Annotated in this window: 42 protein-coding genes and 1 pseudogene; 29 read left to right on the top strand and 14 right to left on the bottom strand. The window is 74.0% G+C overall.

What is annotated here, in order from left to right; all coding sequences use genetic code 11:
* Both HLB15_RS07060 and leuA read left to right on the top strand, forming a co-directional pair.
* The coding region (locus HLB15_RS07060) for a variant leucine-rich repeat-containing protein (RefSeq protein WP_311979563.1) at positions 1-405 on the top strand (405 nt) is incomplete at its 5' end.
* Between the two features lie 201 nt (positions 406-606).
* Positions 607-2,442: a 2-isopropylmalate synthase gene (gene leuA, locus HLB15_RS07055; RefSeq protein WP_212759587.1), complete on the top strand. Its 1,836-nt coding sequence runs from the start codon at positions 607-609 to the stop codon at positions 2,440-2,442.
* A gap of 44 nt (positions 2,443-2,486) precedes the next feature.
* On the opposite strand, the gene HLB15_RS07050 is transcribed toward leuA, so the two are convergent.
* Positions 2,487-4,151, bottom strand: coding sequence for a serine/threonine-protein kinase (locus HLB15_RS07050; RefSeq protein WP_171104595.1), 1,665 nt, complete (start codon positions 4,149-4,151; stop codon positions 2,487-2,489).
* Between the two features lie 107 nt (positions 4,152-4,258).
* Here HLB15_RS07050 and HLB15_RS07045 point away from each other — a divergent pair, with 107 nt between their 5' ends.
* Together HLB15_RS07045 and HLB15_RS24065 are read left to right on the top strand one after the other, a co-directional pair.
* Positions 4,259-5,191, top strand: coding sequence for a hypothetical protein (locus tag HLB15_RS07045; protein WP_171104594.1), 933 nt, complete (start codon positions 4,259-4,261; stop codon positions 5,189-5,191).
* Positions 5,192-5,275: 84 nt separating this feature from the next.
* Entirely contained in the window at positions 5,276-6,079 is an 804-nt protein-coding gene (locus HLB15_RS24065) for a DUF3626 domain-containing protein (RefSeq protein WP_171104593.1), read from the top strand.
* Positions 6,080-6,116: 37 nt separating this feature from the next.
* Here HLB15_RS24065 and HLB15_RS07035 read toward each other — a convergent pair.
* Positions 6,117-6,890, bottom strand: a pseudogene (locus HLB15_RS07035) (EamA family transporter); the annotation flags it as partial.
* 120 nt (positions 6,891-7,010) lie between these two features.
* On the opposite strand from HLB15_RS07035, the gene HLB15_RS24060 reads away from it, so the two are divergent.
* The 5 genes from HLB15_RS24060 (at position 7,011) to HLB15_RS07010 (ending at position 10,616) form a co-directional block, all read left to right on the top strand.
* The gene (locus HLB15_RS24060; protein WP_171104592.1) at positions 7,011-7,607 is read left to right on the top strand and encodes a TetR/AcrR family transcriptional regulator; all 597 of its coding nucleotides are present in this window, start codon (positions 7,011-7,013) and stop codon (positions 7,605-7,607) included.
* 86 nt (positions 7,608-7,693) lie between these two features.
* The gene (locus HLB15_RS07025; RefSeq protein ID WP_171104591.1) at positions 7,694-8,326 is read left to right on the top strand and encodes a cytochrome d ubiquinol oxidase subunit II; all 633 of its coding nucleotides are present in this window, start codon (positions 7,694-7,696) and stop codon (positions 8,324-8,326) included.
* A gap of 76 nt (positions 8,327-8,402) precedes the next feature.
* Positions 8,403-9,032, top strand: a complete 630-nt coding sequence (locus tag HLB15_RS07020) for a hypothetical protein (RefSeq protein WP_171104590.1) — start codon at positions 8,403-8,405, stop codon at positions 9,030-9,032.
* Positions 9,033-9,066: 34 nt separating this feature from the next.
* Entirely contained in the window at positions 9,067-9,813 is a 747-nt protein-coding gene (gene recO / locus HLB15_RS07015) for a DNA repair protein RecO (protein WP_171104589.1), read from the top strand.
* Positions 9,813-10,616 (top strand): isoprenyl transferase, encoded by an 804-nt coding sequence (locus HLB15_RS07010; protein ID WP_171104588.1) that lies wholly within the window; start codon positions 9,813-9,815, stop codon positions 10,614-10,616. The genes recO and HLB15_RS07010 overlap by 1 nt, the downstream gene beginning before the upstream one ends.
* Before the next feature lie 49 nt (positions 10,617-10,665).
* Here the strand turns inward: HLB15_RS07010 and HLB15_RS07005 are convergent, their stop codons facing one another.
* The 5 genes from HLB15_RS07005 to HLB15_RS06985 form a co-directional block, all read right to left on the bottom strand.
* Positions 10,666-11,718, bottom strand: coding sequence for an iron-siderophore ABC transporter substrate-binding protein (locus HLB15_RS07005; protein WP_171104587.1), 1,053 nt, complete (start codon positions 11,716-11,718; stop codon positions 10,666-10,668).
* Between the two features lie 132 nt (positions 11,719-11,850).
* Positions 11,851-12,645, bottom strand: coding sequence for an ABC transporter ATP-binding protein (locus HLB15_RS07000; RefSeq protein ID WP_171104586.1), 795 nt, complete (start codon positions 12,643-12,645; stop codon positions 11,851-11,853).
* Positions 12,642-13,667 (bottom strand): FecCD family ABC transporter permease, encoded by a 1,026-nt coding sequence (locus tag HLB15_RS06995; RefSeq protein ID WP_171104585.1) that lies wholly within the window; start codon positions 13,665-13,667, stop codon positions 12,642-12,644. The genes HLB15_RS07000 and HLB15_RS06995 overlap by 4 nt, the downstream gene beginning before the upstream one ends.
* Positions 13,667-14,713, bottom strand: coding sequence for a FecCD family ABC transporter permease (locus HLB15_RS06990; protein WP_171104584.1), 1,047 nt, complete (start codon positions 14,711-14,713; stop codon positions 13,667-13,669). Before HLB15_RS06990 ends, HLB15_RS06995 begins: the two co-directional genes overlap by 1 nt.
* Positions 14,714-14,811: 98 nt before the next feature.
* Positions 14,812-15,375, bottom strand: a complete 564-nt coding sequence (locus tag HLB15_RS06985) for an excalibur calcium-binding domain-containing protein (RefSeq protein WP_171104583.1) — start codon at positions 15,373-15,375, stop codon at positions 14,812-14,814.
* A gap of 549 nt (positions 15,376-15,924) precedes the next feature.
* Between HLB15_RS06985 and relB the strand changes: the two genes are divergently transcribed.
* On the top strand, positions 15,925-16,683 hold the full coding sequence (gene relB / locus HLB15_RS06980) for a type II toxin-antitoxin system RelB family anti-toxin (RefSeq protein ID WP_171104582.1): 759 nt from the start codon (positions 15,925-15,927) through the stop codon (positions 16,681-16,683).
* Positions 16,684-16,693: 10 nt separating this feature from the next.
* Here relB and HLB15_RS06975 read toward each other — a convergent pair whose 3' ends face one another.
* The gene (locus HLB15_RS06975; RefSeq protein WP_171104581.1) at positions 16,694-18,100 is read right to left on the bottom strand and encodes a glycine--tRNA ligase; all 1,407 of its coding nucleotides are present in this window, start codon (positions 18,098-18,100) and stop codon (positions 16,694-16,696) included.
* 145 nt (positions 18,101-18,245) lie between these two features.
* On the opposite strand from HLB15_RS06975, the gene HLB15_RS06970 reads away from it, so the two are divergent.
* From HLB15_RS06970 to amaB, 7 genes are read left to right on the top strand one after another with little or no spacing between them, the layout of a single operon-like run.
* Positions 18,246-19,169, top strand: coding sequence for a metal ABC transporter substrate-binding protein (locus HLB15_RS06970; protein WP_171104580.1), 924 nt, complete (start codon positions 18,246-18,248; stop codon positions 19,167-19,169).
* Positions 19,166-19,960, top strand: a complete 795-nt coding sequence (locus HLB15_RS06965; RefSeq protein ID WP_171104579.1) for a metal ABC transporter ATP-binding protein — start codon at positions 19,166-19,168, stop codon at positions 19,958-19,960. Before HLB15_RS06970 ends, HLB15_RS06965 begins: the two co-directional genes overlap by 4 nt.
* Before the next feature lie 8 nt (positions 19,961-19,968).
* Positions 19,969-20,892: a metal ABC transporter permease gene (locus HLB15_RS06960; protein WP_171104596.1), complete on the top strand. Its 924-nt coding sequence runs from the start codon at positions 19,969-19,971 to the stop codon at positions 20,890-20,892.
* Complete coding sequence (locus HLB15_RS06955; RefSeq protein ID WP_171104578.1) at positions 20,892-21,290, top strand: Fur family transcriptional regulator; 399 nt, start codon at positions 20,892-20,894, stop codon at positions 21,288-21,290. Before HLB15_RS06960 ends, HLB15_RS06955 begins: the two co-directional genes overlap by 1 nt.
* A 60-nt stretch (positions 21,291-21,350) precedes the next feature.
* Complete coding sequence (locus HLB15_RS06950) at positions 21,351-22,565, top strand: NAD(P)/FAD-dependent oxidoreductase (protein WP_171104577.1); 1,215 nt, start codon at positions 21,351-21,353, stop codon at positions 22,563-22,565.
* A 17-nt stretch (positions 22,566-22,582) separates the two neighbouring features.
* Complete coding sequence (hglS, locus tag HLB15_RS06945) at positions 22,583-24,004, top strand: 2-oxoadipate dioxygenase/decarboxylase (RefSeq protein WP_171104576.1); 1,422 nt, start codon at positions 22,583-22,585, stop codon at positions 24,002-24,004.
* On the top strand, positions 24,001-25,536 hold the full coding sequence (gene amaB, locus HLB15_RS06940) for an L-piperidine-6-carboxylate dehydrogenase (RefSeq protein ID WP_171104575.1): 1,536 nt from the start codon (positions 24,001-24,003) through the stop codon (positions 25,534-25,536). The genes hglS and amaB overlap by 4 nt, the downstream gene beginning before the upstream one ends.
* A gap of 67 nt (positions 25,537-25,603) precedes the next feature.
* Here the strand turns inward: amaB and HLB15_RS06935 are convergent, their stop codons facing one another.
* The 3 genes from HLB15_RS06935 to dusB form a co-directional block, all read right to left on the bottom strand.
* Positions 25,604-26,776, bottom strand: a complete 1,173-nt coding sequence (locus HLB15_RS06935) for a hypothetical protein (RefSeq protein WP_171104574.1) — start codon at positions 26,774-26,776, stop codon at positions 25,604-25,606.
* Between the two features lie 126 nt (positions 26,777-26,902).
* Positions 26,903-28,693 carry a serine/threonine-protein kinase gene (locus tag HLB15_RS06930; protein ID WP_171104573.1) on the bottom strand — a complete coding sequence of 597 codons (1,791 nt, stop codon included), beginning with the start codon at positions 28,691-28,693 and terminating at the stop codon, positions 26,903-26,905.
* A gap of 70 nt (positions 28,694-28,763) precedes the next feature.
* Complete coding sequence (gene dusB, locus HLB15_RS06925; RefSeq protein ID WP_171104572.1) at positions 28,764-29,954, bottom strand: tRNA dihydrouridine synthase DusB; 1,191 nt, start codon at positions 29,952-29,954, stop codon at positions 28,764-28,766.
* Between the two features lie 143 nt (positions 29,955-30,097).
* Here dusB and HLB15_RS06920 point away from each other — a divergent pair, with 143 nt between their 5' ends.
* The gene (locus tag HLB15_RS06920) at positions 30,098-31,555 is read left to right on the top strand and encodes a basic amino acid/polyamine antiporter (protein WP_171104571.1); all 1,458 of its coding nucleotides are present in this window, start codon (positions 30,098-30,100) and stop codon (positions 31,553-31,555) included.
* Between the two features lie 42 nt (positions 31,556-31,597).
* Positions 31,598-32,857 (top strand): arginine deiminase, encoded by a 1,260-nt coding sequence (locus tag HLB15_RS06915; protein ID WP_171104570.1) that lies wholly within the window; start codon positions 31,598-31,600, stop codon positions 32,855-32,857.
* Position 32,858: 1 nt separating this feature from the next.
* Here the strand turns inward: HLB15_RS06915 and HLB15_RS06910 are convergent, their stop codons facing one another.
* Together HLB15_RS06910 and HLB15_RS06905 are read right to left on the bottom strand one after the other, a co-directional pair.
* The gene (locus tag HLB15_RS06910) at positions 32,859-34,595 is read right to left on the bottom strand and encodes a glycoside hydrolase family 13 protein (RefSeq protein ID WP_171104569.1); all 1,737 of its coding nucleotides are present in this window, start codon (positions 34,593-34,595) and stop codon (positions 32,859-32,861) included.
* Between the two features lie 222 nt (positions 34,596-34,817).
* Positions 34,818-35,861 carry a LacI family DNA-binding transcriptional regulator gene (locus tag HLB15_RS06905; protein WP_171104568.1) on the bottom strand — a complete coding sequence of 348 codons (1,044 nt, stop codon included), beginning with the start codon at positions 35,859-35,861 and terminating at the stop codon, positions 34,818-34,820.
* A 141-nt stretch (positions 35,862-36,002) separates the two neighbouring features.
* On the opposite strand from HLB15_RS06905, the gene HLB15_RS06900 reads away from it, so the two are divergent.
* The 9 genes from HLB15_RS06900 to HLB15_RS06860 all read left to right on the top strand — a co-directional run bounded on the left by HLB15_RS06900 (position 36,003) and on the right by HLB15_RS06860 (position 44,572).
* Positions 36,003-37,223, top strand: coding sequence for a sugar ABC transporter substrate-binding protein (locus HLB15_RS06900; RefSeq protein WP_171104567.1), 1,221 nt, complete (start codon positions 36,003-36,005; stop codon positions 37,221-37,223).
* Positions 37,223-38,791: an ABC transporter permease subunit gene (locus HLB15_RS06895; RefSeq protein ID WP_171104566.1), complete on the top strand. Its 1,569-nt coding sequence runs from the start codon at positions 37,223-37,225 to the stop codon at positions 38,789-38,791. Before HLB15_RS06900 ends, HLB15_RS06895 begins: the two co-directional genes overlap by 1 nt.
* A complete protein-coding gene (locus HLB15_RS06890) occupies positions 38,791-39,639 on the top strand; it encodes a sugar ABC transporter permease (RefSeq protein WP_171104565.1) in 849 nt (282 codons plus the stop codon). Before HLB15_RS06895 ends, HLB15_RS06890 begins: the two co-directional genes overlap by 1 nt.
* Before the next feature lie 113 nt (positions 39,640-39,752).
* Positions 39,753-40,514 carry an ABC transporter ATP-binding protein gene (locus HLB15_RS06885; RefSeq protein ID WP_171104564.1) on the top strand — a complete coding sequence of 254 codons (762 nt, stop codon included), beginning with the start codon at positions 39,753-39,755 and terminating at the stop codon, positions 40,512-40,514.
* A complete protein-coding gene (locus HLB15_RS06880; RefSeq protein ID WP_171104563.1) occupies positions 40,511-41,194 on the top strand; it encodes an ABC transporter permease in 684 nt (227 codons plus the stop codon). The genes HLB15_RS06885 and HLB15_RS06880 overlap by 4 nt, the downstream gene beginning before the upstream one ends.
* A 13-nt stretch (positions 41,195-41,207) precedes the next feature.
* Positions 41,208-42,416: a histidine kinase gene (locus HLB15_RS24740; protein WP_171104562.1), complete on the top strand. Its 1,209-nt coding sequence runs from the start codon at positions 41,208-41,210 to the stop codon at positions 42,414-42,416.
* Positions 42,413-43,018: a response regulator transcription factor gene (locus HLB15_RS06870; protein ID WP_171104561.1), complete on the top strand. Its 606-nt coding sequence runs from the start codon at positions 42,413-42,415 to the stop codon at positions 43,016-43,018. The genes HLB15_RS24740 and HLB15_RS06870 overlap by 4 nt, the downstream gene beginning before the upstream one ends.
* Positions 43,019-43,093: 75 nt before the next feature.
* A complete protein-coding gene (locus HLB15_RS06865; protein ID WP_171104560.1) occupies positions 43,094-43,267 on the top strand; it encodes a DUF4236 domain-containing protein in 174 nt (57 codons plus the stop codon).
* Between the two features lie 18 nt (positions 43,268-43,285).
* The gene (locus HLB15_RS06860) at positions 43,286-44,572 is read left to right on the top strand and encodes a deoxyguanosinetriphosphate triphosphohydrolase (protein ID WP_171104559.1); all 1,287 of its coding nucleotides are present in this window, start codon (positions 43,286-43,288) and stop codon (positions 44,570-44,572) included.
* Between the two features lie 10 nt (positions 44,573-44,582).
* Here the strand turns inward: HLB15_RS06860 and HLB15_RS06855 are convergent, their stop codons facing one another.
* Positions 44,583-45,035, bottom strand: coding sequence for a VOC family protein (locus HLB15_RS06855; RefSeq protein ID WP_171104558.1), 453 nt, complete (start codon positions 45,033-45,035; stop codon positions 44,583-44,585).
* Between the two features lie 51 nt (positions 45,036-45,086).
* Here HLB15_RS06855 and HLB15_RS06850 point away from each other — a divergent pair.
* The coding region (locus HLB15_RS06850; protein WP_376699400.1) for a DUF6597 domain-containing transcriptional factor at positions 45,087-45,509 on the top strand (423 nt) is incomplete at its 3' end.

The raw sequence follows: 45,509 nt of genomic DNA, 5'->3' as shown, positions 1-45,509 counted from the left end.
GTCCAGCCCGCGGCCGCGCACCCCGGCGCGCACGTGCAGCGGGTGGCCTCCGGCCGGCAGACGGCGCGGCTGCGCCCGACCACGGGTCAGCAGGCGGCCCAGCCCGCCGCGCAGCAGGAGCAGGTCACGCGCCCCGTCGTCGTCGGGCAGGTGCAGCAGCCCGCCGCCGAGGCCGCACAGGCGGGGAACACCGCCGTGCTGCCGCCCGTCGGGGGCAGCCGGTGGACGGCGGCGGTCGCGCTCGACCCCGCCACGCCGCTCGCGGACCTGGCCCGGATCGTGCAGGAGGCACCGCACCTGCGCCCGCAGGTCGCCGCCAACCCCTCGACGTACCCGGCGCTGCTGGACTGGCTCGGCGCCCTGGGCGACCCCCAGGTCGACGCGGCCCTCCGCAGCCGCCGCTGAACGCCGCCCACCCCGCTCACGCCGGTCCGGCCACCGGTCCGGATCCTGGGCGGGGTGGGCGTCCCGGCCCCGGGCGGGGGTACAGTGGCGGCGTGCTTCACACGGTGAACCTCCTCCTTCGCTGCCGCGACGAGGCCTAGACAGGCCGGTCCTCGTCGCGGAGGCTTGGTGTGCCGGCCAACCTCACCGAGCGAAGGACAGATGATGGAGAACAGCGTCACCGCCACCACCCCCGGCGGAGTTCACGACACCGCAGGTCCCGTCCCCGGCGCCGCCGGCGGGATCATCGAGGACAACCCGCAGCAGACGTCGGGCATGCCGACCCAGAAGTACCGCCCGTTCCACGAGCAGATCCGCGTCGAGCTGCCCGACCGCACGTGGCCCACCAAGCGCATCGAGAAGGCGCCGCGCTGGTGCGCGGTCGACCTGCGGGACGGCAACCAGGCGCTCATCGAGCCGATGGACGCCGAGCGCAAGATGCGCATGTTCGAGCTCCTCGTGAAGATGGGCTACAAGGAGATCGAGGTCGGCTTCCCGTCCGCGAGCCAGACGGACTACGACTTCGTCCGCAAGCTCATCGAGGAGAACCGGATCCCCGACGACGTCGTGATCCAGGTCCTGACGCAGTCCCGCGCCCACCTCATCGAGCGCACCTACGAGGCGATCGCCGGCGCCAAGCAGGCGATCGTGCACCTGTACAACTCGACGTCGGTGCTGCAGCGCGAGGTCGTGTTCCGCGCCGACCAGGACGGCATCGTCGACATCGCGCTGGACGGCGCGAAGCTGTGCCGCAAGCTCGAGGAGACCGTGCCGGACACGCGGATCTACTACGAGTACTCCCCGGAGTCGTACACCGGCACCGAGCTGGAGTTCGCCGCGCGCATCTGCAACGAGGTCATCGAGGTCTTCGAGCCGACGCCGGAGCGCAAGGTCATCATCAACCTGCCGGCGACGGTGGAGATGGCGACGCCCAACGTCTACGCCGACTCGATCGAGTGGATGAGCAGGCACCTGAACCACCGCGAGAACGTCATCCTGTCCCTCCACCCGCACAACGACCGCGGCACCGCCGTCGCGGCGGCGGAGCTCGGGTACCTGGCCGGTGCCGACCGCATCGAGGGCTGCCTGTTCGGCAACGGCGAGCGCACGGGCAACGTCGACCTGGTGACCCTGGGCATGAACCTGTTCTCGCAGGGCATCGACCCGCAGATCGACTTCCACGACATCGACGGCATCCGCCGCACGGTCGAGCACTGCAACCAGCTCCCCGTGCACGAGCGGCACCCCTACGTGGGCGACCTCGTCTTCACGGCCTTCTCGGGCTCCCACCAGGACGCCATCAAGAAGGGCTTCGAGCACATGGCGGGGCGGGCCGAGGCCGCGGGCGTCGGCGTCGACGACCTGGACTGGGGCGTGCCGTACCTGCCGATCGACCCGCGCGACGTGGGCCGCTCGTACGAGGCCGTCATCCGCGTGAACTCGCAGTCCGGCAAGGGCGGAGTGTCCTACCTGCTCAAGACCGAGCACAGCCTCGACCTGCCGCGCCGCCTGCAGATCGAGTTCTCGCGCATCGTCCAGGAGGTCACCGACGCCGAGGGCACCGAGGTGACCGGCGGCGACATCTGGCGCATCTTCACCGACGAGTACCTGCCCGTCGAGGAGAACGCGACCGCCGGCCTGGAGCACTGGGGCCGCCTGACGCTGCGCGGCACGCGGGCCGTGTCGGCCGAGGGCGAGCAGGACACGCTCGAGGTCGACGTGACCGACCGCGGGCAGGAGCTGACCCTGACCGGTACGGGCAACGGGCCGATCGACGCGTTCGTCGACGCGATCGCGAAGGTGGGCGTCGACGTCCGCGTGCTGGACTACACCGAGCACGCGCTGTCCGAGGGCGGCGACGCCAGCGCGGCCGCGTACGTCGAGTGCGCCGTGGGTGACGACGTCCTGTGGGGCGTCGGCATCGACCCGTCCATCACGCTGTCGTCGCTGAAGGCGATCGTCTCGGCGGTCAACCGCGCGGAGCGCACCCGCTCCTGACCCGGCCCCACCCGCTCCTGACCCCGCAGCCGGCGTCTGCGGGGTCAGGGGAGGCGGGTGTAGGTGGCCTCGTAGCCCTCCGTGGTCTCGGTGTACGTCGTCTCGTCGCACGTGTAGCGGACGCGGGGGGTGCCGCTCGAGGGCTGGTACTCCTGCGTCCGGTCCCCGAGGGCCTTGACCACGCGGATGTCGCTGTGGTCGACGCCGGTCGTGGTGAGCACGCCGTCCTCGGTCCGCACCGGGTAGACGGCGGTGCCGGTCCACGTCTCGGTGTACTCGCCCGCGGAGGTGGGGGCGCGCAGCGGCTCGGCGTCGTCGTAGTGCACGAGCTGGGTGCCGTCCGGCCGGAACTCGGTGACCCGACCCTCGAAGCCGGTCGCGTCGAGCGTGAGCTCGGCGTTGACCTCGACCTGGGCGCTCAGCTCGTCGAGCTGCCAGCGGCCCACCAGGCACTCGTCGATCGCGGCGGACGGCGAGGGCGACGCGGACGGCGACACCGGCCCGCCCTCCGGCACGCCCGTCGGCAGACCCAGGCTGATCGCGGTCGCCCCGGCCCCGACCACGAGCACGAGCGCCGCCGCGGCGACCCAGGTGATCGGCCGCCGCCACAGACCGCGGCGGGCGGCGCCGGTAGCGGCCCCGGACGCGGCGGCGGGCTCCGGCGTCGTCGGCTCGGCGGCGGCCCGTGCGGCGGGGACCTTGACCACGGTCGGGGCGTCGTCGTCGCTGCCGCCCGTGCTGTCGCTGCCGCCCGTCGGGTCCGCGCGGAGCGCCGTCGCGTCGTCGTCGCGCAGGGCGGTCGCGTCGTCGTCCGGACCGGGGGCGGCGACGTCCGGACCCGGGACGATCTTCGTCGTCGCGGTGCGCAGGTCCGCCGGCACCTCGTTGACGAAGTCCAGCACCTCCTGCAGGCTCGGCCGGTCGTCCGGGTCCTTGGCGAGGCACGCGCGCACCAGGGGGAGCAGCCACGCGGGGCACGCGCCGAGGTCCGGCTCCTCGTGCACCACGCGGTAGTAGACGACGGTGGTGTCGCCCTCGCCGAACGCGCGCTGCCCGGTCGCGGCGTAGAGCGCGACGGCGCCGAGCGCCCAGACGTCGGCCGCGGGCGTGGACAGGCTGCCGCGCACCTGCTCGGGGGCCATGAACGACGGCGTGCCGACCTTGAGCCCGGTGCGGGTCAGCGCCGTCGAGTCCGACGCCTGCGCGATGCCGAAATCGATGACGAACGGCCCCTCCTGGCCGAGCAGGATGTTGGAGGGCTTGAGGTCGCGGTGCACGATGCCCGCCTGGTGCACCGCGCGCAGCGCCTCGGCGACGCCCGCGAGCACGCGCCGCACGTCCTGCTCGGGCAGCGGGCCGCCGGCCTGCACGACGGCGGTCAGCGACGGTCCCTCGACGTACTCGACGGCCATCCAGGGCTGGTCGCCGTCCGGGTCGGCGTCGATCAGCGTGGCGAGGAAGCGGCCCCGCACCTTCATGGCGGCGGCGGCCTCGCGGCGGAAGCGCGTGCGGAACTCGGGGTCCTGCACGTACTCCTTGAGGATGGCCTTCATCGCGAGCTTGCGTCCGGTACGGGTCTCGGCGAGGTAGACCACTCCCATGCCGCCGGCGCCGATGCGCCCGAGAAGCTGGTAACCGCCCAGCTCCCGCGGGTCGTTCGAGTCGAGCGGATGGATCTGCGGGGCTTCCCCTGAGCCTGGCGCGATCATGGTGGAAACATACCGGATTTCCTTGAATTCACCCGACAAGTCCGCCAGTGTGGAGCGCGATCTTCTCCGGAGATCAGTACCCAGACATCTCAGACACAGGGGGACGCATGAAGAGGAAGCTCGTGAGCCGCGCGCTCCCGTCCGCGCTCGTCGCGGGCGGGCTGCTCGTCGCGGGCACGATGTCCGCGACGGCGGCCGACGAGGCCGGTCGGGCGGCCGAGCAGACGCAGAGCGGGCTGGGCGGGCTGCTGACCGGCACCGTGGACGCGGTCGTCGGCGAGCACGGCGTCGTGGACACCACGCTCACCCAGGTCGGTGAGACCGTCGGCCAGGTCACGACGAAGGACGGCGCCGTCGACGACACCGTCAAGGGCGTCACCGGCGTGGTCGACTCCGTGGCGGGCCAGGACGGCGCGGTCGAGGACGTGGTCACCGGCGTGACCGGCGGTGCCACGGCGTCGACGCCGGCCCTGAAGAGCGACTCCCGCAACGCGGGCGGCCCGGTGGAGGACGTCGTGGGCGGCGTGACCGGCGCCGTCGACGCGGTGGCCGGCGAGAACGGCGCCGTGGACGACGTGCTGGGCGCGGACGCCCCCGAGCAGGGCGTGCTCGACAACGTGGCCGACGAGATCCTCGACGACGTCGGCTCGATCGGGGAGAACCTCGGCAGCGGCAACCTGCCCGGCGTCGTCGACGGCGTGGGCGGCGACGGCGGTGCCGTGGACGACCTGCTCGAGAGCCCGTCGTTCGCCGACAACCCCGGTGGCGGCGACCCGGGCCCCGGCGGCCCGGGCGGCCCCGGCGGCGGTGACGGCGGCGACGGTTCCGACGGCGGCATCGTGCCGATCGGCAACGGCCCCGGCACGGGCGGCCCCGACCCGCTGGCGCCGATCGGTGCCGACGGCGAGGCCACGGCCCCCGGCGCGCTCGCGGAGACCGGCGGTCAGGCCGCCGGTGCGGCCGCCCTGGCGCTCGGCCTCACCGCGGCCGGCGCCGCGATGGTGCGCGCACGGCGCCGCCTGCTGGAGGTCCAGGACTGACGTCCTGACCTGGGTCGCGGACGAGGTCCGCCTCCGCTGCCCCCGCGGGCGGGCGGGGGCGGACCTCGCGCCTATGCTCACCTCGTGCACCGACCCGTCACCATCAATTTCCACCCCGACCGCCTCGTCGCCGACGGCAGCGAGATGCTCCTGGAGCGCCTCGCCCGGGACGGCGTGTGGCGCTCGCAGTTCGAGACCGGCACGAGCAACGGCGGGCTCACCGCGCACGAGGGCGGCGACCGTTGGCGCTGGGAGCAGCGGATGTTCGGCGGCCGGTACGACGCGGCGCCCGCGCACGAGCGCCCGCGGTACGGCGCCCTGAACCACCGGGACCGGCCCGCCGGCGGCGCCGTCCGGTTCGGCTCCGCCCACCTGCGGCTCCGCCCGCACGTGCTGGAGCGCACCACGTTCTCCTACCCGGACTCGGTGTTCGAGCCCGAGCACGTCGCGGCGACCGACCCCACCCCGCTCGTCGCGCTCGCCGAGGCGGACGCGGTGAGCGGCGTGCACGACCTGCTGGACGACTACGTGGAGGCCCAGGTGCACGGCCCGGTCCGCCTGGCGGACGACGTCGCCGCGCTCGTGCTGGACCCCTGCTACCGCGACACCCCGGTGGCCGACGCGGCGGGCGCGCTGGGCGTCCCGGTGGAGTGGCACCACGGGTTCCGGCTGCACGTCGACGAGCTCGCCACGCGCCCCGCGTACCGCGGCCCGCGGATCGTCGACGTGGCCCGCGCCCTCACGGCCCGGCGTGCGCCGGGCGGGTGGCTGGACGCGCGCGTGGTGGGCGACGCCGTGCGGGCGGCCGAGCACGATCCGCAGGACCTGAAGAAGGTGTGGCACCACGTGGCCCGCTGGGGCGCGCCAGCAGCACACCGGCCAGGCTGACGGCGAAGCCGGCCACGGCGAGCGGGGACAGGGTCTCCCCGAACATCGCCCACGCCCACACGGCCGACACCGCGGGCGTCAGGTACAGCCACGTGCTCACCACCACCGGTCCGCGTGTGCGCCCGACGTAGAGGTACAGGCCGTAGCCGCCGACGAAGGCGAGGACGACGAGCCAGACCACGGCGACCCAGAACGTCGGGTCGGGGACGGGGGCCGCCTGCCCGACGGCGGACGCCACGGCGGCGAAGACGGCCAGCGTGACGACGCTCTGCACCGCGAGGGAGTCGAGCACGTCGTACGTGCGCCCGCCGGGCGCCGCGGGAGCGGACCACAGGGTGCCGAGCAGCGTGGCGGCGGACAGGGACAGCATGGCGCCGAGCGCCCACAGCGCACCGGCGATCCCCGTCCCGGCCACGGCGCCGGGCCCGACGGCGAGCGCGACGCCGACGAAGCCGATCGCGAGGCCGACCGCCTGGCGGGTGCCGCGGCGCCGCGACCCGTCCCTCTCCCCGCGCCGCACGAGCGCGAGGACGACGGCGACCACGGCGGGCTGCAGCGAGGCGAGCAGGGCGGCGGTCCCGGCGGGCAGGCCCTCCTGGACGGCGAGGAAGACCCCGTACAGGTAGCCGACCTGGCCGAGCAGCCCGAGCACGGCCTCGCGCCGCAGGTAGCGCAGCGTGTACCGGCGCCGGAGCGCCAGGACCACCACGACCAGGACGGGTGCCGCCGCGACGTACCGCCACAGGAGCGTGGTCGTCGCGGGGGCGACGGGCGCGGCGAGCGTCGCCCCGACGAAGCCCGAGCTCCACATCACGACGAGCAGCCCGGGGGCGATCCGGTAGAGGAGGCTGTGTCTCATCCTGCTACGTAACCACACAGGTCGGTATACTCGCAGTGAATCGCAGGAAGTCCACCGACGGAGGAGGCCACCGTGCCGCGACGCACCCCCAACCCGCACACGGCGGCGGGCGAGCGCATCCTCGCCACCGCGAGCGAGCTGTTCTACGAGCGCGGGATCCGCGGCGTCGGCGTCGACCTCATCGCCGACGAGGCGGGCGTGACCAAGAAGACGCTCTACGACCGGTTCGGCTCCAAGGACGACCTCGTCGCCGCCTACCTGCGGCGCCGTCGCGAGCGGTGGGTCGACTGGTTCTCCGCACGCCTCGCCGCCCGGGTCGCCGCGGGCGCGCGCCCGGGCGCCGAGCGGGTGCTCGCCGCGCTCGAGATCGCCGAGGAGTGGGCGCAGGACAACCGGCGCGGCTGCGCGTTCGTCAACGCGCACGCCGAGATCGGCGGCCTGGACCACCCGGGCAACGCGGTGGTGCTCGAGGACAAGCGGTACATGCTCGCCGCGTTCACCGACCTGCTGCGCGAGGCCGGGTACCCCGACGCCGAGGCCCGCGGCGCGCAGGTGCACCTCCTCTACGAGGGCGCGATCATCGCCCACACCACCCACGCCCAGCCCGACGCGTTCGGGACGGCGCGCGCCGCGGCCGCCACGCTGCTGGCGTCGACCGCGGCTCGCTGAGACTCCGCCGTCGACGGAGGCCGGAGCGCTACGTAGGCTTCTTGCGTGGACCCCAGGCACGCTGCAGCACCGTCGGCGGGCGCGCGATGAGCGCAGCGCTCGCGAGCCTGCTCGCCGTCCTGCTGTCCGCCCTCCTCGCGGCGTGGGCGGTGCTCGACGGTGCCGTCCAGGGCGTCGGTGCGACGCTGCTGCACGAGCGCGGCAAGGACGGCAGCGACCGGAGGCGCACGCCGGCCCGCCGCAGCCAGGTGCTCGACGCCGTCCGCCCGCTCCGGCTGCCGGGCGAGGCCGCGCTCGTGGGCGCCGTCGTCGTGCTCGTCCTCGCGTTCCCCGGGCCGGTCGCCGACCTGTGGCGGCTCGCGTACCCGCTGGTGGCGGCGCTCGCCGGGTCGCTCGTGGTGCGGGACGCCGCGGTGTGGCTGCGGGGCCGGCGGGCCGGGCAGGTCTGGCGCGACCTGTGGGAGGTCGTGCTGGTCGTGGCGAGCATCGTGCTCGCCGGGAGCTGGGGCGCACTCCTCGGCGTCGCGTGGGGGAACGGTCCGGCGGCGCTCGTGCTCGCCGTCGTGACGGTGGTCGTCACGCGCCTGCACGGCGACGCCGTCGTGGTGCGGCGGCTGCGCCGGACCCCTGCGCTGCCCGTCGTGGTCACCGCCGTCATGGTCGCGGCGCCCGTGGTCGGGACGGCGGTCGCGGCGTGGCCGCGGCTCGTCGGCGGCTGAGCCGGCGAACCGCCTGTACGCAATCCGGACGTATCGCCCTGAACGGTCTCGGGGTACCGGTAAAATCACGCCCACCATGACCATGAAGAACCGCATCGTCTGCGCGCTGCTCGGCGCGCTGGCCTTCGCCACCGCGACCCTGCTCCTGCCCTGGCTGCCCGAGGCGCTCGTGGGCCTGCTCGGGAGCGGCGGTGTGCTGCTCTTCCTCGCTGCCCTCGTGCTGCCCACCCACACGCGCCAGCCGCCGGTGCACAGCCTGACCATCCTGGACAAGGGCTACCTGAGCCCGGCGGAGATCCACCAGATCCTCGGCATCTGGCTGCCGTCGGGCAGCCAGGCGCTCGAGGCGCGGGACGCCCAGTGGACCGTCGCCCGGCACGTCGCGAAGTGGCGCGCGGACCACGTGGTCGAGGTCATGGACCACCACGGCGTGCTCGCCGAGCGGCGCGTCGACATGCTCTCGGTGGTGCAGTGGGTCGGCATCCAGCTGCTGCCCGCGTTCCTCGGCCTGGTCTTCCTCATCCCGACGCTCGCGATCACCGGGTTCGACAAGATCAGCATCAACTTCCTGCAGACGCTGCTGCTCTTCGTCGTCTGGGGCGTCGTGGCGCTCGTGGTGCGACGGATCCTCGAGAAGCACGTGATCCACCGGTTCGTGTGGGAGCCGGAGCTCACCGCCGACGGCACGCGGTTCGTCGAGCGCTGACGGGAGTGTCGGTGACTGGGGGCAGAATGGCACCGTGCCCCTGTACCGAGACGACGCGATCGTGCTGCGCACCCAGAAGCTGGGCGAGGCGGACCGTATCGTCACCTTCCTGACCCGCGAGCACGGCAAGGTGCGCGGCGTCGGCAGGGGCGTGCGGCGCACGTCGTCGAAGTTCGGCGCTCGGCTCGAGCCGTTCATGGCCGTCGACGTGCAGCTCCACACCGGCCGCAGCCCGCGGCCCGGCATGGGGCTGGACACCGTGACGCAGGTCGAGACCATCGGCGCGTACGCGCGCCGCATCTGCGAGGACTACGGCCTCTACACCGCCGGCACCGTCATGCTCGAGGCCGCCGACCGGCTGGTGGCGCAGGAGCACGAGCCCGCGGTGCAGCAGTACTGGCTGCTCGCGGGCGGCCTGCGGGCCCTCGCCGAGCGCCACCACGACGCCGGGCTGGTGCTCGACTCCTACCTGCTGCGGGCGCTCGCCGTCGCGGGGTGGGCGCCGTCCTTCGAGGACTGCGCCCGCTGCGGTGCGCCCGGCCCGCACCAGGCGTTCAACGTGGCGCAGGGCGGCGCCGTCTGCCCGCGGTGCCGCCCGCCGGGCTCCACGGCCCCGGCGCCCGAGACCTTCGCCCTGCTGTCCTCGCTGCTCGCGGGCGACTGGGCGACCGCCGACGCGTCCGACGCGCGGCACCGCAAGGAGGCGAGCGGCATCGTCGCCGCCTACGGCCAGTACTACCTGGAGAGAACGTTGCGATCGTTGAAGATGGTGGAACGCTGATGGCGCGCGGCACGGCACGGGAGCTGGTGGCGCCGTTCGCGCACCCGTCCGGCGAGCGCGCTCCGCAGATCCCCCGCGAGTTCCTGCCCCGGCACGTGGCCATCGTCATGGACGGCAACGGCCGGTGGGCCAACGCCCGTGGCCTGCCCCGGATCGAGGGGCACAAGGCGGGCGAGAACTCGCTGCTCGACGTCGTGGCGGGTGCCGTGGAGGTGGGCGTCGAGTACGTCTCCGCCTACGCGTTCAGCACCGAGAACTGGAAGCGGTCGCCCGAGGAGGTGCGCTTCCTCATGGGGTTCACGCAGGACGTGATGCGGCGCCAGTGCGACGTCATGGCGTCCTGGGGCGTGCGCATCCGCTGGGCCGGGCGGCGTCCGCGGCTGTGGAAGTCGGTGATCGACGTGCTGCAGGAGGCCGAGGCGCGCACCCAGGACAACGACCGCTGCACGCTGACGATGTGCGTCAACTACGGCAGCAGGGCCGAGCTCGCGGACGCCGCCGCGGCCATGGGGCGCGACGTCGCGGCCGGGCGGCTCGACCCGCGGCGGATCACCGAGAAGACCGTGCAGAAGTACCTGTACCTGCCCGACGTGCCGGACGTCGACCTGTTCCTGCGATCCTCGGGCGAGCAGCGCACGTCGAACTTCATGCTGTGGCAGGCGGCCTACGCCGAGATGGTGTTCCTCGACGAGCCGTGGCCGGACGTCGACCGGCGCCACCTGTGGAAGGCCGTCGAGGAGTACGCCCGGCGCGACCGGCGGTACGGCGGGGCGCTCGACAAGCCGGAGCAGCCGGCGCGGTGACGCACCGAGGCGGGGCCGGGACGCGCCCGGCCCCGCCTCGGTGCGTGCGTCACTCGGCGAGGACCGCCGCGAGCGCGTCGATCAGCTTCGGCATGCCCTCGGGGTACTCGACCGAGAGCGCCGTGGGCGGCGAGACCGCCGAGACCGCGACGGTGCCGACCTGCTGGGCCACCTTGCCGTCGGCGACGGCGGGCAGGGCCTGCAGCTCCTTCTTGGTCGGCAGGGCCTCCGCCTCCTCCTCGGTGTAGGTGTAGGCCACGATCACGTCGGACTCGAGCTTGTCGAGCTCCTCGTAGGACAGCGTGTAGAAGAACTCGTCGTCGTCCGGGGCGAGCTCCTCGACGGCCGGTGCGGTCTCGAAGCCGAGGCCCTCGAGGAACCCGGCGCGCGGGTCGCCGGCGCGGTACACGTAGATGAGGCCCTCGGCGGGGGAGTCGACGATCGCGGCGACGGTCTGGCCCGCGAACTCCGGGTGCGCCTCGGCCTGCTCGGCGAGGTAGTCGTTGATCTCGGCGACCTTGGCCTCGCCCGCGGCGCTGCGGCCGAGCGCGGCGTCGGTCGCGGTGATGATCTCGTCCCACGGCGTCTGCCACGGCGTCTCGGGGTAGGCGACCGTCGGCGCGATCTCGCTGAGCAGGTCGTACTGCTCCTGCGTGATGCCGGAGTAGGTGGCGATGATGACGTCGGGCTCGGCGGCGGCGAACTCCTCGTAGGGCACCGTGGCGCCGGACTCGGCGTCGGTGAGGACCGTCGGGTGCTCGACGCCCGCCTCGTCGTAGGCCTCCTCGACCCACGGCAGGAGGTTGCCCTCGCCGACCGTCCAGGTCTGCTCGGCCACGGCGACGGGGAAGACGCCCGCCGCGATCGCGGCCTCGGTCGAGCCCCAGCCCCACGTGGCGACGCGCTCGGGCGCCTCCTCGATGACGGTCTCGCCGAGCGCGTGCTGGATGGTCAGGGGGAACTCGTCGGTCGCGCCCGCGGCGGCGGACGACGACGGCGTCGCGTCGTTCCCGGCGGGCTCCTCGGCGGCGCAGCCGGACAGGGCGAGGGCGGATGCTGCGGCAAGGCCGGCGGCCGCTGCGAGGGAACGGCGAAGGCGCACGGTGACTCCCGGTGTCGGTCGAACGACCGGCCGGTGCCGGTCGAGGTGAGGTCAGCCTAACCACATTTGGTCACGGCGATGTTGCGGAATTCGTCGGGTTCCGGGTGAGGAACGCCACGGGGGTGAAGTCGGTCAGGCGCCCGCGTGGAACCGGCCGACGGGCACCACGAGGGGCGAGCCCGCGACGGGGTCGGGCACCACCTGGGCGCGCAGCCCGAACGCCTCGTCGACGACCTGCTGCGTGAGCACGTCCGCCGGTGCGCCCTCCGCGACGACACGGCCGCCCGCCATGACGACGAGGTGGTCGGCGTACCGGGCGGCGAGGTTGAGCTCGTGCAGCACCATCGCGACCGTCGTGCCGCGCGCGCGGTTCAGCTCGGTGAGCAGGTCCAGGAGGTCGAGCTGGTGCCGCACGTCGAGGAACGTCGTGGGCTCGTCGAGCAGCACGATGTCGGTCTGCTGCGCCAGCACCATCGCGATCCAGACGCGCTGCCGCTGACCGCCGGAGAGCTCGGCGACCGGCCGGTCGGCGATCTCCGCGACGCCGGTCGACTCCAGCGCGGTGGCGACCACGGCGTCGTCGTCGGAGGAGTGCCGGCCGAACCAGCCCTGGTGCGGGTAGCGGCCGCGCGCGACGAGCTCGGCGACGCGGACGCCGTCGGGCGCGATCGAGGACTGCGGCAGCATGCCGACCTTGCGGGCGAGCTCCTTGCGGGACATCGAGCCGATGTCGGCGCCGTCGAGCGTGACGCGGCCGCCGTCGAGCGGGTGCAGGCGGGCCATGCCGCGCAGCAGCGTCGACTTGCCGCAGGCGTTCGGCCCGACGACGGCGGTGATCTTGCCGTCGGGCAGCGTCAGGTCGAGGCCCTCGATGACGCGAAGGCCGTCGTAGCCCAGGCTGACGCTCTCGGCACGCAGGGTGGTCATCGGCTCCTCTTCTCGGTCGTGGCGAGCAGCCACAGCAGGTAGGGGGCGCCCACGAGCCCCGTGACGACGCCGACGGGCGCGGGGACGCCGAGCACGGCGTGCTGTCCGACGACGTCGGCGAGCAGGGTGAGCGCGGCACCCGTGACGGCTGACGCCGTGAGCGCGGCGCCGCCGTCGTTCACCAGGCGCCGGGCGATGGCGGGTGCGACGAGGGCGACGAACGCGACCGGCCCCGACGCGCTCGTGGCGAGCGCGACGAGCGCGACGGCGAGCAGCAGCGTGCCCACGCGGGCGGCGTCGACGTGCACGCCGAGCGCGCGGGCGTTGTCGTCGCCCAGGGACAGCGGGCCCTGCGTCCGGGCCAGGGCGGCGACGGCGACGCAGAGCACGAGCGCGCCTGCCGCGACGAGCGTGAGCTGCTCACCCCTGATGTCGGAGACCGAGCCGACCGTCCAGGTCAGCACGGCGGCCGCCTCGTGCTCCTGCGAGCGCGCCATGGACCACGCGATGAGGGACGAGCACAGGTACGCGAGCCCGACGCCGACCAGCACGAACCGGATGGAGTGCAGTCCCTTGCGCCACGCGAGCAGCCAGATCGCGAGCGCGACGACGCCTGCCCCGGTGAACGCGGTGGCCGACAGCGCCACACCGCTCAGGCCGAGCACGAGCATGCCGGTCACGGCGCCCAGGCTGGCGCCCGTCGAGATGCCGAGGATGTCGGGGGAGGCGAGCGGGTTGCGCAGCGTCGACTGGAAGAGGGCGCCGGCGAGGCCGAACGCGGCCCCGACCACGACGGCCGCCTCGATCCGGGGCAGCCGCAGCCGCTGGACCACGAACACGTCGCCCGGTTCGCCCAGGCCGACGACGCCCGCGACCGCCTGGCCGGGCGTGAGGCCCGCCGCGCCCACGAGGAGCGCCCCGGTGCCCGCGGCGAGCACGACGAGCACCATGCCCGCCACGACGAGGAGCTGTCGGCGGCGGCGAGCGGTGCGCAGGTCGGCGACGGTGGTGAGCAGGGTCATCAGGCACCCGCCACGGTGCGGCCGCGCGCGACGGCGACGAGCACGGGGGCGCCGAGCAGCGCCGCGACCACGCCGGCCTCGAGCTCGGAGCGCGGCAGGACGAGGCGGCCGAGCACGTCGGCGGTCAGGAGCATGACCGGGCCGAGCAGGGCGCCGATGCCCATGATCCACCGGTAGTCGGTGCCGACGAGGCGGCGCGCCGCGTGCGGGACGACCAGCCCGACCAGCGCGATCGGCCCGGCCAGGGAGGTCGCGGTGCCGGCCAGCAGCACGATCGCGACGGAGGCGAGGGCCCGGGTGGTGCCGACGCGCTGGCCGAGGGCCGTGGCGACGTCGTCCCCGAGGGCGAGCATGGTGAGGCGGTGGGCGAGCACGGCGGCGAGCACCACGCCGACGACGGCGAACGGCCACAGCCAGGCGACCGTGTCCAGGCCGCGGCCGGTGAGCGAGCCGACGGACCAGAAGCGGTACAGGTTGAACGCCTGCTGGTCGCGCAGCAGCACGAGGGTGATGAGCGGCGTGATGAGCGCCGTGACCGCCGCGCCGACCAGCGCGAGCCGGACCGGCTGCCCGCGCCCGACGGAGAAGACGATCGCCGCGGCCGCGGCCGCGCCGAGGAACGCGAACCAGACGTAGCCGATCGGCGACGTGATGCCGAACAGCCACACCGCGCAGACGACCGCGAGCGACGCGCCCGAGTTGAGGCCCAGCAGGCCGGGGTCGGCGATCGGGTTGCGGGTGACGCCCTGGATCACCGTGCCCGCGCACCCGAGCGCGATCCCCGCGACCAGACCGACGACGGTGCGCGGCAGGCGCTGGTCGAGCACGACGTCGTGGTCCATGAGCCCGTCGACCGGGGCGGTCAGCGCCCGCCAGACCTCGGCCGGGGCGATGTCGCGGACCCCGAGCGCGAGGCTGGCGAGCACCACCAGCACCAGCGCGGCGAGGGCGACGAGCACCGCGAGCGCACGCCGCCGGGCGCGGTGCGCCACGGCCTGCGCGCCCTCACGGCGCGCCGCGGGTGCGGCCGCGGGTGAGGTAAGCATTGCCTAAGCATTTCACAGCGCGAGGGGTGCCCGGAACGGTCTGACGTGCGTGGCAAACGTCACTCCGGCCGCGCCGCGGCGGCCTCGCGTCTGCCGACCTACTCGCAGCCCCAGCCGTCGTGGTCGCCGTCGAGCCGGTGGTAGTCCTTCCCGGTGATCCGGACGGTCTTGCGGATGTCCTTGCAGTCCAGGTCCGGGTTGTCGGGCGTGACGGGGCACTGCCACCGGCCGGAGGTCCAGACGCAGACGGACTCGCGGGCGTTCGCCGAGCGGAGCTTCCCCTTCGCGCCCCCGAACGTCACCGTCCAGGTGCCGGAGTTGAGCGCCTTGGCCTTGTACGTGTAGCTGCCGGCCGTGCCTGTCTTGAGAACCTTCACCTTGCGCTTCTTCACCGGACCGGCCGGGTCGAAGTACACGGTGAGCGTCCGCCCGGACAGGACCTGCCACTTCCCGCCCTTCTTGTACTTCAGCGTTCCCTTGAGCGTGACGGTCGAGGTCCGCTTGACGGTGTCGGACGCGGCCTTCGTCGTCACGCTCGTCGGGTAGACCGTTGCGGCCTGGGCAGGGGCTGCGGACAGGAGGAGCGCGAGCGCGCTCACGAGCGCGACGACGCCGCGCCGGACCGTGGACCGGGTCAGGGGCCGGGTCATGGGCTGGTTCATGGGGTGATCAGAACCTCTCGGGTGCTCGGGGCGCCGCGGGTGCGGTCCCTACCCTTGTGCGGAGTCCCGGGCCTCGCGGACATGACTCAGAACGCGTCGCCTTCACCCGGGTGAACCCGCGCGCGGAGCTGTTGCTCGGGGTCGACAACATCTACTCGCCGTGACACAAGCGTGCGGGTCGGACCGCGCCGGAGCCGGTCGGGGCGATCGGTCCGGGTGGCCCTGTCCGGGTGGTCTGTCCGGGTGGTCCGTCCAGGTGGCCCCGTCCGGGCGCGACATCCTCCCGGGTCTGTTGCTCGGTGTCGACAACGTCCACTGACCGCAACCTGTTCGGGAGGAGGTCGCCCTCGGCGCGAGTCCCGGATGTCGTTGTTGTCCGATGTGGGGTGCGGTCGACCCGGTCAGGCACCCAAGCCCGTTCGGGGCACGCGAGGTTGTCCACAGGGCGCGATTCTCGTCCGGCGGGGCCGCCGCCGAACCGGGACGATGGGTGACGACCACAGGTGACGCTGGCTTGGGGACAGGGCGCGTGCAGAGACGGGGGCGGGGATGGCGGGAACACCACAGGCGACCGGGGTGACGGTCGACGTCGGCGGGCTGGTGAAGCGGGCGCGGTACGCGGCCGGGCTGACGCAGGAGGCGCTGGCCGCGCGAGCGGGGGTCGCGCGGGCGACGGTCGCGGCGATCGAGACCGCGTCGCGGTCGCCGTCGTGGGCGATGCTGTCGCGGGTGCTGGCCGCGGCGGGGAAGCAGCTGCGCGTCGAGCTGGAGCAGCTCGACGACGACCTGCTGCGGGACCTGGCGGCGCGGGCCGGGGACACCTCGGCGGCGGACGACCTGAGCATGACGGTGTCGATGATGGACGGCCTCGACGACCTCGGCTACCGGTTCGAGGGGCTCGCGGCGGCCGCGCTGCTCGGGGCGCCGATCGCGCTCCCCGACCCGCTGGAGCTCGCGCTGCCGGAGGGGCCCGACGCCGTCGCCTGGCTCGTGGGGCTCCTGCGGACCGGCGCGGCGGAGGTGACGCCGCTCGGGCGGTCCTCGCCGCTGGGCGGTGTGCGGTCGCAGGAGGGTGTCGCGCGCCTCGTCGAGCTCGGGCAGGACGGGCGGTTCTTCATGGAGTACTGGCTCAAGAACTTCCTCGTGCGGTTCGCGCCGCGCGATGAGGCCGGGCGCTCCGTCGCGGTCGTGGGGGAGAGCGGACCGCTGCGGGTGCAGCCGCTGCCCGAGATCGAGGCGAGCGACCCGTACACCGTGCGCGTCCTGCGGCTGCTGCGGGAGCAGCCGCAGGACGCGCGCGGCGGGTGACGCGGGTCGGTCAGGCGCCGACGAGGTGCCCGGCGAGGTAGCCGACCACCTTGTCGAGCGAGACGCGCTCCTGCTGCATGGTGTCGCGGTGGCGGATCGTCACGGCCTGGTCCTCGAGGGTCTCGAAGTCCACGGTGAGGCAGAACGGCGTGCCGATCTCGTCCTGGCGGCGGTAGCGCTTGCCGATCGCCTGCGTGACGTCGTAGTCGACGTTCCAGTGCTTGCGCAGCTCGGCGGCCAGCGCCTCGGACGCCGGGAGCAGCTCCGCCGTCTTGGACAGCGGGAGGACGGCGGCCTTGACCGGGGCGAGGCGCGGGTCGAGGCGCAGCACCGTGCGCTTGTCCACGCCACCCTTGGTGTTGGGCGCCTCGTCCTCGCTGTACGCCTCGACGAGGAAGGCCATGAGCGAGCGGGTCAGGCCGGCGGCCGGCTCGATGACGTACGGGAAGTACTTCTCGTTCGTCACCGGGTCGCGGTACGACAGGTCCTTGCCGGAGCTCTCCGAATGGGTCTTGAGGTCGAAGTCCGTGCGGTTGGCGATGCCCTCGAGCTCGCCCCACTCGCTGCCCTGGAAGCCGAAGCGGTACTCGATGTCGACGGTGCGGGTCGAGTAGTGCGACAGCTTCTCCTTCGGGTGCTCGTAGTGGCGCAGGTTGTCGGCCGAGATGCCCAGGTCGGTGTACCAGGCGGTGCGCTGGTCGATCCAGTACTGGTGCCACTCCTCGTCCTCGCCCGGCTTGACGAAGAACTCCATCTCCATCTGCTCGAACTCGCGCGTGCGGAAGATGAAGTTGCCCGGCGTGATCTCGTTGCGGAACGACTTGCCGATCTGGCCGATGCCGAACGGCGGCTTCTTGCGCCCTGCCGCCGCCACGTTGGCGAAGTTCACGAAGATGCCCTGGGCGGTCTCGGGGCGCAGGTAGTGGAGGCCGGACTCGTCCTCGACCGGGCCGAGGTAGGTCTTCAGCATCATGTTGAAGTCGCGGGGCTCGGTCCACTGGCCGCGCGTGCCGCAGTTGGCGCAGACGATCTCGGCGAGGCCGCCCTCGGGCGCACGGCCCTTCTTCTCCTCGAACTCCTCGATCATCTGGTCCTCGCGGAACCGCTTGTGGCACGAGAGGCACTCGGTGAGCGGGTCGGTGAACACGCCCACGTGACCCGAGGCGACCCACACCTGGCGCGGCAGGATCACGGACGAGTCGAGGCCCACGATGTCGTCGCGGCTCGTGACCATCGCACGCCACCACTGGCGCTTGATGTTCTCCTTGAGCTCCACGCCGAGCGGGCCGTAGTCCCACGCAGAACGCGTTCCGCCGTAGATCTCACCCGACGGGAAGACGAAACCTCGTCGCTTCGCGAGCGAGACGACGGCGTCGAGCTTGGCGGTCTGCGCAGAGCGCACTGACTTGTCGGACACGGGGGTCTCTCCAGGGAACAGGGGCTGACGATGATCGCCCAGCCTACCGTCAGGCCCGGTCGGGACCCTGACGAATACTCGCGTGACGGACCTCTCGGGGCCGGGTCTTTGACAACGGTTCTCACGCCGCGTGAGAATCGTTCTCATGACTTCGACCCGCGCCGCCGGCGCCGCCCTGACCGGACTCGCCCTCGCGGGCGCAGCGACCCTCGCGGGCTGCGGCGCGCAGGGGGCGGACGGCTCGGGCGGCGGAGGCGGCGGCGGGCAGGACGGCGTGACCGTGCTCGCGTCGTTCTACCCCCTGCAGTACGTCGCGCAGCAGGTCGGCGGCGACCTCGTCACGGTCGACAACCTCACGCCGCCCGCGGCCGAGCCGCACGACCTCGAGCTGTCCCCGGCGCAGGTCCGCGAGATCGGCACGGCGGACGTCGTGGTGTACCTCTCCGGGTTCCAGACCGCCGTGGACGAGGGCGTCGAGGCCCGGGCTCCGGAGCACGTGGTCGACGCCGCCGACGTCGCCGAGCTGGTCGAGCACGACGAGGGCACCGACCCGCACTTCTGGCTCGACCCGAGCCGGCTCGCCGCCGTCGGGCAGGCCGTGGCCGACACGCTGGCCGAGGCCGACCCCGAGCACGCCGACGAGTACGCGGCCGGTGCGCTCCAGCTCGGCGAGCAGCTCGACGACCTGGACCAGGAGATGGCCGACGGGCTCGCCGCGTGCCAGGGCGCGACCCTCGTGACGAGCCACACGGCGTTCGGCTACCTCGCCGACCGGTACGCGCTCGAGCAGGTCGGCATCTCGTCGCTCGACCCGGAGGCCGAGCCGTCGCCCGCGCGCCTGCGCGAGATCAGGGACGTCGTCGAGGCGAACGGCGTGACGACGCTGTTCTCCGAGACGCTCGTCAGCCCGCGCGTGACCGAGACGCTGGCCGACGACCTCGGCGTCCGCACGGCCGTGCTCGACCCGCTGGAGGGGCTGTCGGAGGACGCCGCCTCGGCGGGCGACGACTACGTGTCCGTGATGCGCGCCAACCTGGCCGCGCTCGAGGAGGGGCTGGTGTGCGCATGAGCACCGACCACCCGGCAGTCACGGTCGTCGAGGCCCGCGCCCTGCACTTCCGCGCGGGCGCGAGCCACATCCTGCGCGGCGTCGACCTCACGGTCCGGCGCGGCGAGGTCGTCGCGCTGCTCGGCGCCAACGGGTCGGGCAAGTCGACCCTCGTGAAGTCGCTCGTCGGCATCAACGCCCCGACCCAGGGCGAGGCCCGGCTGCTCGGCGCCCCGGTGGGCAGCGGCGTCGACTGGAGCCGCGTCGGCTACGTGCCGCAGCGCTCCGGAGCGGGCGGCGGCATCCCGTCGACGGCGCAGGAGGTCGTCGCCTCCGGCCTGCTGCACGGCCGCAGGCTGCGCCTGCCGCGCGGCTGGCGCGAGCGTGTCGCGGCCGCCCTGGACCAGGTCGGCCTCGGCGACCGCGGCGGCGACCCCGTGCATCTGCTCTCCGGCGGGCAGCAGCAGCGCATCCTCATCGCCCGCGCCCTGGTGCGCGAGCCCGACCTGCTCATCCTCGACGAGCCCGTCGCGGGCGTCGACGTCGCGAGCCAGGAGGCGTTCGCCGCCACCATGCGCCGCCTCGTCGACGACGGCCTCACCGTTCTCGTCGTGCTGCACGAGCTCGGCGAGCTCGAGCCCCTCGTCACCCGCGCCGTCGTGCTCGGCCACGGCAAGGTCGTGCACGACGGCGCCCCGCCCCGCCCGCGCGAGGACCACGACCGCGCGGGCCACCGCCACCAGCACCCGCACGCCGACGACAACACCCTCGGCGAGCAGGCCAGGGCCCTCGACCTGGAGGTCCGCCCGTGATCACCCTCATGCTCACCGACCCGTTCATGCAGCGCGCGCTGCTCGCCGCGCTGCTCGTCGGCGTCACCGCACCCGTCGTCGGCACCTACCTCGTCCAGCGCAAGCTCTCGCTGCTCGGCGACGGCATCGGCCACGTCGCCCTCACCGGCGTCGCCCTGGGCTGGCTCGTCGGCGTGGGCGCGGGCCTGACCCCGAACGACGCCCTCGCCGTGCCCGGCGCCGTCGTCGCGGCCGTCGTCGGCTCCGTGCTCATCGAGGTGGTCCGCCGCCGCGGCCGCACCTCGGGCGACCTGGCGCTCGCGATCATGTTCTACGGCGGCATCGCGGGTGGCGTGCTGCTCATCGGCATCGCGGGCGGCTCGGCCGGCAACCTCATGCAGTACCTGTTCGGCTCGATCTCCACGGTGTCCGACGCCGACCTCTGGCTCACCGTCGTGCTGTCCGCCGTGGTGCTGACCGTCGGCGTCGGCCTGCGCCACGCGCTGTTCAGCGTCAGCCACGACGAGGAGTTCGCCGTCGCGTCGGGACTGCCCGTGTGGGCGCTCAACGTCGTCGTCGCGGTCGTGTCGGCGCTGACCGTCACCGTCGCGATGCGCGTCGTGGGGCTGCTGCTCGTCAGCGCGCTCATGATCGTGCCCGTCGCCGTGGCGCAGCAGGTGACGCACGCGTTCGGGCGCACGATGCTCACCGCGAGCGTCGTCGGCGTCGTGGTCTGCGTGTCCGGCCTGACGATCACGTACTGGCACAACGTCTCGCCCGGCGCGACTATCGTGGTCCTCGCCATCGCGGTCTACGCCGTGGTGTCCCTGGTGGCACCGCTGCTCACGCGAGGCCGCCCTGCGGGTGACCCCCATCCCGACCTGCCCGACGACGTCGACCTCCCCGCCGCCGCCACCGAGCGCGCGGCGGCTGCCGCAAAGGAGTGCCGCTGATGGCCGCACGCATGACCCGCCAGCGGGCCGCCGTGGTCGAGGCCCTCGACGAGCTCGCCGACTTCCGCTCCGCGCAGCAGCTCCACGAGACCCTGCGCGCCCGCGGGGAGTCCGTCGGGCTCGCCACCGTGTACCGCGCGCTGCAGGCGCTCGCCGAGGCGAGCGAGGTCGACGTGCTGCGCGCCGAGGACGGCGAGAGCCTCTACCGCCGCTGCGCGCGCCGCGAGCACCACCACCACCTCGTGTGCCGGCACTGCGGCCGCACCGTCGAGATCGACGGCCCCACGGTCGAGTCCTGGGCGTCCAAGGTCGCGGCGGCGCAGGGGTTCGACGACATCGAGCACACGATCGAGCTGTGGGGCACCTGCGCGGACTGCCGCGCGTCGTCGAAGGGCTGATCCGGAGGAACAATTCCGGTGTGGATCCACTCCCGCCGGAGAGCGTGGCAGGATGCGTGCATGACCTCCGCGCGCCGCCTCCCTGACCGCAGGGGACCGCTGCCCGCGCAGGCCGAGGTGGTCGTGGTCGGCGGCGGCGCCATCGGCGCGTCCGTGGCCTTCCACCTCGCCGAGGACGGTGCCGACGTGCTGCTGCTGGAGGCCGACGAGCTCGCCTCGGGCAGCTCGGGCAAGCCGATCGGTGGCGTGCGCGCCCAGTTCTCCGACCCGGCGAACATCGACCTCGGGCGCCGCAGCCTCGAGCTCTACGAGGACTTCGCCCGCCGGCCCGGCGCCGACATCGGCCTCGAGCAGCCCGGCTACCTGTTCCTCCTGCCGGAGCCCGCCGACGTCGCGCTGTTCGAGGAGTCGGTCGCCCTGCAGAACGAGCGGGGCGTCGCGAGCCGCATGCTCGACGCCGACGCCGTCCGGCGGCTCAACCCGTACGTCGACGTCGGGCGGTACGCCGGGGCCGCCTACGCCGCGCGCGACGGCTTCGCCCACCCGAAGGCCGTCGTCGAGGGGTATGCGGCCGGCGCGGAGGACCACGGCGCCCGTGTGCGGACCCACGTCGCGGCGACCGGCTTCGAGGCGCGCGACGACCGGCTCGTCGCGGTCTGGACGGACCAGGGGCGGGTGCGCACGAACGCCGTCGTGCTCTGCGCGGGCGCGTGGAGCCGGGACGTCGCCGCCAAGGCGGGCCTCGACCTGCCCGTCGACCCCTACCGGCGGCAGATCGGCTTCACGCCGCCGCTGGACCCCGCGCCGTCGCGCATCCCGTTCACGATCGACTACGGGACGACGTTCTACTTCCACAACGCCGCGCCCGACGGGCTGCTGCTGGGCATCGCCGACCCCGCGACGCCCGTCGCGTTCGAGCGCACCTACGACCCGTCGTGGCTGCCGCTGCTGCGCGACGCGATCGGCGCGTGCGCGCCCGGCCTGGCCGACGTGCCCGTCGCCCGCGGCTGGGCCGGCCTGTACGAGACGACCCCCGACCGCAACGCCCTCGTCGGCGAGGCCGCCGACGTGCCGGGCCGCGTGCTGTACGCGACCGGCTTCTCCGGCCACGGGTTCCTCCAGGCGCCCGCCGTCGGCGAGGTCGTCCGTGACCTGTACGCCGGACGCACCCCGCGCGTCGACGTGTCGGGGTTCGACGCGCGGCGGTTCGGCGGCGGGCAGCCCGAGACCTCCACCGGCCCGGGGCGACGCGGCCCCGAGTCGCACATCATCTGACGGACAGGAGAGCACCGATGCCCACGTTCCTGGAGCCCTGGCAGCTGAGGGCCGCGTTCGCGCGCAGCCTCTCGGACATGTACGGGAAGGAGGTGCCCGCCTACACGACGCTGCTCGACGTGTCGCACGAGGTCAACGCCGACTTCGTGGACCGGCACGGCGCCGACGCCGAGCGGCTCGGGTCGATCGAGCGCGTCACCGCGGAGCGGCACGGCGCGATCCGCGTGGGTACGCCGACCGAGATGGCGCAGGTCGCGCGCGTCTTCGGCGCCATGGGCATGCACCCGGTCGGGTTCTACGACCTGCGCGACGCCTCGTCGAGCTCCGTCCCCGTGATCTCGACGGCGTTCCGGCCGGTCGAGCGCGCGGAGCTGGCGCGCAACCCGTTCCGCGTCTTCACGTCCATGCTCGTCACGGCCGACCGCCGGTTCTTCACCGCGGACCTGGAGCGGCGCCTGGAGACCTTCCTCGCCGCGCGCACGCTGTTCGGGCCGGAGCTGCTGGCACTGGCGGACCGCGCCGAGGCCGAGGGCGGCCTGCCCGAGGACCAGGCCGCCGAGTTCCTCCGCCTGGCCACCGAGGCGTTCGAGCTGTCCCGCGAGCCGGTCGACCAGGCCTGGTACCGGGAGCTCGAGGCGATCAGCGCCGTCGCGGCCGACATCGGCGGCGTCGCCTCGACCCACATCAACCACCTCACGCCCCGCGTGCTCGACATCGACGACCTGTACGCCCGCATGGAGGCGCGCGGCATCACGATGATCGACGCCATCCAGGGCCCGCCCCGCTGGGAGGGGCCCGACGTGCTGCTGCGCCAGACGTCGTTCCGTGCCCTCGCCGAGCCGCGCACGTTCCGCACGCCCGACGGCGAGATCGTCCAGGACGCGCTGCGCGTCCGGTTCGGCGAGGTCGAGGCGCGCGGCATCGCGCTCACCCGCGAGGGCCGGGCCGCCTACGACGCCGCGGTGGTCGAGATCGACGAGACGGCCGCGGCCGCGCGCGCCGAGGACGGCGGCCTCACCGAGGAGCGGCGCCAGGAGATCGCGCGCGACGTCTGGCACCGCACGTTCCCCACCACCGAGGCCGCCCTCGCCGAGCAGGGCCTCGGCTGGTTCACCTACGAGGCCGACGCCGCGACCGGCACCGTGCGGCGCGAGCCGATCGTGTACGAGGACTTCCTGCCGCGCTCCGCGGCCGGGATCTTCCAGTCCAACCTGACCTCCGACGGCTCGAAGGACGCCAGCCAGGAGGCCACCGACCGGGACGCCGACTGGATGGCGGGCGCGCTCGGCCGGGAGCTCAACGACCCCTTCGACCTGTACGCCGACCAGGTGGACAGGTCGCTGGCCGCCGCCGCCGAGACCCTCGGCGTCGACCCGGCCACCCTCTCCACCACCCTGCCCTCCACCACCCCCTCGACGAGCATGGGAGCTTCGCGATGACCAGCACCACCACCGACAGCCCGCTGACGACCGAGCTGCGCGACGCCGCCCGCGCCGCCCTGCGGCGGCTCGGCGCCGGCGTGCCCGAGGGGACCGGCCTGCGTGTCGTGTCGCCCCTGTCCGGGCAGCCGCTGCTCGAGCTGCGGCGCGACGGCGCGGCCGAGACCGAGGCCGCCGTCGGGCGGGCCGCCGAGGCGTTCCGGACGTGGCGCTCCGTGCCCGCCCCCGTGCGCGGCCAGGTCGTCAAGCGCCTGGGCGAGCTGCTCACCGAGCACAAGGCCGACCTCGCCGAGCTCGTCACCCTCGAGGCGGGCAAGATCACGAGCGAGGCCCTCGGCGAGGTCCAGGAGATGATCGACATCTGCGACTTCGCCGTCGGGCTGTCGCGGCAGGTCGGCGGACGCACCATGCCGTCGGAGCGGCCGGGCCACCGGCTCATGGAGACGTGGCACCCGCTGGGCGTCGTCGGCGTGGTCAGCGCCTTCAACTTCCCCGTCGCGGTGTGGTCGTGGAACACCGCCGTCGCGCTGGTGTGCGGCGACACCGTCGTGTGGAAGCCGAGCGAGAAGACGCTCCTGTCCTCCCTCGGCGCCTCCGCGCTGCTCGACCGGGCGCTCGCCGAGGCCGGGTTCCCCGCGGGCGTCTCGCAGCTCGTGCTCGGCGACCGGGAGGCCGGCGAGGCGCTCGTGGCCGACCCGCGCGTCGCGCTCGTCTCGGCGACCGGCTCGGAGCGCATGGGGCAGCAGGTCGCACCCGCCGTGGCGGCGCGCGGCGGCCGGTACCTGCTCGAGCTGGGCGGCAACAACGCCGCGGTCGTCGCGCCGTCGGCCGACCTCGACCTCGCGGTGCGAGGCGCGGTCTTCGCCGCCGCGGGCACGGCGGGGCAGCGCTGCACCTCGCTGCGCCGGCTCATCGTGCACGAGTCGATCGTCGACGACGTCGTCGCCCGCCTCGCGAAGGTGTACGACGGGCTGCCGATCGGCGACCCCCGCACCGAGGGCACGCTGGTGGGCCCGCTCGTCGACGTGGCGGCGCGCGACCGCATGCTCGCCGCGATCGACGAGGCCGTCGCGGCGGGCGGCGAGCTCGTCGTGGGCGGGACCGCCGTGACCGTCCCGGGCGCCGAGGACGCCGCGTACGTGCGCCCGGCGATCGTCCGCATGCCGGAGCAGGCCGACGTCGTCCGGCGCGAGACCTTCGCGCCGATCCTGTACGTGATGAGCTACTCGGACCTCACCGAGGCGATCGCCGTGCACAACGACGTGCCCCAGGGCCTGTCGTCGGCCATCTTCACGCTCGACGTGCGCGAGGCGGAGACGTTCCTGTCCGAGGTCGGTTCGGACTGCGGCATCGTCAACGTGAACATCGGTACCTCGGGCGCCGAGATCGGCGGCGCGTTCGGCGGCGAGAAGTCCACGGGCGGCGGCCGCGAGTCGGGCTCGGACGCGTGGAAGCAGTACATGCGCCGTGCCACCAACACGGTCAACTACTCGACCGAGCTGCCGCTCGCGCAGGGCGTCAACTTCGGCTGACCGCGGTCCCGACGCAGCAACGGGTGTGGCCCGGTACCCGCGTGGTACCGGGCCACACCCGTGCCGCTCAGGACATCGTGGCGGGGATCGCCATCATCGAGCCCGTCTCGGTGGTCGGGTCGGTGCTCGGCGCGTAGCGCTTGACCGAGGCGACCGAGACGCCGACGCGCGCGGCGACCTCCTCGATGCTCAGTGCCTGCGCCCAGCGCAGCACACGGATCTCGCTGATCTGCGCGGTGGTGAGCTGCTGGCCCGGGTCGGTGACCGACGGCGCCGACACCGTCTCGGCGGGCTCGGTCGTCGCCGGCGCGGACACCGGCTCGGCGGCGACCGCCGTCGTCGTGCTCGTGCGCTTGACCGGCGCGTACTTGTCCTCGAGGTGCATCCGCTGGGCCTGCACGGGCTCGACGGCGGGCGTGGGCGCGCTGACGGGCTCCGGCTCGGGCTCCGGCTCCGCCGCCCGCGGCTCGAGCAGCTCGTCGGGGAGCTGCGTCTCGGGCACCGCCAGCTCGGCCAGCTCGCGCGGGTCGGGCCTGCGCGGCGCGTCCTCGGCCGGCATCCACTCGCCGGCCAGCGCCGCAGCCTCCTGCACCACGTCGCGGATCGTCCGCTCGGACTCCAGGTGCGGACGGGTCACCTCGGCGGTGACGTCCGCGGGCACGTGCCGGTGCACGCGCGTGACCGCCGCGTTCACGTCGGCGATGCGGGCGGCGCGCTCCCCGGGCGGGGCGATCTGCGCGAGGCGCACCGCGTCGAGCATGTCCAGCACGGCCGTCTGCCGGTCGGCCTGGATCTGCGCCTGCCGGTCGAGGTTGCGTGCGCTCGAGGCCGACTGGAAGAACAGGTGCACGGCCACGGCGGCCAGCACGGGGGCGACCGCGCGCGAGACGGCGAAGACGCCCTCACCGAGCAGCCAGCCGTGCCACGCCGCGAGCGCGCCCGAGAGGATGCCGACGACGATCGCGCCGCCCAGCCACCGGCCGTGGCCGGAGACCGGCCGGCCGGTCTCGAGCGCCCGGTCGGCCCGGCGGCGCCCCTCCCAGGCGAGGCCGATCACCAGGGCCTCGTAGGCGACGCCGAGCGCGTAGCCGAGCCGCGGCCCCTCGTAGTCGGCGATGGTGTGTGACATGCCGATGTAGGCCCAGGCCGAGAGCCCGAAGGCACCCAGGGCGAAGCCCGGGTTCCTGCGCGTGTCCGCGATGACCGCCGGGACGCGCCGAGGACGTTTCTCCGATGCCATGGATGTGTCCTTTTCCGTCTGTACAAGTGGGAGGCACGTCGATGTGCACAGCCGATCTTGGCCTACTTTGCGCTCTATGCGCTCTTCACACCCGGAATCGACCTCAATCCGTTGTGGAACGGCAGGTCAGGAGGCTGCCTTCCACTCGGCCGGGAGGGTGAAGGTGGTCCGGTGATCCGACGCGCGGTAGCCCGCGCGCTCGGCGCGCACCGTCACGGTGACGCGGTGGCCCTGGTGGCCGCCGTGGATCCAGATGGTCGCGCCGCCCGTGTAGGACGTCGGGCGGATCGCCTCGCCCGTGTCGATGTCGACCCAGCTCCAGGTGTAGGTCGCCGCGGGGTCCTGGTCGGCGACGGCGCAGCGGACCATCCACCCCGCGTTCTCGATGCCCGGCTTCATGGTGACGGAGCAGGCGGGCTCCGCCACGGCGGGCTGGGGCACCAGGGCGGTGCCGGCGGAGAGCACCGCGGCGTCGGCGTAACCGGACCGGGTGCCCGTGAGCCGCACCTGGACGGCCTTGCCGACGTCGTCGAGCGTGACGGTGTAGGTGCACGAGCCGAGGTTGTCCCGGTCCTGGCCGCCGACGCTCCAGCGGCACTCCGTCCCGGTCGGCTCGGGGCGCCACCCCTGCGCCGACGCGGTGACACGCTGCCCGACCCGCACCTGCCCCGGCAGCGCGACCGCGCCGGTCACGAACCGCGCCGGGCCGGGGGCGGGCTCGCCACCGGCCTCGTCGGGGTCGCTCGCCGCGGTCTGCTCGGGCGGCGCCGCCGCGGTGTTCCCCGCGGTGGTCGCGGAGGGGGAGGACGACGGCGTGGGGGAGGGTGTCGGCGCCGGGCGTCCCGTGGGGCTCGGCGAGCCGCCGGGCACGACGCTCACCGACGCCGACGCCCCGGACCGCGGCGTGCCCGTCCCGGTACCGAGCAGCTGTGCGGTCGCGACGGCGCCTCCGCCCAGGGCGACCACGAGCGCGGCGGCGGCGAGGGCGACGAGCACCGGGCGTCGGCGGCGGGCGGTGTCGGTCCCGGGCGCAGGCTCGGCCGGGGCCCGCAGCACGGTGTCGGTGTCGGGGGGCTCCGCCGGCTCCCGCAGCATCGCGAGCAGGGCCTGGGTCGTCGGCCGGTCGGCGGGGTCCTTGGCCAGGCACGCGGCGACCAGGTCGTGCAGCCCGGGCGGCAGGTCACCGAGGTCGGGCTCGGCGTGGACCACCCGGTACGTCACCGCCGCGATGCTGCCCGTGCCGAACGGCGGCCGCCCCGTCGCGGTGAGGTGCGCGACCGCGCCGAGTGACCACACGTCGGTGGCCGCCGTCACGGCCTCGCCGCGCGCCTGCTCGGGCGACATGAACTGCGGCGTGCCGGGCTGCACGCCGGTGGTGGTCAGGGCGGTGGCGTCGGAGTCGGCGACGACGCCCAGGTCGATGAGCACGGGTCCGTCGGGGCCGAGCAGCACGTTGGTGGGCTTGACGTCGCGGTGGACCAGGCCCTCGCGATGGACCGTGCCGAGCGCCTCGGCGAGACCGGCGACCAGCTCGCGCACGGCCTCCTCGGGCAGGGCGCCCAGCCCGGCGACCGCGTGCGCGAGGGTGGGGCCGGGCACGTGCTCCGTGGCCAGCCACGGCTGCTCGGCGTCCACGTCGAAGTCGACCACGGCGGCCGTGTACCGGCCGCGCACCCGGGTCGCCGCCGACACCTCGCGGCGGAACCGGGCCCGGAACTCGCGCTCGTCGGTGCGCCCGGGGTGGATCACCTTGATCGCGAGCCGGCGTCCGCTGCGGGTGGCGGCGAGGTACACGACGCCCATGCCGCCCGCGCCGAGCCTGCCCCGGAGCTCGTAGCCGCCCAGCTCGGCCGGGTCGTCGGCGGCGAGGGGAGCGACCTCGGGGGCGGGCACGCGTCGCACCACGTCGGACAGCACAGGACTCCTCGGGCGGCAGGTCGGCGGGCGGACGGGTCGGCAGGGCCGCACAGGAGCGTACCGGCCGGGCTCAGCCTCCGCTGACGCTCAGCTCGGCCTCGCGCAGCTTCGCCTCGAACTCCTCGGACAGGTCCCGGGAGTCGAGCCACCCGTAGGGCAGGTGCGGCGTCTTGGGCGACCCCGCCCGCCCGCGCGGGCCCTCGGCGTCCTCGCCCGGGTAGGGGGCGTCCAGGTCGAGCGCGTCGAGCCGCTCGCGCAGCTCGGCCAGCGTGCTCACGAGGGCGAGCGCCTGCCGCTTCTCGCCGCCGACCGCGTACCCCTTGAGGTACCAGGCCATGTGCTTGCGCAGGTCGCGCATGCCCTTGCCCTCGTCACCGTCGAAGTACTCGATCATCAGCTCGCCGTGCCGGTAGACGGTCTCGGCCACCTCGCGCAGACCCGGCCGCACGCGGGCGTCGGAGCCGTTGAACGCGGCGGCCAGGTCGGCGAACAGCCACGGGCGGCCCTGGCAGCCCCGGCCGACGACCACGCCGTCGGCCCCGGTCTGCTCGACCATCCGCACCGCGTCCTCGGCCGACCAGATGTCGCCGTTGCCGAGCACCGGGATGCTCCGGACCGTCTCCTTGAGCCGGGCGATCGCCTCCCACTCGGCCTGGCCCGAGTAGTGCTGGGCGGCCGTGCGCGCGTGGAGCGCGACGGCGGCCACGCCGAGGGACTCCGCGATCCGGCCCGCCTCGAGGAAGGTGAGGTGCTCGTCGTCGATGCCCTTGCGCATCTTGACCGTGACGGGCACCCCGTACGGCTCGGCGGCCTCGACGGCGGCGCGCACGATGTCGGTGAAGAGCTGCCGCTTCCACGGCAGCGCCGCTCCGCCGCCCTTGCGCGTCACCTTGGGCACGGGGCAGCCGAAGTTGAGGTCGACGTGGTCGGCGCGGTCCTCGCCCGCGATGATCCGCACCGCGGCGCCCACCGTGGCCGGGTCCACGCCGTACACCTGCGCCGAGCGCGGGGTCTCGTCGTCGCCGAACGTGACGATGCGCAGCGCCTCGGTGTTGCGCTCCACGAGCGCGCGGCTGGTGACCATCTCGGCGACGTAGAGCCCGGGGTCGAACCCCGTCGACCGGCCGGCCTCCCGGCACAGCGTGCGGAACGCCCGGTTGGTCACGCCGGCCATGGGCGCGAGCACGACGGGCGTCGCCACGGTGAGCGGGCCGATCTCCAGGGGCGGGAGCACGGTGGTGGTGTCGAGGGCAGAGGTCACGTCCCCATTGTCCCACCACGTCCTTCTCCCTTTTGCCGAACCGTTCGGGGCGTGCCCTTAATGGAGTGCCGGGGCTCGAGGGGGGGCGCGGGCGCCGGGAGCACCGGGACACCGGTGCGCTCGACCGTTCGAAGGGCCCCGCCATGCAGTCGGACGACACGACGCACCACGGCACTCAGCACAGCCCGCCCGCCACCGCGACGATCACCCTCGCGACCCTCACCGCGATGGTCGTCGGCTCGATGGTCGGCGCGGGGGTGTTCTCCCTGCCCAGCCGCTTCGCGGGCGAGACGGGCGTGCTCGGCGCCCTGATCTCCTGGGCGGTCGCGGGCACGGGCATGCTCATGCTCGCGTTCGTCTTCCAGCGCCTGGCGATCCGCAAGCCCGAGCTCGACTCGGGCGTCTACGCGTACGCGAAGGCCGGGTTCGGCGAGTACCTCGGCTTCTTCTCGGCGTTCGGGTACTGGGCGAGCGCGTGCGTGGGCAACGTCACCTACTGGATCCTCATCATGTCCACGCTGGGTGCCGTCCTCCCGGTGCTCGGCGAGGGCGACACCGTCGTCGCGTTCGCCGCCTCGACCGCGTGCGTGTGGCTGTTCTACCTGCTCGTGCGGCGCGGTGTGAAGGAGGCGACGGCGATCAACCGCATCGTCACCGTCGCCAAGGTGCTGCCGATCATCGCGTTCGTGCTCATCGCCGTCTTCCTGCTCGACCCGCAGGTGCTCGCCGAGAACTTCCAGGGCTACGGCATCACCGGCCCGCTGTTCGAGCAGGTGCGCGGCACGATGCTGGCGACCGTCTTCGTCTTCCTCGGCGTCGAGGGCGCGAGCGTCTACTCGCGGCACGCGCGGCGCCGGGAGGACGTCGGCCGCGCCACCGTGCTCGGCTTCCTCATGGTGCTCTCGATCTTCGCGTCCGTGACGATCGTGTCCTACGGCATCCTGCCCATGGAGGAGCTCGCTCAGCTCCGGCAGCCGTCGATGGCGGGCGTGCTGGAGGCCGCCGTCGGCGGGTGGGGCGCCGTGTTCGTCAGTGCCGGGCTCATCGTCTCGGTGCTCGGCGCGTACCTCGCCTGGACCCTCATGGCGTCCGAGGTGCTGTACGTCGCCGCCAAGGACCGCGACATGCCCCGCTTCCTCGCCCGGATCGACCACAACGACGTGCCGCGCGCCGCGCTGCTGCTCAGCACGCTGCTCATCCAGGTGATGCTGGTCGTGACGCTGCTGTCGGACGACGCGTTCACCTTCGCCCTCGACCTCACCAGCGCGCTCACCCTCATCCCGTTCCTGCTCGCCGCGGGCTACGCGCTCAAGCTCGCCGTGGGCCGCGGCGGGACGGCCGCGGGCACGCCCACCCGCGGCGACCTCGTCGTCGCGGCGCTCGCCGTCGTCTACACCGCGTTCCTGCTCTTCGCGGCCGGGCTCACGTTCGTGCTGCTCTCGTTCGTCATCTACGCCCCCGCGACCATCCTCTTCGCGATGACCCGCCGCGAGCAGGGCCGCCGCGTCTTCAGCCGCGGCGAGCTCGTGATCTTCGTCGTGTCCGTGGCCGGGGCGGTCGCGGGCGTCGTCGCGCTCGCCACGGGCGCGATCTCCATCTGAGCCACCCGAGACCCGACCCACCCCGACCCGAGAGGGGCCACCATGACCACCCCGACCGATGCGCCGCCTCCGTCGGCGGCCTACGGCGTCCACTCCGAGGTCGGCCGCCTGCGCAAGGTGCTCGTGTGCCGGCCCGGCCTCGCGCACCGGCGGCTCACCCCCACCACGTCGGACGAGCTGCTGTTCGACGACGTGCTGTGGGTGGACCGCGCCATCGAGCACCACGCCGCGTTCGTCGCGGACCTGCGCTCGCGCGGCGTCGACGTCGTCGAGCTGCACGAGGTGCTCGCCGCGACCCTGCGGGTACCGGGCGCGCGCGACTGGCTGCTGGACCGCAAGATCGTGCCCGGCGTCGTCGGCCCCGGCCTGCTGGAGGCGACCCGCGCCTTCCTCGAGGGGCTGGAGCCCGAGCAGCTCGCCGAGCACCTGGTCGGCGGCCTGGCCACGGACGACGTGCCCGACCTGCCGCCGGCCCACCGGGCGCTCGCGGAGTACACGCCCGACACCCGCGAGTACCTCATGGCGCCCGTGCCCAACACGCTGTTCACGCGGGACACCACGTGCTGGCTGTACGGCGGCGTGACGCTCAACCCGCTGTACTGGCCCGCGCGCCACGACGAGACGCTGCTCATGAAGGCCGTGTACGAGTTCCACCCGGACTTCGTCGGGTCGACGGTCTGGTGGGGTGACCCGGAGACCGACCACCAGCGGGCCACGGTCGAGGGCGGCGACGTCATGCCGGTCGGTGACGGCACGGTGCTCGTCGGCATGAGCGAGCGCACGTCGCGGCAGGGGATCACGCAGCTCGCGGCCGCGCTGTTCGAGCAGGGCGCGGCCGAGCGTGTCGTCGTGGCCGGCATGCCGCGGCTGCGCTCGGCGATGCACCTCGACACGGTGATGACGTTCGCGGACGTCGACACCGTGACCGTCTACCCGCGCATCGTCGGCGACATCCACCCGTTCGTGCTGCGCCCGGGCGACGGCGGCGGCCTGTCGGTCACCGACGAGACGGGCACGTCGTTCCTCGACGTCGTGGCCCGCGAGACCGGCCTCGGCAGGCTCCAGGTCATCGAGACAGGGGGCGACGTCTACGAGTCGGAGCGGCAGCAGTGGGACAGCGGCAACAACGCCGTCGCGGTCGAGCCCGGCGTGGTCTACACCTACGACCGGAACACGACGACCAACCGGCTGCTGCGCAAGGCCGGCATCGAGGTCGTCGAGATCGACGGCGCGGAGCTGGGCCGCGGGCGCGGGGGAGGCCACTGCATGACCTGCCCCATCGCCCGCGACCCGGTGTCCTGAGCTACGCGCGCAGCCAGACGGTCGTGTCGGCCGGCAGGGCGCCGTCGACCAGGTCGCCCGAGGCGACGAGCACCTGGGCGTCCGCGGGCAGCGGCACCGGCGTGCCGCCGAGGTTGGCCAGCACCACGACGCCGGCGACCTGGAAGGCGACGACGTCCGGGTCGGACGCCAGCGAGTCGACCCACGCCAGCGTGCTCGTGCCGATCTTCTCGGCCCGGCGCAGACCCAGGGCTGTCCGGTACAGCTCGAACGTCGAGCCCTCGACGCCGTACTGCCGGTCGGCGGCCAGCTCGGCGTACGCCTCGGGCTGCGGCAGCCACGTCTTCCCGGTCGGGCCGAACCCGTTGCCCGGCGCGCCCCCGACCCACGGCAGCGGCACGCGGCAGCCGTCGCGGCCCGGCTCGGCGCCGTCCGTGCGGAAGAACGACGGGTCCTGACGCACCTCGGCGGGCAGCGCCGTGTGGTCGGGCAGACCGAGCTCCTCGCCCTGGTAGACGTAGGCCGAGCCCGGCAGGCCGAGCATGAGCAGGGTCGCCGCGCGGGCGCGGCGCAGGCCGAGCGCGGCGTCGGGCTGCGGGTCGTCCGCGCCGATGCCGTTGAGCTGGCGCCCGCCGATCTCGGGGAGGCCGAAGCGCGACGCGTGCCGCACGACGTCGTGGTTGGACAGCACCCAGGTGGTGGGCGCGCCGACGGCGTCCATGGTGCGCAGCGACACGTCGACCACGGTGCGCAGCGTGGCGGCGTCCCACGGCGTGGTGAGGAAGGAGAAGTTGAACGCCTGGTGCATCTCGTCCGGGCGCACGTAGCGGGCCAGGCGGCTCAGCGGCTCGACCCACGCCTCGGCCACGAGGGCGCGGTCGCCGTCGTACTCGGCCAGCACCCGGTGCCAGGCGCGGTAGATGTCGTGCACGCCCTCCTGGTCGAACATGGGGCCGCTGTTGCCCGCGCCCGTCGAGCCGTCCTCGGCGACCGTGCCCTCGACCATGGACGTGGTGCCGTCCCAGTCGGGCAGGCCGGGCGCCTTGACCATGCCGTGCGCGACGTCGACGCGGAACCCGTCGACGCCCCGGTCGAGCCAGAACCGCAGGACGTCCTCGAACTCGGCGCGGACCTCGGGGTTGTCCCAGTCGAGGTCCGGCTGCGACGAGTCGAACAGGTGCAGGTACCACTGCGGGCCGAGCGGGCCGTCGTCCTCGCGCGGGGCCAGGCGGGTCCAGGCGGGGCCGCCGAAGATGGACTGCCAGTTGTTCGGCGGCTCGTCGCCCGCCGGGCCGCGCCCGTCGCGGAAGACGTACCGGGCGCGCGCGGCCGAGCCGGGGGCCGCGGCGAGCGCCTCCTGGAACCAGACGTGCTGGTCGGAGGAGTGGTTGGGGACCAGGTCGACGATGACCTTGAGGCCGCGTTCGTGCGCGGCGGCGAGCATCTCGTCGAAGTCGGCCAGCGTGCCGAACAGCGGGTCGATGTCGCGGTAGTCGGCGACGTCGTACCCGGCGTCCTTCTGGGGGGAGCGGTAGAACGGGCTGAGCCAGACGGCGTCGACGCCGAGCTGCTCCAGGTGGTCGAGTCGGGCGGTGACGCCGGGCAGGTCGCCGATGCCGTCGCCGTCGCCGTCCGCGAACGAGCGGGGGTAGACCTGGTAGATGACGGCGTCGCGCCACCACTCGCCACCCCGGGCGGGGGAGTTGACGGTGTCGGTCGCGGTGAGGTCGTCGGTGCTGGGCGGGGCGGTGCGGGTCACGGTGAAGCGTCCTCGTAGGTCGGGGGTGGGTCGGGGGGAATGGTCCTGCAAGGTTGCAGCAAGCGTACGGGAGGATTTCTTCCCGACGGGCCGCCCGCTCAGGTCGCGGCCTCCCGCGCCGCCGGCCCCTGGCGGTCGCCGCGCTGTGCCCCGGTCGCCGTGGCGGCGCAGCACCATCTCAGCGGCGCGACGCCGACGGCGGGGCGTGCGGAGCAAGCCGGTTCAGCCCTGGGGCGCCGCCCCGGTCGACCCCCGCACCACGAGCTCGGGCACGAACAGCAGCTCGGCGCGCGGCGCGCGCTCGCCGTGGATCTCCGTGAGCAGCGCGCTCACCGCGGCGTGCGCCATGTCGGCGACGGGCTGGCGCACGGTCGTCAGCGGCGGGTCGGTGAACGCGACCAGCGGGGAGTCGTCGTAGCCCACCACGCTCACGTCGTCGGGCACCGACAGCCCCCGGGCGTGCGCGGCCCGCACGGCGCCGAGCGCCATGAGGTCGGACCCGCAGACGACGGCGGTGTGGCCGCTGTCGAACAGCTCGCCGGCCGCGGCCTGGCCACCCTCGAGGGTGTAGAGCGTGAGGCTCACGTGCTCGCGGCCCGCCGCCTCGTCCGCCGCGAGGCCGTGCCGCACGAGCTGCGCCACGAACGCGGCGATCTTGCGCCGCGCTGGCACGAACCGGTCGGGGCCGATGGCCATGCCGATGCGGCGGTGGCCCAGCGCGACGAGGTGGCGCACGGACAGCTCGACGCTCGCGGCGTCGTCCGGCGAGACGAACGGGGCGTCGATGCCCTCGGCGTACCCGTTGATGAGCACGATCGGCAGGCCGCGCCCGCGCAGACGCTGGTAGCGCTCGGTGGAGGCGCGCGTGTCGGCGTGCTTGCCGGAGACGAACACGATGCCGTCGACGGCGTGGTCGATGAGCGTCTCGACGTACTCGTCCTCCGTCGTGCCGCCGGGGGACTGGGTGCACAGCAGCGGCGTGTACCCGCGCGAGGCGAGCTGCGACTCGATGGCCTGCGCGAACGCGGGGAACACCGGGTTGGACAGCTCGGGCACGACCAGCCCGATGAGGCCGGCGGGCCGCGCGCGCAGGGCGGACGGCCGTTCGTAGCCGAGCACGTCGAGGGCCGCGAGCACCGCCTGCCGGGTCTCGCCCGCGACGCCGGGCTTGCCGTTGAGCACGCGCGACACCGTCGCGGTGGAGACCCCTGCCTGCTCGGCGAGGTCCGTCAGTCGAGTGCGCACGCCAGGCAGCCTAGGTGACATCGGACCTCCTCGTCCCGGCTTTCATACGACTGCAAGCGTTGCTGAAACTTTATCGCAACGCCTTGCAAGACCTGTCAGCCGCGCCGTACGGTTCGGGCATCCGAACCAGGCCCGCTCGGGCCGTGAACCACAGGAGTGACGATGCGACGGAGCATCCTGACCGCCGCCGCGCTGACCGCGACGCTTGCGCTGACCGCCTGCTCGGGCGGCGCCGAGGAACCGGCGGGCGAGGAGTCGTCCGCGCCGGACGGCGCGGGCGCCACCCTCACCGTCTGGGTCGACGAGACCCGCCAGGCCGCCGTCGAGGACGCGGCCACCGGCTTCGAGGAGGCCACGGGCGCGCAGGTCGAGGTGGTCCTCAAGAACTTCGAGGACATCCGCCCCGACTTCCTGGCCCAGGTGCCCACGGGCAAGGGCCCCGACATCACGGTCGGCGCGCACGACTGGCTGGGCGAGCTCACGACGAACGGCGTCGTGGCCCCCATCGAGCTCGGCGACACCGCCGACGCCTTCGAGCCCGTGTCGGTCGCCGCGTTCACGCAGGACGGCCAGGTCTACGGCCTGCCCTACGCCGTCGAGAACATCGCGCTCATCCGCAACACGGAGCTCGCGCCCGAGGCGCCGGCCACGTGGGACGACGCGATCGCTGCGGGCGAGGAGGCGGGGACGCGGTACCCGCTGCTGATCCAGACGTCCACCGAGGGCGACCCCTACACGTACTACCCGCTGCAGACGTCGTTCGGCGCGCCGGTCTTCGAGCAGAACGAGGACGGCTCCTACACGCCGGAGCTCGCGCTCGGCGGCGAGGGCGGCACGGCCTTCGCGCAGTGGCTGGCCGAGCAGGCTGAGGCGGGCACGCTGAGCACCGACGTCACCTACGACGTCGCCGTCGCCGCGTTCGCCAAGGGCGAGTCCCCCTTCATCGTGGGCGGCCCGTGGATGCTCGAGCAGTTCGCCGACGTCGACGTCGCGATCGACCCGATCCCGAGCGCGGGCGGCGAGCCGGCACAGCCGTTCGTCGGCGTCGCGGGCTTCTACGTGAGCGCGCAGAGCGAGAACGCCCTGCTCGCGAACGACTTCCTGGTCAACCACATGGCCACCCCCGAGGCGCAGCTCGCGCTCTACGAGGCGGGCGACCGCCCGCCGGCCCTGCTCGAGGCCGCCGACACCGCGTCCGAGGACCCCGTCACCGCGGGCTTCCGCGAGGTCGGTGCCGACGCCGTGCCGATGCCGTCGCTGCCCGAGATGGGTGCCGTCTGGGCGTACTGGGGCGTGACCGAGGCCGCGATCATCTCGGGCAAGTCCGAGCCCGAGGCCGCCTGGCAGAAGATGGTCGACGACATCCAGGGCGAGATCGGTTGATGTACCAGCCCGTGACCCGGGGCGCCGGCCGCACCGGCTGGAGCCCCGGGTTCCTCGTCAAGCTCGCCCTCGTCGCGCTGGTCGACGCGCTCGGCGTCTACGCGGTGCTCGCCGCGTGGGGCGCGCGCTCGTGGGGCGTGCTCACCGCCATGGTGGCGCTGCTGCTCGTGGCCAACTGGGCGTACTTCACGAGGCGCGCCCTGCCGCTCAAGTACATCCTGCCCGGCCTGGCCTTCCTGCTCGTCTACCAGGTGTACGTCGTGGCCTACACGGGCTACGTCGCGTTCACCAACTACGGCGACGGGCACAACAGCACCAAGGAGCAGGCGATCGAGGCGCTGCTCGTGCAGAACGAGCGCCGCGTCGAGGGCTCGCCGTCGTCACCCCTGACGGTCGTGGCCCGCGGCGAGGAGCTCGGCTTCGCCGTCGTCGCGGACGACGGCGCGGTGCGGGCGGGCACGGCCGACCAGCCGCTCGAGACGGTCGACGGCGCGCGCGTCGAGGGTGGCCGCGTCACCGCGCTGCCGGGGTACGACGTGCTCGAGTACGCCGCCGTCCTGGAGCGGCAGCAGGAGGTCACCGCGCTGCGCGTGCCCGTGTCCGACGACCCGGCCGACGGCTCGGTCCGCACCCAGGACGCGCGCACCGGCTACGTGTTCACGTCCACGCTGACCTATGACGCGGCGTCCGACACGATGACCGACACCGTCGAGGGGACCACGTACACGCCGAACGACGAGGGACGGTTCGAGGCCGCGGACGGCACGACCCTGCCGGTGGGCTGGCGCGTGCTGGTCGGGTTCGACAACTTCGTCACCGCGTTCGGCGACGACCGGTACGCGGGCCCGTTCCTCAAGATCCTGCTGTGGACGTTCGCGTTCGCGCTGCTGTCGGTCGCGTCCACGTTCCTGCTCGGGCTGTTCCTCGCGATCGCGTTCAACGACGCGCGCCTGCGCGGCCGGCGGGTCTACCGCACCCTCGTGATCCTGCCGTACGCGATCCCGGGGTTCCTCGCGGCCCTGCTGTGGTCCGGCATGCTCAACCGGTCCTACGGCGTCGTCAACGAGGTGCTCCTCGGCGGTGCGTCGATCCCGTGGCTCACCGACCCGCTGCTGGCCAAGCTGTCCGTGCTCGGCGTGAACCTGTGGCTCGGCTTCCCCTACATGTTCCTCATCTGCACGGGCGCGCTGCAGTCGCTGCCGACCGACGTGCTGGAGGCCGCGAAGATCGACGGCGCGGGCCGCTGGCGCACGTGGCGCTCGATCACGCTGCCGCTCCTGCTCGTCGCCACGGCGCCGCTGCTCATCTCGTCGTTCGCGTTCAACTTCAACAACTTCACGCTCATCTACATGCTCACGGGCGGCGGCCCACGGTTCGACGACGCGTCCGTGCCGCTCGGGCACACCGACATCCTCATCTCGATGGTCTACTCGGTGTCCGGGCTGGACGGCACGGCGGCCAAGGACTACGGCCTGGCCAGCGCGCTGTCGATCGTCATCTTCGTCGTGGTCGCGACCGTCTCGGCGCTCGCGTTCCGGCGCACCCGTTCCCTGGAGGAGATCGCCTGATGCGCCCGACACGCTGGTTCTCGGAGGTCGGCTGGCGGCACGTCGTGGGCGTGCTCGCCGTCGTGTACGCCGGCTTCCCGCTGGTCTACGTGGTGTCCGCCTCGCTCGCGGAGGGCGGCACGCTCACCGGTTCGAACGAGCTGTTCGCCTCGGTGTCGGGCGCCAACTACGCGGCCCTGGCCGGCACGCGGTTCTGGACGTGGATGGCCAACACCCTCGTCGTCGCCGTCGCGACGGGCGCGGGCACGGTGCTCATGGGCGCCGCGGCGGCGTACGCCTTCTCGCGGTTCCGCTTCAGCGGGCGCCGCGCGGGCCTGACGGCGCTGCTGGTCATCCAGATGTTCCCCCAGATGCTCGCGTTCGTGGCGATCTTCCTGCTGCTCGTCTCGCTCGGGAACGTCGTGCCCGTGCTGGGCCTGGACTCCAAGCTCGCGCTCATCTGCGTGTACCTGGGCGGAGCCCTCGGGGTGAACACGTTCCTCATGTACGGGTTCTTCAACACCGTGCCGCGCGAGATCGACGAGGCCGCCAAGATCGACGGCGCCACGCACGCCCAGATCTACTGGACGATCGTGCTGCGCCTGACCGCGCCGATCCTCGCCGTGGTGGGGCTGCTCAGCTTCATCAGCACGTTCGGCGAGTTCATCATCGCGCGCGTGCTGCTGCAGTCGGAGGAGAGCTGGACGCTCGCCGTCGGCCTCTACGGCTGGGTCTCCTCGCTGCAGGAGGCCAACTGGGGCCTGTTCACCGCGGGCGCCGTGGTGTCGGCCGTGCCGGTGCTCGCGCTGTTCCTGTTCCTGCAGAAGTACATCGTGGGCGGCCTGACGGCGGGGTCGGTCAAGGGCTGAGGACGCGGGCTCCGGTCCGGTGCGGTGGGCGGGACGGGCCCATGACGGATGTCATGCCGGGCCGGTGACGCACGGCCTGCGTGCCGGGCGTCGGGCCGGACCAGCCTGGAGGCATGACACCAGCACAGGAGACGCACCCGCCCGCGCTCGACGTCCGCGGCCTCGTCAAGGAGTTCCACGGGCGCGAGGTCGTCCGCGCCGTCGACGGTCTCGACCTGCGCGTCGCGCGCGGCGAGGTCGTCGCGTTCCTCGGGCCGAACGGCGCGGGCAAGACCACGACGATCGACCTCGCCCTCGGCCTGGCCCGCCCCACGGCCGGCACCGTGCGCGTGCTCGGCCAGGCCCCGGCGGACGCCGTCGCCGCGGGCCGGGTCGCCGCCGTCATGCAGACCGGCGGCCTGCTCCGCGACCTGACGGTGGGTGAGACCGTGCGGCTGACCGCCGCGCTGTTCGGCACGGGCCACGACGTGCGGGCGAGCCTGGAGCGCGCGGGCATCGCCGACCTCGAGCGGCGGCGGGTGGGCCGCTGCTCGGGCGGCCAGCAGCAGCGGCTGCGGTTCGCCATGGCGCTCGTCTCCGAGCCCGACCTGCTGTTCCTCGACGAGCCCACCACGGGCATGGACGTCATGGGCCGGCGCGACTTCTGGTCCGCCGTCCGGGCCGACGCCGCGCGCGGGCGCACCGTGGTCTTCGCGACGCACTACCTGGACGAGGCCGAGCTGTACGCCGACCGCGTGGTCGTGGTGAGCCGCGGCCGGGTCGTCGCCGACGGCACCGCCGCGCAGATCAAGGACGCGGCGGGGGTGCGCACCCTGGAGGACGCGTTCGTCCGGCTCACGTCGGCGGTCGGCACGTCGGCGGGAGGCGCCCGATGAACCCCACGTACCTCGTCCTCGAGATCCGCCGGACCTTCCGCGCCCGCCGCAGCTACCTGCTCACGCTGGTGCTGCCGCCGGTGGTGCTCTCGGTCGTCGGCGTGACGCAGCCGGAGCTGGTCGTGTCGGTCGCGCTGTACGGCGCGATCCTCGCGGTGACCGGCTGCGGGGCCGGCGTCGCCGCGGAGCGTGCGCAGGGCTGGACCCGTCAGCTCCGGCTCACGCCCCTGCGGCCCGGCGCGTACGCCGCCACGAAGGTGCTGGCCGCGATGGTGCTGGGGGCGCTGTCGATCGTCGTGACGCTCGCGCTCGGCGCAGCGCGCGGGGTGGACCTGCCGCCCGCCGTCTGGCTCGGCTGCGCCCTGGCCTGCTGGGTGGTGTCGGCGCCCTTCGCGGCGCTGGGCCTGTTCGCGGGCTACCTGCTGCGCGTCGAGGCCGTCACGCGCGTGCTCAGCCCCGTGGTCACGCTGCTCGCCGCCGCAGGCGGCCTGTTCGTCCCGCTGGACGGCGCCCTCGGGCAGAGCGCGCGCCTCCTGCCGACCTGGGGCGCGGGCGAGCTCGCCCGTGCACCGCTGACCACGGGGATCGACGCCGGGGCCGTGGCGAACGTCGTGCTGTGGACGCTCGTGCTCGTGGCGGCCGCCGCGTGGCGGTTCCGCCGCGACACCGCCCGGGTGTGACACCGTGGACGCCGTGACGAGGGGGACGACCGCGGCGCTGCCGCGCACGACGGCCGAGGCCGACGGGCTGCGGCGCAGCCGCACCCGGGTCGGTCTGGTCGTCGCCGCCGTGCTGGGCGTCTCCCTGCTGCGGGACGCGGTCGTCGCGGTCCTCGCCGCGCCGGGGCCGCTCGTCGTGGTCGGCGGCACCGGGCTGGCCGGCCTCGTTCTCCTCGTCGGCTGGACGGCGCTGCGGTTCCGCGACCGCCTCGAGCGGCCGGCACCCGGCGTGGCGGCCGCGGTGCTCGGCGGGCAGGTGGCCTGCGTCGCCCTGGTCTGCCTCGCGGCCCGCGAGCAGGGGCTCGTCACCGCGATCTTCGTGTGTCTCTCCGCGACCTACCTCGTCCGGCGTCCGGCCGCGGCCTGGATCGTTGCCGCGGGCGTCCTGGCCATGGTCGGCCTGCCCCGGGTCGTGCCCGGCTGGCAGCCCGACGACGGGAGCACCGCCGCCGCGGTGCTCGGCGGGGTCGCCGTCGTCGCGATGCTGCAGGGCATGGAGCGCAACCGGCAGCTGCGCCGCGCTCAGGAGGAGGTGGCGGCGCTCGCCGCCGCCCGGGAGCGCGAGCGCATCACGCGGGACATGCACGACGTGCTGGGCCACTCGCTCACCGTGATCTCGGTCAAGGCGGAGCTGGCCGGCCGCCTGCTCGAGTCCGCCGACCGCGCCACCAGTGGGCCCGCCGCCGCCCGGCGCGCGGCGGACGAGCTCGCCGACGTCCAGTCCCTCGCCCGGTCCGCCCTGGCCGACGTCCGGGCCACGATCGCCGACGAGCGCCGCGCGTCGCTCGCCGGGGAGCTGGCCACGGCGCGCTCGGCCCTCGACGCCGCGGGGATCGACGCGGACCTGCCCGGAGCCGTCGACGTCGTCCCGGCCGGGCGCCGCGAGCTGTTCGCCTGGGTGCTGCGCGAGGGGTCGACGAACGTGCTCCGGCACGCGGCCGCCCGTCACGTGCGGATCACCGTGAGCGCCGACGCGCTCGTCGTCGAGGACGACGGGCGCGGCGCGGGCGGCCCGGGCACCACCGGCCACGGGCTGACGGGGCTCGCCGACCGGGCGCGCGAGGCCGGGGCCGTCCTGGAGGCGGGCCCCCGCCCGGGCGGCGGCTTCCGGCTCGCCGTCACCGTCGCGGACCCCGCATCCGATCCCGTACCCGACCCCGCCCGACCGGAGCCCGACGCATGATCCGCCTCCTCCTCGCCGACGACCAGGCCCTCGTCCGCGGCGCCGTCGCCGCCCTGCTCGACCTCGAGCCCGACCTCGAGGTCGTCGCCCAGGTGGGGCGGGGCGACGAGGTGGTCGACGCCGTCCGCGAGCACGCGGTCGACGTCGCCCTGCTCGACGTCGAGATGCCCGGCCTCGACGGCGTCGCGGCGGCCGCGGCCCTCCGGGACCGGGTGCCGAGCTGCCGGTCGCTGATCGTCACGACGTTCGGCCGGCCGGGATACCTGCGCCGGGCGCTCGACGCGGGCGCGAGCGGGTTCGTCGTCAAGGACACGCCGGCCGAGCTGCTCGCCGACGCCGTGCGCCGGGTCCACTCGGGGCTGCGCGTGGTGGACCCGGACCTCGCCGTCGCGTCGCTGACCGTCGGGGCCAGCCCGCTCACCGACCGGGAGGCGCACGTCCTGGCGCTCGCGGCCGACGGCGGCACGGTCGCGGGGATCGCCGGCGAGGCGTACCTCTCCGAGGGGACCGTGCGCAACTACCTGTCCTCGGCGATCGGCAAGACGGGTGCGCGCACGCGCGCCGAGGCCGTCCGGATCGCTCGTGACAACGGCTGGCTCTGAGGGGCGAACATACGTTTTGCCGGGGTAGCGCAGTTCGGTACGCTTTGCCCCGACCCGAGGAGGAAAGTCAGGAACATGGGAATCCGGTATCGCAAGCGGCTGTCGCTCGGCCCGCTCAAGTTCAACATCACCCAGAAGGGGCTGTCGTCCATGAGCTTCAAGATCGGTCCCTGGACCTGGAACTCGAGGACGAAGAAGCACTCGATCAACCTGCCCGGCGGGCTGAGCTGGTACAGCAACAACAAGTAGGCGGACTAGAGTGGCGGCGTGGAGCAACCCCTCGGGAGCCGCATCCCGCCGTCGTACAGCGAGCCGGACGTCGAGCGCTGGGTCACCGAGCCGCCCAAGTCGCAGGCCAGGACCCCGTTCGAGCGTGACCGAGGGCGCGTCGTGCACTCCTCCGCGCTGCGTCGGCTCGGCGCCAAGACCCAGGTGCTCGGCGCCGGGCACGACGACTTCGTGCGCACGCGCCTGACCCACTCGCTCGAGGTGGCGCAGGTGGGCCGCGGCATGGGCCGCTCGCTCGGCTGCGACCCCGACGTCGTCGACACGGCGTGCCTCACGCACGACCTCGGCCACCCGCCGTTCGGCCACAACGGCGAGACGGCGCTGGCCGAGATCGCGCGCGACATCGGCGGGTTCGAGGGCAACGCCCAGACCCTGCGCCTGCTCACCCGCCTCGAGCCCAAGGTGCTCGCCGACGACGGGACGCCCGCCGGCCTCAACCTCACGCGCGCGAGCCTCGACGCGAGCGTCAAGTACCCGTGGGCGTACGGCGCGGGCCCCGCGCGGCCGGACGGCACGGCGAGCCGGAAGTTCGGCGTGTACCCCGACGACCTGCCCGTGTTCACCTGGCTGCGCAAGGACGCGCCCGACGGCGTGAAGTGCCTCGAGGCGCAGGTCATGGACCTGGCCGACGACATCAGCTACTCGGTGCACGACGTCGAGGACGGCGTCGTGGCCGGCCGGATCGACCTCGACCTCATGGCCGACCCGGAGGAGCGGGCGCGCGTCGCCCAGTACGTCCGCGACTGGTACGGCGAGTGGTACACCGCCGACGCGATCGACGCCGCCCTCGGGCGCCTCCAGGAGTACCTGCGCGGCGAGGGCCACCTCGTGCGCGCGTTCGACGGCTCGCGCCGCGCGCTCGCCTCGCTCAAGGACATGACCAGCCAGCTCATCGGCCGGTTCATCGGCGCGGCCATCACCGCGACCCGGGCGACCTACGGCGACGGCGACCTCACGCGGTACGCCGCACGGCTCGTGGTGCCCTCGGACACCGAGCACGAGATCCTCGCGCTCAAGGGCATCGCCGTCACCTACGTCATGGCGCCGCGCGGCCAGGAGCCCCGGTACCTGCGCGAGCGCGAGATCCTCGCTGAGCTGGTCGAGGTGCTCGCCGACCGCGGGCCGGGCGAGCTCGAGACGCCGTTCGCCGCCGACTGGCGCGCGGCGTCCGACGACGCCGCGCGCCTGCGCGTGGTGGTCGACCAGGTGGCGTCGCTGACGGACCTGTCCGCCATCGCGCTGCACCGGCGGCTGGTCGCCGCCTGAGGCGCCCGGCCTAGCCCTTCTCGGTCATCCAGGCGTCGCTCGCGCGCTGGACGTCCTCGGCCGTGACGGAGTCGGCCACCGTCACGAGGTACCAGCGGTGCCCGAACGGGCAGCGGACGGCGGCCTGCCGGAACCCGTCGAACCAGTCGCCGGGCTCGACGAGGCTGCGCGCGCCCGCCTCGATCGCGCGGGCGTAGGCCGCGTCGGTGTCCTCGACCGGGACCGTGAGGCTCACGTGCGTGGGCCCGTCCGCCTCCGGCGCCACGGAGTCCGGCGGGAACGCCGCGGCCACGGTGAACGTCGACTCGCCGGCCGCCGACCGCAGCACCAGGTCGGAGTGGATCACGGCGTCGCCCGCCGTGATCACGTCGAGCGTCTCGGCGCCGAACGCGGCCTCGTAGAACGCGATCGCCGCGCGGGCGTCGGACACGGCAAGGTTGGGGTGGAGCGCTGAGTTCTTCATGCCCCGATGCTCCGCCGCGCCGGGTGTGCCAGTCTTGGAAGAATGCGACACGTGTTCGAGACCCGAGGGCCCGGCGTGCTCGGCGCCGGGCCCACGCTCGGCATCGTCGAGCCCGCGCGGGCCCCGTTCACGCTCACGCGTGTGCCGCCCGTCCCTGAGCTCGCCGACCTCGTCGACTGGCACTGGGTCATCACGTGGCACCTGCCGCCCGGCGCGACCTTCACCCAGGGCGTCGTCGCGCACCCCGTCGGGCAGGTCGTGGCCGAGCGCCAGGGCCTGCTCGCCTACGCCATGCCCGCCGTGTCCACCGACCGGCGCGTGCTGGCGGGCTCGGACGGCGTCGTCGGCAGCAAGCTGCGCCCGGGCGCGTACCGCGCGCTGCTCGGTCTCGGGCACCCGGGGGAGCGGGGCGCCGTCGGCCCGTTCGGCGGACGGGCCGGGGACGGCACCGCCCGGGCCGCGATCGGCCGCGCC

The organism is Promicromonospora citrea (assembly GCF_013004695.1).
Taxonomy (GTDB): domain Bacteria; phylum Actinomycetota; class Actinomycetes; order Actinomycetales; family Cellulomonadaceae; genus Promicromonospora; species Promicromonospora citrea.
The sequence above is the reverse complement of the archived record's forward strand: the minus strand, read 5'-3'. Positions and strand labels throughout refer to the sequence as shown.

Bases quoted from the DNA above. Each gene is read 5' to 3' on its own strand.
- leuA (WP_212759587.1), top strand. From the start codon at position 607: ATGATGGAGAACAGCGTCACCGCCACCACCCCCGGCGGAGTTCACGAC.
- HLB15_RS07050 (WP_171104595.1), bottom strand. From the start codon at position 4,151: ATGATCGCGCCAGGCTCAGGGGAAGCCCCGCAGATCCATCCGCTCGAC.
- HLB15_RS07045 (WP_171104594.1), top strand. From the start codon at position 4,259: ATGAAGAGGAAGCTCGTGAGCCGCGCGCTCCCGTCCGCGCTCGTCGCG.
- HLB15_RS07025 (WP_171104591.1), top strand. From the start codon at position 7,694: ATGAGCGCAGCGCTCGCGAGCCTGCTCGCCGTCCTGCTGTCCGCCCTC.
- HLB15_RS07020 (WP_171104590.1), top strand. From the start codon at position 8,403: ATGACCATGAAGAACCGCATCGTCTGCGCGCTGCTCGGCGCGCTGGCC.
- HLB15_RS07010 (WP_171104588.1), top strand. From the start codon at position 9,813: ATGGCGCGCGGCACGGCACGGGAGCTGGTGGCGCCGTTCGCGCACCCG.
- HLB15_RS07000 (WP_171104586.1), bottom strand. From the start codon at position 12,645: ATGACCACCCTGCGTGCCGAGAGCGTCAGCCTGGGCTACGACGGCCTT.
- HLB15_RS06995 (WP_171104585.1), bottom strand. From the start codon at position 13,667: ATGACCCTGCTCACCACCGTCGCCGACCTGCGCACCGCTCGCCGCCGC.
- HLB15_RS06990 (WP_171104584.1), bottom strand. From the start codon at position 14,713: ATGCTTACCTCACCCGCGGCCGCACCCGCGGCGCGCCGTGAGGGCGCG.
- HLB15_RS06985 (WP_171104583.1), bottom strand. From the start codon at position 15,375: ATGAACCAGCCCATGACCCGGCCCCTGACCCGGTCCACGGTCCGGCGC.
- relB (WP_171104582.1), top strand. From the start codon at position 15,925: ATGGCGGGAACACCACAGGCGACCGGGGTGACGGTCGACGTCGGCGGG.
- HLB15_RS06970 (WP_171104580.1), top strand. From the start codon at position 18,246: ATGACTTCGACCCGCGCCGCCGGCGCCGCCCTGACCGGACTCGCCCTC.
- HLB15_RS06965 (WP_171104579.1), top strand. From the start codon at position 19,166: ATGAGCACCGACCACCCGGCAGTCACGGTCGTCGAGGCCCGCGCCCTG.
- HLB15_RS06960 (WP_171104596.1), top strand. From the start codon at position 19,969: ATGCTCACCGACCCGTTCATGCAGCGCGCGCTGCTCGCCGCGCTGCTC.
- HLB15_RS06955 (WP_171104578.1), top strand. From the start codon at position 20,892: ATGGCCGCACGCATGACCCGCCAGCGGGCCGCCGTGGTCGAGGCCCTC.
- HLB15_RS06950 (WP_171104577.1), top strand. From the start codon at position 21,351: ATGACCTCCGCGCGCCGCCTCCCTGACCGCAGGGGACCGCTGCCCGCG.
- hglS (WP_171104576.1), top strand. From the start codon at position 22,583: ATGCCCACGTTCCTGGAGCCCTGGCAGCTGAGGGCCGCGTTCGCGCGC.
- amaB (WP_171104575.1), top strand. From the start codon at position 24,001: ATGACCAGCACCACCACCGACAGCCCGCTGACGACCGAGCTGCGCGAC.
- HLB15_RS06935 (WP_171104574.1), bottom strand. From the start codon at position 26,776: ATGGCATCGGAGAAACGTCCTCGGCGCGTCCCGGCGGTCATCGCGGAC.
- HLB15_RS06920 (WP_171104571.1), top strand. From the start codon at position 30,098: ATGCAGTCGGACGACACGACGCACCACGGCACTCAGCACAGCCCGCCC.
- HLB15_RS06915 (WP_171104570.1), top strand. From the start codon at position 31,598: ATGACCACCCCGACCGATGCGCCGCCTCCGTCGGCGGCCTACGGCGTC.
- HLB15_RS06905 (WP_171104568.1), bottom strand. From the start codon at position 35,861: ATGTCACCTAGGCTGCCTGGCGTGCGCACTCGACTGACGGACCTCGCC.
- HLB15_RS06900 (WP_171104567.1), top strand. From the start codon at position 36,003: ATGCGACGGAGCATCCTGACCGCCGCCGCGCTGACCGCGACGCTTGCG.
- HLB15_RS06895 (WP_171104566.1), top strand. From the start codon at position 37,223: ATGTACCAGCCCGTGACCCGGGGCGCCGGCCGCACCGGCTGGAGCCCC.
- HLB15_RS06890 (WP_171104565.1), top strand. From the start codon at position 38,791: ATGCGCCCGACACGCTGGTTCTCGGAGGTCGGCTGGCGGCACGTCGTG.
- HLB15_RS06885 (WP_171104564.1), top strand. From the start codon at position 39,753: ATGACACCAGCACAGGAGACGCACCCGCCCGCGCTCGACGTCCGCGGC.
- HLB15_RS06880 (WP_171104563.1), top strand. From the start codon at position 40,511: ATGAACCCCACGTACCTCGTCCTCGAGATCCGCCGGACCTTCCGCGCC.
- HLB15_RS06870 (WP_171104561.1), top strand. From the start codon at position 42,413: ATGATCCGCCTCCTCCTCGCCGACGACCAGGCCCTCGTCCGCGGCGCC.
- HLB15_RS06865 (WP_171104560.1), top strand. From the start codon at position 43,094: ATGGGAATCCGGTATCGCAAGCGGCTGTCGCTCGGCCCGCTCAAGTTC.
- HLB15_RS06855 (WP_171104558.1), bottom strand. From the start codon at position 45,035: ATGAAGAACTCAGCGCTCCACCCCAACCTTGCCGTGTCCGACGCCCGC.